Source organism: Methylorubrum sp. POS3 (assembly GCF_043352485.1).
GTDB lineage: Bacteria > Pseudomonadota > Alphaproteobacteria > Rhizobiales > Beijerinckiaceae > Methylobacterium > Methylobacterium suomiense.
The window spans coordinates 4,051,626-4,107,762 of the sequence record NZ_JAPRBT010000001.1 but is presented as its reverse complement, the minus strand read 5'-3'; the positions used below and the strand labels follow the sequence as shown (position 1 = coordinate 4,107,762).

Here is a 56,137-nt window from a genome sequence, read left to right as displayed (position 1 = left end):
CAGATCGGCCGCTGATGCCGCGGAGGATGGCGGCCCCGTGGCAGACCCATGGATGACGACGCGAAGAGAGGGGACGGCGTGACCGAGAGCGGGAGTACGGCACCGGCGCGGCGGCAGCGGCGGGACGGCGCGTTGCGGCGCGCGGCGGTGCTCGATGCCGGCTTGGCGGTGTTCTCGACGGTCGGTCTGCACGGCGCGAGCCTCGATCAGATCGCCGAGCGCGCCGGGCTCTCGAAGACCAATCTGCTCTATTACTTCCCGTCGAAGGAGGATCTCTACGTCGCGGTGCTCCGGCGCGTGCTCGACGTCTGGCTCGATCCGCTCCAGGCGCTCGACGCGGGGAGCGAGCCGGCCGAGGCGCTGAAACGCTACATCCGGACCAAGGTGACCCTGTCGCGCGACGCACCGCAGGCGTCGCGGCTGTTCTGCCTGGAGATCGTCCAGGGCGCCCACCTTCTGCGCCCCGAACTCGAAGGCCCGTTGCGGGCTCTGGTCGAGGCCAAGGCCGCCGTGCTGCGCGGCTGGATCGCCGAGGGCCGGATCGGGTCACACGATCCCCACCATCTCGTCTTCGCGATCTGGGCGATCACCCAGCACTACGCCGACTTCGCCGTGCAGGTATCGGCCGTCACCGGTCGCGACCTGACCGACGAGGCGTTCTTCGAGGAAACGGTGGCGAGCACCCAGAAACTGATCCTGGGCAGTCTCGGGCTGTCGTGATTCGCCGTCATCCGCCCCCGAACCGCGCTCGGCGAGCGTCAAAACGCGCGACCCTTGAGCATGAGAGGCGTAAGCCGCAGGCAAGGCGCGGAGAGTTTGTGCAAACGGTCAAATTTCGCGTCTCGAAGTTTGACCAAACGGTCCGATCAAGTACCGTCATCGTCGATCGCAAGGTTTCGTCATCGGCGATCGGACGCAGCGGGCGAGGTTTGCATGACCGAGCGCATGAATATCGGCGTCTTCATTCCGATCGGCAACAACGGTTGGCTCCTGTCGGAGAACGCACCGCAGTACAAACCGAGTTTCGAACTCAATCGAGAGGTCACGCTCAAGGCGGAACATTACGGGCTCGATTTCGCCCTCTCGATGATCAAGCTGCGCGGCTTCGGCGGCAAGACGGAGTTCTGGGACCACAACCTCGAATCCTTCACCCTGATGGCGGGTCTCGCCGCCGTCACGAGCCGGATCAAGCTCTACGCCACGGCGCCGACCCTGTGCCTTCCGCCCGCGATCGTCGCACGGATGGCCTCGACCATCGACTCGATCTCGAACGGGCGCTTCGGCATCAACCTCGTGACGGGCTGGCAACGGCCGGAATACTCGCAGATGGGCCTGTGGCCCGGCGATGACTACTTCGCGCGGCGCTACGAATACCTGTCCGAATATGCCCAGGTCCTGCGCGACCTGTGGGGAACGGGTCGCAGCGACCTCAAGGGCGAATTCTTTCAGATGGACGATTGCCGTCTCAGCCCGCGCCCGCAGGCCGACATGAAGATCATCTGCGCCGGTCAGAGCGCGGCCGGCATGGCCTTCACCGCGACCTATGCCGACTACAATTTCTGCTTCGGCAAGGGGGTCAACACGCCGACCGCCTTCGCGCCGACGGTGGCGCGACTGGAGGAGGCGCGGGCGAAGACCGGCCGGGACGTATCCTCCTACGTCCTCTTCATGGTGATCGCCGACGAGACCGACGAGGCGGCCCGCGCCAAGTGGGGGCACTACAAGGCCGGGGCCGACGAGGCGGCGATCGCCTGGCTCGGCCTGCAGGGCGCCGCCGACACCAAGTCCGGCGCCGACACCAACATCCGGCAGATGGCCGATCCGACCTCGGCGGTGAACATCAATATGGGCACGCTGGTCGGCTCCTACGCCACGGTCGCGAGCCTGCTCGACGAGGTCGTGACGGTGCCGGGCACCGGCGGCGTGCTGCTGACCTTCGACGATTTCCTGAAGGGGATGGACGATTTCGGCACCCGCATCCAACCGCTGATGCGCACGCGCCGGCACATCACCGGAAGCGCGGCGTCGCTCGCGGAGGTGGCATGATGGAGGAGGCGCCTGCGGGCTACCGCGACCCGTCCGGCCGCCACGGCGGACTGACGCTGCCGGCCCGGCCGGAACCGATCGCGTTCGATGCGGCTGCCACCGCGCTCATCGTCGTCGACATGCAGAACGCCTACGCGACGAAGGGCGGCTACCTGGATCTTGCCGGATTCGACGTCTCGGAGACGGGGCCGGTCATCGCGCAGATCGCGCGGGCCGTCGCCGCGGCCCGCGCGGCGGGCATCCGCGTGGTCTGGTTCCAGAATGGATGGGACCCGGATTACGTCGAGGCCGGAGGCCCCGGCTCGCCGAACTGGCACAAGTCGAACGCGCTCAAGACGATGCGCCGCCGGCCGGAGATGAATCAGCAGCTTCTGGCGAAGGGCACCTGGGACTATGCGCTCGTCGACGCGCTGACGCCTGAGCCCGGCGAGATCGTGCTGGGCAAGCCGCGCTACAGCGGCTTCTTCAACACGCCGCTCGACAGCATGCTGCGGGCGCGCGGCATCCGAACGCTGGTCTTCACCGGCATCGCCACGAATGTCTGCGTGGAATCGACCCTGCGCGACGGCTTCTTCCTCGAATATTTCGGGATCGTGCTCGCCGACGCGACCCATCAGGCCGGTCCACCGAGCCTGCAGGCGGGCGCGCTCCTGAACATCGAGACCTTCTTCGGCTGGGTCTCGGACGTGGCGAGCTTCGAGGCGGCGCTCGCCCATGCCGAGCCGCACGCGACCGCCGCCGAATAGGCGACTTTCCTCCGCCCGAACCGCAGGCCGAACCGCAACGCCGGAGTCCCGAAGCATGCCCAAATCCGTCGTGATCCCGCCCGGCACGGGCAAGCCGCTCGCCCCCTACGTGCCCGGCACGCTCGCCGACGGGGTGCTCTACGTCTCGGGTACCCTCGCATTCGACCGGGACAACAATGTCGTCCACGTCGGCGATGCCGCCGCGCAGACCCGCCACGTGCTGGAGACGATCAAGGGCGTGGTCGAGGCCGCCGGCGGCACCATGGAGGATGTCGTCTTCAACCACATCTTTCTGAAGGACTGGGCCGATTATGGCGCGATCAACGGCGTCTACGCCGAATACTTCCCCGGGGAGAAACCGGCGCGCTACTGCATTCAATGCGGGCTGGTGAAACCCGACGCGCTCGTCGAAATCGCCTCGATCGCCCATCTCGGCAGGCCCGCCTGAATCATGGGCGCTCCGGTCCACCACGCGGTGCACGGCCGGGCCGAGGGGCGCACCGTGCTGCTCTCGCCCGGGCTCGGCGGCTCGGCCGAGTATTTCGCTCCGCAAGTGCCGGTCCTCGCCGAGCACCTGCGCGTCGTCACCTACGATCATCGCGGCACCGGGCGCTCGGCCGGCCCCGTGGCGCCGGACCATGACGTCCCGGCGATGGCCCGCGACGCGCTCGACCTGCTCGACCACCTCGACATCCCGCGCGCCGACATCGTCGGACACGCCCTCGGCGGGCTGATCGCCCTGCAACTCGCGCTGACGCATCCGGAGCGGGTGGGGCGCCTCGTCATCGTCAACGGCTGGGCCGCCATGGACCCGGCGACGCGCCGCTGCTTCGCCGCGCGCAAGGCGCTGCTGACGCGGGTGGGCCCCGAAGCCTACGTGAAGGCGCAGGCCATCTTCCTCTACCCGGCCCCTTGGCTCTCCCAGCACGCGGAGCGCGTCGCGGCCGACGAGGCGCGGGCGCTGGCGCATTGTCCCGACCCGGCGACGGTGTTGACGCGCATCGCCGCCTTGGAAGCGTTCGACGCCACCGGCGCGCTCGTGCACATCCCGCACGAGACCCTGCTGATGGCCGCGCGCGACGACGTGCTCGTGCCCTTCACCGCCTCGCAGGTCCTGGCGGCCGGGCTGCCGAACGCCCGTCTCGTCCTCGCGGAGGATGGCGGCCACGCCCACAGCGTCACCCGCGCCCCGGCGTTCAACGCCGCGCTCCTCGACTTCCTCGGGCAACCCTGAGGATGCCTCCCCCTCGCGAAAGGTCGCCGTCATGACCGTCACCGAGAGCACCACCGTGCGAGACCGGGAGCCGTACCCGCCCATCCCGGGCCGGGGCACTCTCCCAAGCCGCTGCTCCGATGCGCTGTCCGGCCAAGACTATCGCGAGGCGATGTCCCGGCTCGCGGGCGCGGTCCACCTGATCACCACCGACGGGCCCGGCGGTCGGGCCGGCTTCACCGCCTCGGCGGTGTGCAGCGTCAGCGACGCGCCGCCGATGCTGCTCGTCTGCATCAATCGCGGATCGTCCGCGCACGGAGCCTTCAGCCGCAACGAGAGCCTCTGCGTCAGCACGCTCGGCGCGGATCACGAGGGGCTGGCGGCGCTGTTCGGCGGGCGAACGGATATGGAGCGGCGGTTCGCTACCGGCACGTGGCGGACCCTGCGCACCGGCGCGCCCGCACTCGCCGACGCGCTCGTCGCCTTCGACGGCCGCATCGTCGCGCGCCACGCGGTCGGCACGCACGACGTGCTGTACTGCGCGGTCGAGGCGGTCGCGTCGGTCGGGGAGGCCGACGCCCTTCTCTACGGCGAGCGGCGCTATCGCAGGCTGCCCCGCGTCCCGCAACCCGCCGAAACACCGGCCGTCGGCAGCGCCTGAGCCGCGGCGGGCGGCACGGAAAATGCTCGAACGCCGATGGCCTGAACCGTCATCGGCACGCCACGCGGCCTCGCGCGCATCCTCCGGCTCCGCGGCGCCGGCATCCTCGGAACGAACATCTGCTATGTCGCGCGCCGGCGCCCTCGCCCTGAAACAGCCTCCCGAGCCGGATCGGCCGGCCCTGCGCGCGGCGGCGCCCCGGCCGGTCGTCTCCGCGCGCGGCCTGTGCCTCACTTACGAAGCCGCCGACGCGCCGGTTCGGGCGCTTGCCGACGTCGATCTCGACGTCGCACCGGGGGAGTTCGTCTCCTTCATCGGGCCGTCCGGGTGCGGAAAGACGACGCTGCTGCGCTGTGTGGCCGATCTCGAGCAGCCGACCGGCGGGGAACTGACCGTCAACGGTGTGAGCGCCGAGGCGGCGCGGCTGCGGCGCGATTACGGCTTCGTGTTCCAGGCGCCCGCCCTCTATCCCTGGCGGACGATCGAGCGCAACGTGGCACTACCGCTGGAAATCTTCGGCGTCCCGCGGGCAGAGCGCCGCGAGCGGGTCGCCCGCTACCTCGATCTGGTCCAGCTCTCCGGGTTCGCGAAGAAATTTCCCTGGCAGCTCTCCGGGGGCATGCAGAGCCGCGCCTCGATCGCCCGCGCGCTGTGCTTCGACCCGAAGCTTCTCCTCATGGACGAACCCTTCGGGGCGCTGGACGAGATTGTGCGTGACCATCTCAACGCGCAATTGCTCGCCCTGTGGCGGGCGACCGCGAAGACAGTCCTGTTCGTCACCCACTCGATCCCCGAAGCCGTCTACCTGTCGACGCGCGTCGTCGTGATGTCGCCGCGGCCCGGCCGGATCGTGGACATCGTCGATTGCGCCGGGCTCGGGCCGGAGCGGCCGCTGGAGATCCGCGAGTCGCCCGAGTTCCTGCGCCTCGGCCAGCGGGTGCGCGAGGGCCTGCGCGCGGGTCATGCCTATGACGCGTGAGGCGGCGCCCCATCCGTCGGCGACGCGGAGCCGGCGCGTGGCCGAACCGGGCCAGGCCGGTCCGGTGGCGAGCGTCGTGCTCGCGATCTTGGCGGCCTGGACCCTCGTCGCGCTCGTCGCGAACTGGTCCGGCGCCTCCGACGCCCTGATCCGGGCGGGTGAGGCACCGGAGACCGGCCGGATCGCCGCGACGACGATGGCGATGGAGCGGCCCGTCGTTCCGGCCCCCCACCAAGTGGTCGCCGAACTGTGGCGCGGCGTGTTCGGCTTCCCCGTCACCTCGAAGCGCAGCCTCGTCTACCACGCCTGGGTCACACTCTCGGCGACGCTGCTGGGCTTCGCCATCGGCACCGCCCTCGGCATCGCGCTGGCGGTCGCGATCGTCCATCTGCGCAGCGTCGAGGCGAGCCTGATGCCCTGGATCGTCGCCTCGCAGACCGTTCCGATCCTGGCGGTGGCGCCGATCGTCATCGTGGCGTTGGGGGCGGCCGGCTTGACCGGGCTGCTGCCCAAGGCGGTGATCGCCGCCTATCTCTGCTTCTTCCCGGTCACGGTGGGCATGGTGAAGGGCCTGAACGCGCCCGACGCCATCCATCGCGACCTGATGCGGACCTACTCGGCCTCGAAGGCCCAGATCCTGAGCAGCCTGCGCTGGCCTGCGGCTTTGCCCTACCTGTTCGCGAGCCTGAAGATCGCCGTGGCGGCGAGCCTCGTCGGCACCATCGTGGCCGAACTGCCCACGGGCGCGCAGGCGGGGCTCGGAGCGCGGCTGCTGGCCGGCTCCTATTACGGGCAGACGATCCAGATCTGGGCGGCGCTGATCGCGGCGGCCGTGCTCTCGGCGCTGCTGGTTCGGGTGGTCGGCCTCGCCGAGGCGGCGACTCTGCGGGCGACCGGGAGCGCCCCTCGGGGGCGGCCGGCGGCGGGAAGCGGCCGATGACGCACCGTGCCGGCCGCATCGCCCTGCTTGGCCCCGCTGCGCTGGCCGGCGGACTGGCTCTCGCGCTGAGCGTCCATCGTCCGGGCCTCGCCGGGCAGGCGGGGGCCGGCATCTGGTTCGCCGCAGCCCTCGTCTGGCTCGCCGCCACGCTCGCCGCGCGCGACCTCGCCGCGCTGACGCCGCGCAGCCTTACGGGTCGACGTGCCGTCGGTCTCGCCGTGCCGCTGCTCTTCGGTTTCCTCGTCCTGGTGTTGTGGGAGACGGTCGTCGTCGGAGCCGGCGTTCCGGCCGTGCTGATGCCGCCGCCCTCCGCCGTCGCGGCGCGCTTCGCCGCCGCCGGGCCCGTGCTCGCGTCGGATTTCGTCCAGACCTGCCTGAAAGCGGCCCTGCCGGGCTACGCGATCGGCTGCCTGTCGGGCCTCGCCGTGGCGATCCTGGCGGACCGCGTGCCGGGCCTCGGGCGCGGCCTCCTGCCGGTGGCCGATGTCGCCTCGGCCCTGCCCATCGTCGGCATCGCGCCGATCATGGTGATGTGGTTCGGCTTCGACTGGCCGTCGAAGGCCGCCGTCGTCGCCGTGATGACCTTCTTCCCGATGCTCGTGCAGGCGGGCGCGGGTATGGCCGCGACGGGCCGGATCGAGCGGGACCTGATGCGCACCTACGCGGCGGGCTACGGGCGCACGCTGCTCGCGCTCCGCCTGCCCACGGCGCTGCCCTTCATCTTCACCGCCCTCAAGGTCAACGCGACGCTGGCGCTGATCGGGGCGATCGTGGCCGAGTTCTTCGGCACGCCGATCGTCGGCATGGGCTTCCGCATCTCGATCGAGGCGGCGCGGCTCTCCCTCGACATGGTCTGGGCCGAGATCGCGCTCGCCGCGCTGGCGGGCTCCGCCTTCTACGGTCTCGTCGCTCTGATCGAGCGCGCCACGACCAGCTGGCATCCGGCGATGCGGGGTCGCTGACGGGGTATCGCGGCAGCGCCGAAGGCCGCCTGGGACTGACACGAGAGGAGACGGGGATGGCAGGAATCGAGGGGCACATGCGTGCGCTGGTCTGCGCGGGCGCGACGCTGCTCGGACTCGCTTTGGGCGGGGCGGAGGCGGCCGAGAAGGTGACGCTCCAGCTCAAATGGGTCCCGCAGGCGCAGTTCGCAGGCTATTACGTCGCGCAGGCCAAGGGCTTCTACAAGCAGGCCGGACTCGACGTGACGATCAAGCCGGGCGGGCCGGACGTCGCCCCGCCGCAGGTCATCGCGGGCGGGGGCGCCGACGTCGTCGTCGACTGGATGCCCTCGGCACTCGCCTCCCGCGAGAAGGGCGTGCCACTCGTCAACATCGCGCAGCCGTTCAAGAAATCGGGCCTGATGCTGACCTGCCGGGCCGAGACCGGCATCAAGGTCCCGGCCGACCTGAAGGGCCGGACCCTCGGGGTCTGGTACTCGGGCAACGAGTATCCCTTCCTGGCCTGGATGGCCAAGCTCGGGCTCAAGACCGACGGCTCGCCCGGCGGCGTGACGGTGCTGAAGCAGGGCTTCAACGTCGACCCGCTGATCCAGCGCCAGGCCGACTGCGTCTCGACGATGAGCTACAACGAGTACTGGCAGGTGATCGACGCCGGTTTCAAGCCGGATCAGCTCGTCGTCTTCCGCTACGAGGATCAGGGCGTCGCCACTCTGGAGGACGGCCTCTACGCGCTGGAATCGAAGCTCAAGGACAAGGCGTTCGTGGCCCGGCTCGCCAAGTTCGTGGCCGCCTCGGAGAAGGGTTGGGCCTATGCGGCGGAGCACCCGGACGAGGCGGCCGGGATCGTGTTGGAGAACGATGCCAGCGGCGCCCAGACCGAGAAGCACCAGAAGCGCATGATGACCGAGATCGCCAAGCTGCTCGACCGGTCGGGGGGCAAGCTCGCGCCGGCCGATTACGACCGCACGGTCGCCATCCTGCTCTCCGGGGGAACCGACCAGCCCGTCATCACCCGGAAGCCCGAGGGCGCCTGGACGCACGCGGTGACGGCGGCCGAGAGCCCATAGCCCGGGCCGCGATGGGACCGGGCGGATCTCGACCGCACGAGCACCGGCCCGAGCGGTGGCGGAGGTCGTCGGAAGCGGGCCGATGCGGCGCAGGGCCCGGGGCGATCGAACCGGATACGATGTCCGAATAGTTCGTCCACGGTTTGGACGGAGTCTTGCGAGCCGATCCCCGCTATGGACCTCGACACCATCACCAGCGTCCTGCGGCCGCGCCGAACGAACGACCTGCCGGCGTGGCGGGAAGGCGATGCTTGGCTCGCGGGGGGAACGTGGCTGTTCTCCGAACCACAACCGGCGCTTGCCCGGCTGATCGATCTGTCGGGCCTCGACTGGCCGGCCGCCGAGATCTCCGACACGGGGTTGAGCCTCTCGGCGACGGGCACCATCGCCGCCCTCGACCGGCTTGCCCTGCCGCGGGACTGGGTAGCCGCGCCGCTCGTCGGTCAGTGCTGCCGGGCGCTGCTGGGCTCGTTCAAGATCTGGAACCGCGCGACGGTCGGGGGCAATCTCTGCACGGCTCTGCCCGCCGGGCCGATGATCGCGCTCGCCGTCGCCCTCGACGGCACCTGCGTGATCCTGCGGCCGGGCGGGGGCGAGCGGCACGTCCCCGTGCTCGACTTCGTCCTCGGTCCGCAGCGCACGGCGCTCGTCCCCGGCGAGATCCTGCGCCGCATCGACATGCCGGCCGCGGCGCTGCAACGGCGCACGGCGTTCCGCCGCATCTCGCTCTCCCCCGGTGGACGTTCCGGGGCGCTGCTCATCGGCACGCGCGGGCGGGCGGGAGGCTTCGCGCTCACGGTGACCGCCGCGACGCCGCGTCCCGTCCGGTGTTCGTTCGCCGATCTGCCCGACGCGGCCGCGCTGCGGGCAGCGATCGAGGCGGCGATCCCGGAAGGCGGCTGGTACGACGACGTGCACGGTGCGCCCGATTGGCGACGCCACGTCACGGGGCTGCTCGCCGAGGAGATCCGGGAGGAGCTCGCCCGATGAGAATTACGGTCAACGGTCAGGTCCAGCAGGCCGCGCCGCAGCCCGGCCAGTGTCTGCGCACGCTGCTGCGCGACCTCGGCTGGTTTGGAGTGAAGAAGGGTTGCGACGCGGGCGATTGCGGGGCCTGCACGGTTCATCTCAACGGCGAGCCGATCCATTCCTGCCTGCTCCCGGCATTCCAGGCCGAGGGGCGGGCCGTCACGACGATCGAGGGGCTGGCCGGATCCTGCACCCTCGACGGGGCCGCACCCACACCCCTTCATCCGATGCAGGCGGCGTTCCGCGACGCGCAGGGTTTCCAGTGCGGTTTCTGCACGCCGGGCATGATCATGACCGCCGCCGCGCTGAATCAGGCGCAGCGGCAGGATCTGCCGACGGCGCTCAAGGGCAATCTCTGCCGCTGCACCGGCTACCGGGCGATCCGCGATGCGGTGGCCGGGCTCGCGCATGCGGAGGCCTCCGATGCCGGGCATGATGGCCCGGTCGGGCGCAGCCTCCCGGCTCCCGCGAGCCTCGCCGTCGTTTCGGGCCGGGCGGCCTACACCTTCGATTGCACAATCCCAGGCCTGCTGCACCTGAAGGTGCTGCGCGCGCCCCACGCCCATGCCCGTATCCTGCACATCGACCGCGCGGCGGCCCTGGCCGTGCCCGGCGTCGTCGCGGTGCTCACCCACGAGGACGCGCCGCGGCGCCGCTTCTCGACGGGCCGTCACGAGAACCCCCTCGACGACGCGGCGGACACGGCGCTGCTCGATCCGGTGATCCGCTTCCAGGGCCAGCGCGTCGCGGCGGTCGTGGCCGAGACCGAGGCCGCGGCGATGGCGGGCGTGCGGGCGCTGCAGGTCACCTACGCGGTGCGTCCGGCGCTGTTCGACCCGAGGATGGCGCTGAAACCCGACGCGCCGCTGGTTCACGATCCCGCCGACCGCGACCCGACCGGCCGGGATGGAGACAGGGCCGGCGAGGACGCGCCGCCGCTCCTGGCCCATCCGAACCTCGCGGCCGAGGCACACGGCGCCATCGGCGACGTCGAGGCGGGCTTCGCGCAGGCCCACCGCGTCCACGAGGCCGAGTACGTGTCCCAGCGCGTGCAGCACGTGCATCTCGAGACCCACGGCGCCTTGGGCTGGCTCGATGCCGACGGTCGGCTGACCCTGCGCTCCTCGACGCAGGTGCCCTTCCTCGCCCGCGACGCGCTCTGCGCGCTGTTCGATCTCGACCGGGACCGGGTGCGGGTGCTCTGCGGCCGGGTCGGCGGCGGCTTCGGCGGCAAGCAGGAAATGCTGACCGAGGATCTCGTCGCCTTGGCCGTGCTGACGACCGGTCGGCCGGTGAAGTACGAGATGACCCGCGAGGAGAACTTCTGCTCGGCGACCACGCGGCATCCGATGCGCGTGCGGGTGAAGGTCGGGGCGAGGGCCGACGGCCGCCTCACCGCGATCGCGCTCAACGTGCTCTCGAATACCGGCGCCTACGGCAATCATGCCGGGGGCGTGCTGCACCATGGCTGCAACGAGAGCTTGGCCGCCTACAATTGCCCGAACAAGCGGGTCGAGGGCTACGCGGTCTACACGCACACCCTGCCGGCCGGGGCGTTCCGCGGCTACGGGCTGAGCCAGACGATCTTCGCCGTCGAGTCGGCGATCGACGAGCTGGCTCGCGGCCTCGGCATCGACCCATTCGCCATGCGACGCCTCAATGCCGTGCGGCCGGGCGACCCGATGGTCGCGACGAGCCTCGAACCGCACGACGTCGTCTACGGCTCCTACGGGCTCGATCAGTGCCTCGACCTCGCCGAGCGCGCCCTGGCCGACGATCCCGGTGAGCCGCCGCCCGGTCCCGAATGGCTGGTCGGGCAGGGGATGGCCATGGGCATGATCGACACGATCCCGCCGCGCGGCCACTTCGCCCATGCCCGCATCCGCCTCGAACCGGACGGGGGCTATGCGCTGGCGATCGGCACCGCCGAGTTCGGCAACGGCACCAGCACGGTGCACGGACAGATCGCGGCGCAGGCGCTCGGCACGACGCCGGACCGCATCCGCCTGATCCAGGCCGACACCGATGCGGTGACCCACGATACCGGCGCCTATGGCAGCACCGGAACCGTGGTCGCCGGCCAGGCCAATCACCGGGCGGCCTCGGCTTTGGCCGGCAGGATCCTCGCCGCGGCAGCCGCTCAGGCCGGCACGGAACCCGAAGCCTGCCGCCTCACCCGGGACGGCGTCGAGACGCCGTCAGGCCTGATTCCCCTGACCGAGCTCGCGCGGGGCGACGGGTTCGAGGCAACGGGCGACGCCGACGGCACGCCGCGCTCGGTGTCCTTCAACGTCCAGGCATTCCGTGTGGCCGTGCATCCGCGAACCGGCGAGACCCGCATCCTTCGCAGTATCCAGGCCGCCGATGCCGGGGTCGTGATCAACCCGATGCAGTGCCGCGGGCAGGTCGAGGGCGGCGTGGCGCAGGCGCTCGGTGCCGCCCTCTACGAGGATTACCGGTTCGATGCGGAGGGCGGCGTCCTCACGCGCACGCTGCGCAACTACCACATCCCCGCCCTGGCCGACGTTCCGGCCACGCAGGTGCTGTTCGCCGACACCCACGACACCGTCGGCCCGCTCGGCGCCAAGTCGATGAGCGAGGCGCCCTACAATCCCGTCGCCGCGGCGCTCGGCAACGCGATCCGCGATGCCACCGGCGCGCGCCTCACTGCGACCCCGTTCGCGCCCGACCGGATCTATCGCAGCGTCATGGCCGTGCGGGAGACGGCGGGCGCCTGATCGGCGCCCGCCTCCTGTCTCACACCGTCCGCTCGGAGAAGATCGACTTCTTGACGATGGCGTGGACGCCCCAATTGCCGTCGACGACCTGGGTGATCCCGAAATCGACCGCGATCGACATCAGCGAGATCGCCTCGTCCTCGGTCAGCCCCTTCGCGTGCATGAGGAACTGGCGCATCTTGCGGAAGGCGTCGCGCATCGCGAGGTCGATCGACGATTTGGAGAAGATCGCGTCCTGCGCGTCCGCGCCGAGGTCGCGCAGGTAGTTCGGATAGCTGAAGCCCGAGAGCACCCACTCGTCCTTGGTCTCGATCATCGGGAAGTCCAGCGCCTCCAGCGAGGTGCCGGCCAAGTCCGCCTTCTTGTGGAGGATGAACTGGAAGGTGCCGGTGAGCGAGCACTCGATCGCCGTGCCGCAGAGTTCCGAATCGCCCTGGCTCGCATGCGGATCGCCGACCGAGAACAGCGCGCCCGGCACCGCGACCGGATAGTACAGGGTCGCCCCCTTGCCGATGCGCCAGTTGTCGATGTTGCCGCCGGTATAGCTCGGCGGGATCGAGTTCACCCGGTCGGCCTCGGACGGCGCCAGACCCATCGTTCCGAAATGCGGGCGGATCGGCACCCGAATGCCCTTCAGCACGTCGAAGCGGCGCTCGGTCTTGGTGTGATCCACCGGCAGGCCGGGATAGTCGATCGTCGGGTGCGCGACCCCGTTCGGGTCGGTCACGCCCGGCCAGCGGAAGCTGTAGACCGCCTTGGCCCAGTCGCGCCCCCCCGTGGCGTCGACTTCGTAGATCGTGATCACCTCGCGCTTCTGCCCCTCCAGCATGTCGTTGTAGTGGTAGCCCCACCACGCCGCCGCGTTGCTGCCGAAGGTCAGGCCCTTGAACTTCGGGTCGGCGGCGGGACGCGGGGCGACGTCGAGGATGCGCACCTCCAGCACGTCGCCGGGCTCGGCCCCGCGCACCGCCACCGGCCCCGTGCAGATATGGACGCCGAGGCCGCCGCCCGGGCCGAGTTTCGCGTCGTCCGGCCCCGCGCCGCGGCGGGAGACCGCCTTCCGGTCCTTCGTCCAGAGGAAGACGCTCTCGGCGCCGGGGTCGCCCGCGACCATCCGTTCGGCATCGTCGTTGGCGTGGTGCGTCAGCGTCTCGATGGTCACGAAATCGCCCGACGCGATCTCGATCTGAGGTTTCAGCAATTTGCTGAAATACCCCCAATGCACGGTCTCGGCCGAGGCTGGCAGGTGGTAATGCGCGGCCTTCCCGACGGCTGTCTGGGCGCTGACCTCGGCGAGCGCCGGGCTCACGAGCGACAGGCCGCCCGCCGCCCACGCCGCCGCGCCGCCCGTGGCGACGAAGCCGCTCTTCAGGAAGGCGCGCCGCTCCGGCTCCATGTCGCGCCGATAGCGCAGACGGTGTTCGGCGAAAGCCGCGCAGGTGGGATCGTCGCCCAGGCACATATTCGCGTTTCCTCAACCAGAAAGAGCCGGCAGGGCCCTATGCAAGGCAACGGCCAAGCTTTCACGCAGCCGTGACCGGCCCCTTCCGGACGACCGGTCCTGCAGCGCGGTCTTCTCTCGTCGCGAGCAGGCGTGGCACGATGCGTGCCCGCGCGTTCCCGTCCCCACGGATAGGCCTCGATGACCGAACCAGCGCCGCTCAACCGCTTCACCGTCGAACCGCTCGCCCGGATGACCCGCCGGCTCGCCGACGTCGCCGCCGGCCGGGCCGAGCCCGACCTCGTCGTCACCGGCGCGCGGCTGCTCTCGACCTATTCCGAGCGCATTCTCGAAAAACGCGAGATCCGGATCGCAGGCGGACGCATCGCCGCGGTGCTCCCGGCCGGGTCCTACCGGGGCTCCGCGCCGGTTTACGACGCCGGCGGCGGCCTGATCGCGCCGGGTCTCGTCGATCCGCACCTGCATATCGAGAGCAGCATGGTGACGGCCTGCGCCTACGCGGAGGCCGCGCTCATCAACGGCACCACCACGATCGTCTGCGACAGCCACGAGATCGGGAACGTGCTGGACGCGAAGGGCGTGGAATGGATGCTGGAGGATGCCCGCGCAGCCCCGCTCAACATCTACCTCACCGTCCCGAGCACGGTGCCCGCGACGACGCCCGCGATCGAGACCGCGGGGGGCGACCTGACGCCGGACAAGATCGCCGCCCTGTTCGACGGGTGGCCGGAGGCGATCGCGCTCGGCGAGAAGATGGATTTCGTCGCGGTGGCGGCGGGGGAGGAGCGGGCGCACGCGATCATCGCCGCCGCCCTGGAGCGGGGCCGGCCCGTCTCGGGGCACATCTATGGCCGCGATTTCGTAGCGGCTTACGCGGCGAGCGGCGTCACCGACACGCACGAGGCGATCGACCGCGACATCGCCGACGATCTCCTGGAGGCGGGCCTCTGGATCTTCCTGCGCGGCGGACCGCCGACGACGCCCTGGCACTCCCTGCCGGCGGCCATCGGCACGATCACCGAGTACGGCGCGGCCTGGAAGCGGATCTGCGCCTGCACCGATGACCGCGACGCCGACGATCTCCTCGCCTACGGCTTAGATTGGGTGGTGCGGGAGGCGGCGGCACGGGGCATCCCGCAAGCCGCAGCATGGGCGATGGGCTCGCTGCATCCGGCGACCCGATACGGGCTCGACGGCGAGATCGGCGGCTTGGGCGGCGGGCGGCGCGCCGACCTCGTGCTGCTCGACGACGATCTCGTGCCGCAGGCGACGTGGTACGGCGGCGAACTGGTGGTGGAGGCCCGTAAGGCCACGCCGCGGCTGGAGGCGGCGCTCGCCACGCCCTACCGCTATCCGGCGGCCGCCTATGCCACGGTGCGCCTGCCCGACCCGCTGCCCGCCCTGGCACCGCCGCTGCCGCCCGGCCCCTGCACCGTCAACGCGATCCGGACAACCCTGCCCGGCATCGAACTGATCCACGAGCGCGTCGCGCTGACACCCGCGACCGACTGGCCCGAGACGCTGGCGGCGCATGATCTCTGCCACGTCGCCGTGGTCGAGCGGCACGGTCTCGGCGGCGGGGTCGCGCACGGGCTGCTCTCCGCCTTCGGCTTGAAGCGTGGGGCGGTGGCGAGCAGTGTCGGGCACGATTCGCACAACGTGATCGTCGCGGGCCTCACCGAGGCCGATATGCGCGTGGCGCTCGACGCGATCGCTGCGGCGCAGGGCGGGGTCTGCGTCGTCGAGGCGGGTCAGGTCGTCGCGATGGTGCCGCTTCCCGTCGCCGGGCTCCTCTCGGACCAGCGCGTGGGCGTCGTCGCCGAGGCGATGCGGGGGCTCAAGGCGGCTTGGGCGGAGGCGGGCTGCGCCATCCCGTATATGGGCTTCAACTTGATCCCGCTCTCGGTGATCCCGCAGATCCGCATCACCGATAAGGGTCTCGTGCTGGTGCCGGAGATGTGCCCGGTGCCGTTGTTCGAGGCGGCGTAACTCGAGCCTCCATGGCACGAGCCTCGGACCGACCCGAGCACAAGGAACTGCCCTGCCCGTGACGCGGTGGTTCACGCCGTCGCGGCGGTCGGCGTTTCGGGAAACAGAGACTGAGCCTCGGCTTGCTCGACGAAGCGTCGGATCAGCCAGCGCCCGGCCGGGCCGGGAGGATGATCGGTGCGGTAGATCGCGGTGAGCGGCAGGCGGCGGCGCGTGGCCTCGGGCAGGCGCAGTTCGACGAGGCGACCGGCCGCGATATCCGCTTCGACCATATGGGCGGGCATGCTGCCCCAACCGATCCCGGCCAGCAGCAGCGTGTGCTTGGTGCTGAGGTCGGAGAGCCTCCACGTCCGGCTGGCGACGACGCCGAATTCCTGGCCGTGCGAGAGCGGCGAACGGTCGGTGATGACGAGCTGGATCTGCTCCCGGGCGGCGCCGGGAGGCTGCTCCCCCCGCGCGAGCGGGTGGCCGGGCGCAGCGACGGTCAGCATCTCGACCTCACCCACGGCGATCCGCTCGAGCGGATCCGTCTCGCGGTTCCAGAACTCGACGCTGATGCCGATCTGGGCCTTGCCGCTCGCCACGAAATCCTGCGCGGTGCCGAGCGCCTCGACATTCAGACGCAGAGCCACGGTCGGGAAGCGGACCTGGAAGGCGGTGAGGGCATCGACGAGCCGGTCGCCCGGCAACAGGACGCTCGATACGAAGGCGACCTCCGCCTCCAATCCCCCGAGCAGACCGCTCACCCTGGCACGCAATCCGTCGATGCCGTGGGCGATCGTGCGTGCCTCGGCGAGCACGGCACGCCCGGCCTCCGTCAGTTGCGGCCTGCGCGTGGATTCGCGGTCGAACAGGGACACGCCGAGTTGGAGTTCCAGGTTGGCGACCGTGTAGCTCACCACCGAGGTGGCGCGGTTCAGCCGTCGCCCGGCCGCCGCGAAGCTGCCGCTCTCGACCACCGTGAGAAAGACCCGCAACTGGTCGAGCGTCGGTGTTCCCGGACCCTGCATGCCGCCCTCCCTGAGCGAGGCGTCCCTCCGGGCCGCCTCTCCCCGAGCAAGCAAGCGGGAAGCCGGCTCCGTAGGGCGGAGCCGGCTTCCCGGTATTCGGTCGGATCGGTTGCGCCGGGGGCCGGCTCAGCGAGCGGAGCGCGCGCGCCGGACGGAGCCGGTCGTGAAGACGGTGTCGATCGCCGCGGCGCCGGACTGCTGGAGACGCTGCCCGTGATGGGTTCCGTCGAGGCCGCCGGGGGCGGTCGCGGTGGGGATGCCGGCGGGGGCGTTGTAGCTCTGCGCGGAAGCGGCACCGGTCAGGCCGGCGGTCAGTGAGAGGGCGAGGGCGGCGGCGGTGAGAAGACGGGACATGGTGAACTCCATCGGTCCGGTGCGGAGACGGTCGCTTCGGCCGTCAGCTGATGGAGTGAAGATGGTCCCGGATCATCTTTCTGAAAACTGGAATAAGATCGAACGAAACGTTCGATGAAATTGAACAGTCGAGCGCAGGGGCAATGCCGCATGCGATGATGCCGGCGACCCGTTCCGCAGCGCTGGCGCAACGAGAAAGGGCCCACCGCTCCGGGAGCGGCAGGCCCTCTCAGCCGTCGACAGGCGTCACGTTCGGCAGAGTTCAGCGCGAACGATCGGCGCGCGGCGCGTGGACGATCGAACCGGTCGCGTAGACGCCGTCGACCGAGGCCGGGCCGGGTCGACCGTAGCGATCGACGTAGCGCTGCACGTTGCCGGGACCGGCAATCCCTTCGAGGCCGCCCGGGGCGGTGGCGGCAGGGATGCCGCTCGGAGCGTTGTAGCTCTGCGCGAAGGCGGTGGTGGACAGAACGAGGCCGAGAGCGGCGCCCGCAACAATCTTGAGGCTCATGGCACAATCTCCGAAAATCGAGTTCGAAGCCGCGCGCATCTACGGCTGCCGATTAGTCGGAAATTGAGCAACGGTGCTGCGGAAAACAACATCCTCTGCCTTGGTGGTGTGCACATAGACACAGCACACGCGCCGGAGCGCGACTGATCAGGCCCAGGCCATCGATCATATTTCGTTTTGCAATCAGTTTCTTGGGTAGACTTTGCGTCTTTTTTCGGCTTCACGACGGAGCTGGCATGTTTCTTTCGCCAGACGTGCTTTTTCACACACGCATTACGGTCGGACGTGCGTTCCGTGAGCTACCAGGGCGCCGACCCTCCGGTCAGAGCCTCGTAGGAGGGAATCCGCGCCGCGAAGGGGCGCCCTTCGACCATCACGAGTCGATTCGCGTGCGGCCGTGACACGACCTCGTTGAGGCTGCGCGCGGGGAGCAGGATCAGGTCGGCAGGACCGCCCTCACGGATCGTGCCGGCATGGGCAAGACCCATGGTCGCGCCGGGCACGGGACCGGCGAGGGCGGGCGCCCCAGCGAGCGGATGATCGAGATGAAGGATGCGAACCGCCGCCCGGATCGTGTCGAGCATGTCGTGGTCGCCGTAGGCGTAGAAGGCGTCCCGGCAATTGTCGCCCGCGACCGCGACGCGCACGCCCGCCGCCATGAGTTCCTGAACCGGCGCCACGCCGCGCCAGCGCGGGGTTCGGCCATGAGCGCGATCCTGGAGATACATGTTGACGGTCGGAAGGGTCACGACCCGGATTCCCGCCTGGGCGACCCGCGCGATCGTGGCTGCGGCCTGCTCCGCCGGCTGGAGCGCGAGGCTGCAGCAATGGCCGCAGGTGACCCGCCCCTCGTAGCGGTGGCGGAGGGTGGCTCGCGCCACGGCGTCGAGCGAGGTCGCGGCGGGATCGCCGGTCTCGTCCACGTGCAGATCGATATCGAGATCCCGCTCGCGGGCGAGGCCGAACATCCGGTCGAGCAGGCTGTCGATCTCGGCGAGGGCGGCCCCGTGCAGGCCACCGGTCGGCCGGGTGACACCGCCGATCAACCCGCCCGAAGTCGCGATCAGGTCGGCGAGCCGGCGCCCGTGATCGGTGGCGTAGGTGTCGATCGGGGTCAGACCGACGCCCTGGAGCGCCACCCGTCCGGCCCAGGCGTCCCGGACCTCCCGGAACACGCCCCAGGTGGTGGCCGCCTGATCGCGGAAGCGGCCGCCATCCTGGCTGTCGAGATGCGTGCGGATCGCCCCCGTCCCATGGGCGAAGGCGCAGGCGAGCCCGAATTCCATGCGGCGGCGCAGATCCGCCGCGTCCCAATGCGCCGTGCGATCCGCGCTCGTCGCGTCGCGGGCCCCGGGGAAGTCGCCGGTCGGGTTGGGCGTTCGGGCGACCGTGTGTCCCTTGTCGAGATGCGTATGCATGTCGACGAGGCGCGGCCAGGCCTGCCGGCCGGCGAGGTCGGCGGCGGGCAGCGTGGCCAATGCGGCGTCCGTTGACTGTCCCGCGGGCCGGATCGGGCCGAAGCGTCCATGCGCGATCAGGATGTCGACGATCGCGCAGTCGTCGGTGTCGAGGGTGGCACCGGCCGGCACACCGTCCGTCAGGAAAGCGGCGGGCACGCGCGCGTTGAGCAGGCGGAAAGCCGGCGCCGACGGCAGGAACGAGTTCTCCGGCCTGTCGTGCTCGCGCTCGTTACATCCGAACATGTCGCGCTCCTGCGGGGGACGATCACTCGAACACGCAATCCACGGTGCTCTGGCGCTCGAACTCGGCCTCGATCCGGGTCGCGAGCAGGTGGGCGGGGCCGTCGAGCGGGGCACGGGCACGCTGGACCAACGAGGCGCGCTGCGTGATCGCGCGATTGTCGGAAAGCGGCGTGAAGGCCAGGACGCCGCGGCGGATCTCGTCGCCGACATCCGAGAGATTGACGAAGGTGACGTGCGGCGGGGTCTGGGCGAGGCGCTTCATCAGCTCGATGGAGTTCGTCTCGACGGCGGGCGTGAAGCTCGCGCCTTCCGGGACGAGGACTTCGAGCACGCCGCGCAGGGTCATCGAGTGGTCAGCGACGACGAGGGGATATTCGAGGCAATCGGCCATCCGCACCTGATAGCGTCCGCTGAGCGGGTGGTCCGGCGCCATCACCGCGCCGAGCCGGTGCTCGAACTCGGCGATGCAGCGCAGGCGCGGATCCGCCGGCAGTTTATAGGCCAATGCGAGATCGGCCTCGCCCGAGAGCAGTGCCGCGACGATCCGGTCGATCGACAGGATGGAGACCTTGACGACGATGCGTGGATTGGACTCGCGGAACGCGCCGATCACGCCGGGCAGCACGCTGCCCACGATGCTCGCCATCGTCGCGATCGTCACCTCACCGCGGGTCAAGCCCTTGAGGGACGCCACTTGAGCCAACATGCGCTGGTGATCGTTCAGGGTGTCGCGCACATGTCGCACCAGCACCTCGCCGGCCGCCGTGAGGCGCAGGCCGCGCGGCAACCGCTCGAACAGCGGCATGCCCATCTCTTCCTCCAAGGAGAGAATCTGGCGGTTGACGGCGCTCGACGCGACGTTGAGGCGGGTGGCCGCCCGGCGGATCGAGCCGCTGCGAGCCACCTCGTCGAGGTAGGCGAGCAGGCGATGATGCAGCATGGGCTGAACTCCCTCCGTCCCGCATCCTGCGCGCGCCCCGGCGCGGATCGGCCGAACCGTTTGCAGGGAGCTTGCCAATCCGGTTCCGGGCCCAGCCCGCTGCCGTCCCCGCCTCAGCCCGTTCGAAGCATCCGTTCCGCGCGCCCTGATCTCCTGAGCCGGAGGCCGACCGCCCGGATGGGCTGGTGCTGCCCACCCTCGATCGAGCGGACCCGGCGTCGTCCGAAGCCCCCATCGGCCGGCATCGGCGGCATAGTCCTTGCTCGCCGAAATGCGGCCGCTGCGGCGCCACGGGAGTCTCACGATGCGCGTGTCACGGGCCGGACTCGGCCTCGGTCTACCCCTTCTGGCCTGGATCGTCGCGGCTTGCCTGTTCGGAGGCAGCCTCGCGACCGCGCCCGGCGCGCGCGCGCAGGGGACGCTGACGCCTCCGGCGGGCCAGCCACGGGTGACGGCGCCAGGCGGGCGTCGCGGCAAGGCGGCCCGCGCCGCCAGGAAGCGACGCTAAGGGACTGAATGCGGCGGGCATCCGCCGTGCCGCATCGTGCCTCATTCGTGGTCCGGCACCTCCCGGCGCGAGCGACACCTCGATCCCGCCTGGTTCTCCACCCCGTCCCGACAACGATCTCGATGCAGGAAAGTCAGCGATCATGCGTTCTACGATGACAGCCGCGCTCGCGCTGCTCGGTCTCGTCAGTGTCGTCGGCACCGCGCTCGCCCAGGGCTCGACCGGCGCCCCGGCCGGTACGCCGGCGGCGACGGCACCCGGCGGCACCGAGGGGGCGGCCGCGATCCCGAACGAACGGGAGGCGATCCGCTCCGGTGACGCGATCCCGGCTCCGCCCGGCGTCGGGGTGCCGGTCGAGACGCCGCCGCGACCCGGCATGGAGCCGCCGCCTCCGCCGCCGCCACGCCCCTGATCGGTTTGACGGGCGGCACCGTCTGAGCCCCGGCGAGGCCTCCCGTTCGAGCGACCGGTGTGGGAGGTCTGACGCGCTCAGTGATGCCCGGCCATGTGCCGGCCGATCACGCTCGACTCGGCCGCCGCAGCCGGCGTCTCGTAGACGAGCTTGCCCTCCGACATCACGACGATGCGGTCGGCCAATTCGAGGATCTCGTCGAGATCCTCGCTGATCAGCAGGACCGCCGCACCCGCGTTGCGCGCCGCGACGATGCGCGAGCGGATCTCGGACACCGCCGCGAAGTCGAGTCCGAAACAGGGATTGACCACGATCAGGAGATCGACCGGGTCGGTCAGTTCGCGGGCGAGCACGGCGCGCTGCACGTTGCCGCCGGACAGCGTGGCGATCGGCGCCTCGGAGGAGGCGGTCTTCACCTTGAAGCGGGCGATCAGGTCTTTCGCCCGCCGCCCCATGGCCCGTCGATCGAGCCAGAAGGTCGGCGAACCGGCGGGATCCTCGCCGCGACGGTCGAAGGCGCGGAAGGCGAGATTCTCGGCCACCGACATCCGCGGCGCGCAGGCATTGCGCAACGGCTCTTCCGGGATGAACCGCACCCGGTGCCGACGGCTTTCGCCCCGGGTGCCGCGATAGGGCTCGCCCTGTACCGTGATCCGCCCACCCAGCGGGCGGATCTGGCCGCCGAGCACGTCGACGAGTTCCTTCTGGCCGTTGCCGGACACACCCGCGATGCCGACGATCTCGCGTCCGCGCACGCGCAGATCGGCGATGTCGATGCGGCGCATTCCGGACGCGTCGGTCGCCTCCAGCTTCTCGACGTTCAGCACCGTGCGCGCCGCGTCGGGTTCGCCGATCCGCGCGGCGATGGTCCGAACCGTCCGTTCGCCCACCATCATCGCCGCCATGTCATCGCGCGAGAGCGCGCCGACCGCACCGCCGCCGACGAGCCGCCCGCGGCGCAGCACGCTCAAGGAGCGGGCGAACGCCTCGACCTCGCGGAACTTGTGGCTGATCATCAGCACGGTGAGCGCGCCGCGGTCGGTCATGCCGCGCAGCAGGCCCAGCACCTCCTCGGCTTCCGCCGGCGTCAGCACGGAGGTGGGCTCGTCGAGGATGAGAAAGCGCGCCTTGAGGTAGAGCTGCTTGACGATCTCGAGCTTCTGCTTCTCGCCCGCGGCCAGTTCCGCCACCGGTCGATCGAGGTTCAGTCGGAACGGCATCCGGGCCATGAAGTCGGAGAGCGCCGCACGCTCGGTCCGCCAGTCGAGCAGGGCGGGCGCGTCGGCCCGGGCGATGACGAGATTTTCGGCGCCGGTCAGCGAGGGCACCAGCGTGAAGTGCTGGTAGACCATGCCGAGACCGCGCTCCTGCGCCCCCTTGGGGCCGGTGATCTCGGCCTCGCGCCCGTCCACGAGCACGGATCCGGCGCTCGGCGCGTAGAAACCCATCACGCATTTGACGAGGGTCGACTTGCCGGCGCCGTTCTCCCCGAGCAGCGCGTGGAAGCCGCCCGCCTCGATCCGCATCGAGACGTCGTCCAGCGCCGTGAAGCCGCCGAAGCGCTTCGTCATGCCGATCGTCTCGACGGCGAGGGCGCCGGTTCCGGACGTGACGGGTGGGGCGACCGTCGTAGCGGGGTCCATGCTAGCCTCCATGGGGGCTGGCGCCCATCGCCGCGAGAATCGCATCGGAGGCGGCGACCGCACCGAACACGCCGCCCTGCATGGTCACCATCTTCAGCGCCGCGGCGTGGTTGCCCGGATCGGTCGCGGCGGTCCCGTCGGAGACGATCACGCATTCGAAGCCGCGATCATTGGCCTCGCGCATGGTGGTGTGAACGCAGACATCCGTGGTGATCCCGGTCAGGATCAGGTTGCGGATGTGGCGCGTGGTCAGGATGAGTTCGAGATCGGTCGCGCAGAACGAGCCCTTGCCGGGCTTGTCGATCACCGGTTCGTCGGGCAGCGGCGCGAGTTCCGGAATGATCTCCCAGCCCGGCTCGCCGCGCACCAGCACGCGCCCGCAGGGACCGGGATCGCCGATCCCCGCACCGATCCGGCGTGAGCGCCAGCGCTTGTTGGCGGGCAGGTCGGCGAGGTCCGGGCGGTGACCCTCGCGGGTGTGGATCACGTGGTAGCCGTTCCTCCGCGCCGCCGCGAGGAGCCGCCCGATCGGACCGATCGGCGCGCGGGTGAGGGCGAGGTCGTAGCCCATCGCGTCGACGTAGCCGCCGGTCCCGCAGAAGTCGGTCTGCATGTCGATGATGACGAGCGCCGTGTTGGCGGGGCGCAGGTCACCGTCGAAGGGCCATGGATAGGGTTCGGCGGCGACATAGGTACCGTTCGGGCGCCCGTCCGTCCCGGGTAGGGGAGATGGTGACGCGCTCACTCGGCGGCCTCCCGCGCCGGGGGCGTCTGCGCCTCGCCGTAGGAGCGCGTCGGCGCGGCGAAGCCGCAGGAGGTGCCGTCGACGACCTGGACCGCGTCCTCCCACGGCACACGGTATTGGCCTGCGGCGAGGTCGTGCATGTAGGTGTAGGGGCAGTCCTGCGCCCCGCCCTTCACCGCCGTGTAGCCGCGGTGGCCGAGCTGGTAGATGTTGTTCTCGACGCCCCAGTGCAGGCGCGCCTCGCGCACGAGGTCGGGCCGCACTTCCGCCGTGACGATCTCGTCGACGCGCCCGGTCGTGGCGTGGGCGATGACCGTGCCGTCGAAATTCACGATCATGCCTTCGCCCATCGAATCGAAGGTGCCATCCGAGCCGCACATGCAGACATTGGCGGTCACCATCAGGTTGCAGAACGCGTTCGACTGATTGGTGAAGCGCCAGGATTCGCGGATCGGCGCCGTGTAGCCGGCCGTGCGGATCATGATCTCGGCGCCCTTGTAGGCGCATTCCCGCGCCATTTCCGGGAACATGCCGTCGTGGCAGATGATGAGGCCGATCTTGGCCCCCTTGGGCCCTTCGATCACGGGGATGCCGAGATCGCCCGGCTCCCAGGGCTCGACCGGAACCCAGGGATGCATCTTCCGATAATAGAGCTTCAGCTCGCCCGCATCGTCGATGATCAGCCCGGAATTGTAGGGGTTGCCGCCGGGGTTGGCCTCCATGATCGAGAAGCAGCCCCAGATGCGGTTCGCGCGGCAGGCCTCCTTGAAGGCGGCGACTTCGGGACCGTCGAGGGAGACCATGATCTCCGGGTCGGTGTCCATCGAGAGGCCGTGCAGCGCGTATTCGGGGAAGACGACGAGGTCCATGGTCGCCATGTTGGCCCGCGCCTTCCCGACCATGGCGACGATGCGCTCGGTCTGCGCCCTCAGATCCTCGGGGGTGACCACGTTCGGCAGCTGGAGCTGGACGAGGCCGATGACGACGCCGTTCGGGGATTTGTTCAGTCCGCCGAGACCGTTCATGGGAACTCCGTGACTATTTGAGAGACAGTTCGCCCGGCGCGCCGGCCAAGGCCCGATCGGGCGAGGAGGTGGCGATCAGCAGCGCCAGGGTGAGGACGTAGGGGGCGGCGTAGAACAGGTAGTAGCCCTGGGAGATGCCGACCGATTGCAATGCCGGCCCGAGCGCCCCCGCGCCGCCGAACAGCAAGGCCGCACCGAAGCAGGCGAGCGGATTCCAGCGCGCGAAGATGACGAGCGCCACCGCCATCAGACCCTGCCCGGACGAGATGCCCTCGTTCCAGGAGCCGGGGTAGTAGAGCGAGAGATAGGCGCCGCCGATCCCGGCCAGGACGCCGCCGACGGCGGTCGCGAGGAGGCGTACCCGGTCGACGTCGTACCCCATGGCGCGGGCCGCATCGGCACTGTCGCCGACGACGCGCACGATCAGCCCAGCCTTGGTGTTGCGGAAGGCCCACCACAGGAACACGGCGAGGGCGGCACCGACGAGGAAGAGCACGTTGACGCGAAGGGCCGCCTGAACCTGAGGCGTATCCGACCAGAAGCCGAGGGGGATCGCGGGCAAGGGCGGGGCGGAAGGCTGGATGAAGGGCTTGCCGAGGAAGAAGGCCAGCCCGGAGCCGAACAGCATCAGGGCGATGCCGATCGCCACGTCGTTGACCCGTGGGAACCGGCAGATGAATCCGTGCAGCAGGCCGAAGCCGCCCCCCGCGAGACCGGCCACTGCGACCCCCGCCCAGGGACTGTCGGTGACCACGGCCGTGGCGTAGGCCGACATCGCGCCGAAGACGAGCGTGCCCTCCAATCCGAGATTGATCCGACCCGATCGCTCGGTGATGGTCTCGCCCAAACTCACGAACAGGAACGGCGTGGAGACGCGGATTGCGCCGCCGATGACGGCGAGCAGCACCGTCCAGAGGCCGAGATCGTCATTCATCGTGTCCGCCTCACGCGCTCGGATTCCTGGGACACGCTCATGCGGCGGCCGCCGCCCCGTTCGACGTTTCGCGCTTCTCGGCCCAGAGATGCGGGCTGAACATCTTGAAGCGCCCGTAGAGCGTCTCGCTCAACAGGACGACGAGGAAGAGAAGCCCTTCGAGGACGAGGACCGTGGCGTCGGGCAGTTGCATCCGCCGCTGGATCAGCCCGCTCGATGCCTCGATGCCGCCGAGCAGGAAGGCGACGGGCATGATGCCGAGCGGGTTGTGGCGCGCCAGGAAGGCGACGAGGATGCCGGTATAGCCGAATCCGGCATTCAGCGAGGCGTTGGCGTTCCCGTGTACGGCCGCCACTTCGAAGAACCCGGCCAGCGCCGCGCAAGCGCCGCCGAGCGCGGTGAAACCGACGACGAGCCGCCCGACCGGCAATCCCTGGATCTGAGCGGCGCGCACGTTGCCGCCGGCGATACGCGCGGCGAAGCCCGTCGTCGTGCGCTCCGTCAGGAGGTAGGCGGCGAGGCAGACGATGGCGCCGACGCCGAGCCCCCAATGGACGTCGAGGCCGGGCAGCGGACCGACCGCGAACGCCTCGCCGATCGGCCAGGTCGAGGGCTTGTTGAGGCTTCCGGGATCGCGCAACACCCCCTCGATCAGGTGATTCGAGAGAGCGATCGCGATGTAGGACATCAGCAGGCTCGCGATGGTCTCGTTGACGCCGCGATAGGCGCGCAGGGCACCGACGGCGCCGATCCAGAGCGCCCCGGCACCGGCCGCCGCCAGCGCCATGAGCGGCACCGCGAGGGTCGCCGGCCATCCCTGGAGCGGCTGCGCCGCGGCGGCGGCGGCGACGCCGCCCAGAACGATCGCGCCCTCGCCGCCGATCACCACCAGGCCGAGGCGGGCCGGCAGCGCCACGCAGAGGGCGGCGAAGAGCAGGGGTGCCGCGCGCTGCAGGCTGTTCTGCAAGGCGAAGGGCGACCCGAACCCGCCCCGCCAGACGAGATTGACGAAATCGACCGGGCTCTTGCCCAGAACGAGCAGGAAGAGACTGAACAGTCCGAAACCGGCGACCACCGCCCCGACCGGGATCGCCACCACCTCGGCCCGACGGGCGAGCCATGCCCGCGCCTGAAGCGCCGCGGGCGGGCGGTTCGGAGCCCCCGGGACGGGCTCGGCGAGCGGTAGGGCGGGGGCGGTGGTGTCAGCGGCCATATGCGTCACGTCCTCGTCCGCAGCGCGGCAGGAAGCATGCCAGCCGAATTCAGGCGGAGCCCTTCACCCCCTCGACGAGGTAGTTGGTCTTCTCGAGTTCGATCGCGTTCTCGGCGAAAGCCTTGCCCGAGCCGGCGATCTCGTTGCCCTTGTTGTCCTTCAGCGGTCCCTTGATGATGGCGAAGCCCCCCTTCATCATCTCGGCCTTCACCGCATCGGCATTCGCGCGCGCCGCGTCGGACACGGCCGGGCCGTAGGCGCTCATCTTCACGAAGCCGTCCGGCAAGCCGCCGCGCACGAAATTCGGCGGCGCCTTGCCGGCCTGCATGTCGGCGACGAAATTCTTGTAGATCGAGGCCCAGTTCCACTCGGCGCCGGTGAGGTACTTGCCCTTGGCGAGCGCCGACTGGTCGGCGTGGTAGCCGCAGACGAAGGCGCCGCGGCGCGCGGCGGTCTCGACGACGACCTTGGGACTGTCGACGTGGCAGGTGATCACGTCGGCCCCGCCGTCGATCAGGGCGTTCGTCGCCTCCGCTTCCTTGACCGCGAGCGACCACTCGCCGGTGAAGATGACCTGCACGGTGATCGACGGATCGACGCTGCGGGCGCCGAGCAGGAAGCCGTTGACGTTGTTGAGCACCTGCGGGATCGGCTTGGCCGCGACGAAGCCGAGCTTCTTCGACTTCGAGGCGTGGGCGGCGACGATGCCGTTCAGGTACTGCCCCTGCGCGATGTAGCCGAAATACGAACCGGCATTCTTCGGATTGGCCTCGGTCCAGAGGCCGCCGCAGTGACGGAACTGCACCTTGGGGTTCTTCTTACACTCGATCAGCATGTGCGGATCGAAATAGCCGAACGAGGTCGGAAAGATCAGGCTCGCGCCGTCCAGGTTGATCATGCTCTCCATGGTCTTCTGGACGTCGGTGGTCTCGCGGACGTTCTCCTCCTCGACGACCTGAACGCCGGGGATCGCCTTCAGGGCCGCGGCGCCCTGCGCGTGGGCTTGGTTGTACCCGTAATCGTCCTTGGGGCCGACATAGATGAACCCGACCGTAAGCGGGCTGGCAGCCCGGGCGCGGGCGAAGGGCAGCGAGCCGAGCGCGACAGCGGACGTGCCGACGAGAAGATGTCTGCGGGAGAGAGAATGGGCTGCCACGAGGTTCGGTCCGTCTTGACGATGTGAGACCGGAACTTTGCAAGAAGTGGACCTGTCCCGTGCCAAGCAGGGGACAAAAGTTCCGGCCTTATGGCAGCGTGTTCCGCTCAGACGCCTAAAACGACATCCATCTCTGCACGCTCTCGCATCAGCCTGTTCCGGCCTCGCGCCGTCCTCATCGAGGCAACATCTTCTCGCCCGTCGCCTCGATGATGGTTTTCGATACGAGTCCGTCAGAGCGTCCCGAACAGCTCCCGGGCCAGCCGTGTATGCGCCTCGCGCAGATCGCCCGTATCGACACCGATCGGTGCGCCGTCGATCACGCGCCAGCTCCCCGCCACCATCACCCGGTCGGCCCGATGCGCCCCGCACAGCACCAGCGCGGCGAGGGGATCGTGCGCACCCGAGAAGCGCAGCTCGTCCAGGGTGAACAGAGCGAGATCCGCCTCGCGGCCCGGCTCGATCCGGCCGATGTCATCGCGCCCCAGGCAGCGGGCCGAGCCCTCCGTGGCCCAGCGCAGCGCGTCGAGGTGGCTGACGTCTTCCGCACGGTAGCTCAGCCGCGCCAGCATCAGGGCGTGGCGCACGCTCTCGATCAGGTTGGAGTTGTCGTTGGAGGCGGAGCCGTCGACGCCGAGACCCACGGGGCTGCCCGCCGCCTCCAGCTCGCAGGTCCGGCAACGGCCGGACGCCAGCACCATGTTCGAGGTCGGGCAGTGGCAGACGCCGACCCCCGCGGCACCGAGGCGCCGCACCTCGTCATCGTTGAAATGGATGCCGTGCGCGAGCCAAGTCCGCGCGCTCATCCAGCCGACCTCCTCAAGATAATCGACCGGGCGCTGCCCGTACATCTCGAGGCAGTAGGCGTTCTCGTCGAGCGTCTCGCCGAGATGGGTGTGCAGCCGGCAATCGTGACGTTCCGCGAGCCGCGCGCTCTCGTGCATCAGCCGCTTGGTGACGTTGAAGGGTGAACAGGGAGCGAGCCCGATCTGCACCATCGCGCCGGGCTTGGGATCGTGGAACAGCGACAGCACGCGCTCGCTGTCGGCCAGGATCGTGTCGTCGTCCTGAACCAGCGTCTCGGGCGGCAGGCCGCCATCCTTCTCCGACAGGCTCATCGAGCCGCGGGTGACAAAGGCGCGGATGCCGATCGCGCGGGCCTCCTCGACCTGGATATCGACGGAGGCTTCGAGGCCCTTCGGGAACAGATAGTGGTGATCACCCGCCGTCGTGCAGCCTGAGAGCAGCAATTCCGTGTAGGCGAGCCGGCTGGCGAGCCGGAAGGCCTCCGGGGTCAATCGCGGCCAGATCGTCGAGAGCGCCTTCAGCCAGGGGAAGAGCGGCTTGTTGATCGCGATCGGGTGGGCGCGGGTCAGCGTCTGGAAGAAGTGGTGGTGGGTGTTGACGAGGCCCGGGATGACGACGTGACGCCCCGCGTCGAAGGTCTCATCGACCGGTGCGACGGGCCGAGCGCCCGCCGCGACACGCTCGACGATGCGGGTGCCTTCGACCACGATTCCGCCGCCCGCTCCCTCAGCCAGGATCGCCAGGGGATCGCGGATCCACAGGCGGCGGGGTGTGGCGCTCGCTTCCATCATCCGGGGCCGGTTCTCCGCTTCGGGTTCCAGGGACCTTCCCCGGAACCGGTCGATGATCAGAAGATATGGACAGCGACGCCCGCGAGGAACGATTTTTCCTCCGCACCGGGGCCGGCGCCGCCCTGAGCGAAGCCGATATCCTTGTCGACGCCGAACTTGTTGCGCCAGTACTGGAAGCCCACGAACGCATCGAGCCTGCCGGGCTGGTCCCAGACCAGCTTGCCGACGTCCAGCACGAGGTTGGTGCGCGAGAGGAATTCGACGTTGGTCGGGGCCGTGCCCGGGATGCCGCCGTTGCCCTTGGGCAGCACGATGTTGTTGAAGCCCGCGAGCTTCAGCGGGAAGCCGCCGAAGAGGCCGTCGAGCGGGAAGCTGTAGACGATTTCGAATTCGGGCACCCAATCGAACTCGACGCTGCGGAACGGCCCCACCGCGAAGCCGTTGCGGTTCCATTCCTTGTAGCCGTGCACGGCGACGTTGAGGAAGCCGACCGGCACGTCGACCGAGAAGACGAGACCGCCGACCACGTCACGCTTCTCCGGACCGAAGACCGTGTTCTTCGTGTTGGCGTCGAAACCGAAGGAGAGCGACACGTCCTTCACGAGGCCGGGATAGGTGAAGGCCGTCGTCCCGATCAGCTTGTTGAGGCTCAGCGAGCCCCGATACAGGCCGTAAGCCTCGGTCGCCCCGAAATCGTAGACGACGGCTTGGCCGCCCGGTCCGTTCGCGGTGCCGGCCGGGTCCTGGCTGCCCGACTTCAGAATATCGAGCGAGAAGAAGTTCGTTCCGTACTCCCAGGCATCCGCGTGGGAGATGTTGAGGATGTGCTTGGGAATGTCGCGCCCGTCGAGCGGATTGGCCGTATTGTTGTTCGGTACGCCCGGCTCTGCGGCCGGGAACGAATAACGGTAGCTGACCTGAGTGTCGGAGAAGAGGAAAAACGAGACAGGCTTGGCCGGCGCGGCCTCGACCGGCGCGAGCGGCCTCTTGTACCCGTCCGCCGCCAAATCGGCCGCCGACCCTTGCCCGAATGCGGCCAGCGACAACGCCAGTCCAACCATGAGCCCCCTTGCGAACATTGTTATTCCCCTCATTCGCATGCCATTGAGCGGGGGCAGCAACCGATATGCCATGCAGCGTCTTGAGCTGCCGGTCGAAGAAGTGAGTCACAAAAGCGCAACAGAATGGCCGTGCCACAGGCATTGACGCTGGGTGAACACATCACGTCATCTTTTCAGGAACGACGCTCGCAGGGCCGCAGGCAGTGGGAGGTCTTCGTTAGGGCGCTGCGACTCCCTTTGATTTGCCGAAACTTTGGAAGTTTGCGCAGACTCTGCCCGTGATGCCGGCGCGATCCAGGTCCGATGACAATTTGCGCTCACTCCGCTGAGATCCGGGGTGCGACGCGTTCCGGCGGATCGGCGATCGCAGGATGAGGATCGACCGGCGGCGGCGATGCGGCACGCGATCACCTTGCCGCGATACTGCGGTGCGATTTCTGCGCCGGATCGATGCCGTTCCCGACATCGTGAAGCATCAAGTGCCGCGCTCTTGATCTGTACCGTGAGCCTTTTCGACATCCTCATCGAGGTCGGGCCGCCCAATGCATGGGATGTCCGTCGCCATCGGCACGATCTGCGACGGACGCGCACTGGCGATTCCGACGCGCCTCAAGATCGGGGCGCGTGCCCATGCGAGCGTCATCTTGACAAGACTTCGCGCAACGGAGCCCATGATTGAGCGTGGTGTTCCGTCAACTTGCATGCATGATCGCGGTGATCCGTACGACCCGGACCATGATCCGCGAGGCCGCACCATGCCCGCTCGCCCCACGACCATGCTGGACGCCGAGCCGTCGCCCCTGCCGATCGATACAGCGACGCTGGCGCTCGTCGTCATCGACATGCAGCGCGACTTCCTCGATCCCGGCGGGTTCGGCGCGAGCCTCGGCAACGACGTCTCGCTGCTCGCCGCCGCCGTGCCGCCCGCCCGCGCCCTTCTCGCCGCCGCACGGGCGGCCGGCCTGCTCGTCATCCACACGCGCGAGGGCCACAGGGCCGACCTCTCCGACGCGCCGACGGCCAAACTGACACGCGGCGCGCCGAACGCGCGGATCGGCGATCTCGGGCCGATGGGGCGCATCCTGATCCGCGGCGAGCCCGGTCACGACATCATCCCGGACCTTCAGCCCCGCGACGGGGAGCCCGTCATCGACAAGCCGGGCAAGGGCGCCTTCTACGCCACCGAACTCGGCGCCGTGCTGGAAGCGCGCGGCATCGACACCCTCATCGTCTGCGGCGTGACGACGGAGGTCTGCGTCCACACGACCGTGCGGGAGGCCAATGACCGCGGCTACCGCTGCGTCGTGGTCGGAGATGCCTGCGGTTCCTACATCCCGGCCTTCCACGAGGCCGGTCTCGCCATGATCACGGCACAGGGGGGCATCTTCGGCTGGGTGTCGGACTCGTCCTCGGTCGTCGCCGCCCTGGGCCGCAGCTGAGGCGCGTTCCCGAAAGCTTCGTTCGCCGCAAGGAAGCTGCCCTCTGGCACCGCGTCACCTCGGATCCTTCACCGGCCGGGCATGCGGCCATTGGAAATCGTCGGTGGCGCGGCCGTTGCACGGATGGGTGTGGCCGGATTTCGGCCTTTGCAGAAGCGAGGACCGATGCCCGCGCCCCTCACCGAGCCGCCGACACCCGACCTCGACGCCTTCGCCGCGCACGCGGCCGATATGTTGGGCCTGACCCTCGACCCCGCTTGGACGGCGGCCGTCGTTGCCAACCTGCGCGTCCTGAACGAGGCCGCGGATCTGGTCGGCGCCTTTCCTCTGCCCGACGAGGCCGAGGCCGCCCCGGTTTTCACGGCGTGAGCGACCGGCCGGACTGGAGCCTCGCCCCGGCATCCACGATCGCCCGGTCCGTGGCAGAGGGGTCCGTCGCGGCAAGCGACGTGGCGGCCGCCGCGCTCGCGCGCATCGCGCGCATCGATCCGCAGGTGAACAGCTTCACCAATATTCTCTCCGAGCGGGTGATGGCGCGGGCCGAGGCGCTCGATGCCGCCCGCGGGCGCGGCGAAACGCTCGGACCGCTGGCGGGTGTGCCCTTCGCGGTCAAGAACCTGTTCGATGTCGCCGGTCTGCCGACCCGGGCGGGCGCGCGGATCAACCGCGAGCGGCCTCCCGCCGCCCGCGACGCCGCCCTGATCCGGCGCATGGAGGCGGCGGGCGCCTGCCTCGTCGGCGCGCTCAATATGGGCGAATACGCCTACGACTTCACCGGCGAGAACGTCCACGACGGCGACACCAAGAACCCGCACGATCTCGGGCACATGTCCGGCGGCTCGTCGGGCGGATCGGGCGGGGCGGTCGCCGCGGGCCTCGTGCCGCTCGTGCTCGCTTCCGACACCAACGGCTCGATCCGGGTTCCTTCCGCCTTTTGCGGCTGCTTCGGGCTCAAGCCCACCTACGGACGGCTGAGCCGGGCCGGCAGCTTCCCCTTCGTCGGCAGCCTCGATCATCTCGGGCCGATGGCGCGCTCGAGTCTCGACCTCGCCCTGGCCTACGACGCGATGCAAGGACCCGACCCGGAGGATCCCGCTTGCGCCGTCCGCCCACCCGAGCCGACGGTCGCGGGCCTCGACGCGGGAATCGGGGATCTGCGCATCGCGATGGCGGGGGGCTACTTCGCGTGCCGAGGGCACCCGGAAGCCTTCGCCGCCGTGGATCACGTCGCTCGGGCACTCGGCTGCAGCCGCCGCGTCGAGATCCCGGAAGCGGCGCGTGCCCGCGCGTCGGCCTACCTGATCACCGCAGCCGAGGGCGCCGCGCTCCATCTCGACCGGCTGCGCACGCGGGCGTCCGATTTCGACCCCGCCGTCCGCGACCGACTCATCGCCGGGGCGATGCTGCCCGCCCCCTTCGTCGAGCGGGCGCAGCGGTTCCGGCGATGGTACCGCGCCGCCGTGCTCGAGCTGTTCGGCGAGGTCGACGTGATCCTCGCGCCGGCCACACCGTGCCGGGCGCCGCGCTCGGGGCAGAAGACCTTCCTGTTGGACGGCGTCGAATGGCCGGTGCGGGCCAATATCGGCCTGTTCACCCAGCCAATCTCCTTCATCGGGTTGCCCGTCGTGGCGGTGCCGGCTTGGCTCGACGGCGGTCTGCCGCTCGGCGTGCAGGTGGTCGCCGCGCCCTGGCGCGAGGCGGTCGCCCTGCGGGTCGCGCATGAACTGGAGCGCGCGGGCGCAGTACGGGCGCCGGTCGCGACGCTGGAGCCGGAGACATGATCATCGACGATCCGGAGGTGAGAGCCGAGGTCGAGGCCGCCTTCGCGGCCTACGAGACGGCCCTGGTCGGCAACGACGTCGAAACCCTCGAACGGCTGTTCCACGACGATCCGCGCACCATCCGCTACGGGGCAAGCGAGAACCTCTACGGCATGGACGCGATCCGCGCCTTCCGTCGGGCCCGCTCGCCGCAGGGGCTCGCGCGCGACTTGAGGGACACCGTGATCACCACTTACGGGCGCGATTGCGCGGTGGCGATGACCCTGTTCACGCGGGCGGGCGCCCCCGGTCGAATCGGCCGTCAGAGCCAGACATGGCTGCGCTTTCCCGACGGCTGGAAGGTCGTGGCCGCCCATGTGAGCATCATCGAGGACGACCACGGGGCCTCGGGCGCACCCCACCCCTAACAAACCTGTCCGCGAAGTTCCAAGGAGACCGGATCGCGCCGGATGCGCCGCGGCGCCGAAGACCGCCCGGGAGCGCGCCCCAGTCTCCCGCGATCAGCTCCCGCGATAGGTCTGATAGCTCCAGGGCGTCGCGACCAGCGGCACATGGTAATGCCCCTCCGGTTCGCCGACGCCGAAGCGCAGGGGGACGATGTCGAGGAAGGGCGGCTCGGGCAGGTCGAGCCCGAGACGGCGGAAATGGTCGCCGAGGGCGAATCGCAGCTCGTAGGTTGCCATCGGGACCGGTCGCCCCCCGATCAGCGGTGCATCGGTGCGCCCGTCGGCGTTCGTGACAGCCCGGGCGACAGGGACCGCCTCCGTGGCGGAGACGATCTCGACCAGTTCCACGGCGACACCCGCAGCGGGCCGGCCGGCCACGGTGTCGAGCACATGGGTCGAGATCCGGCCCGTCGTCCGCAGCGGCCCTTCTCCGGTCACGAGGGCATCGAGGCGGATCGCGGCGATGCGCATCACCTCCGCCTCCGCGACGCGCCGCTCGGCTTCGGGCGTCGATCCGAGCCGCCGCTCGAAGGTCGCGAGCAGCGAGGCGCGTCCGTGCCGCTTCACGCAGAGGATGAACGGGATGCCGAAACGGGCGCGGTAATCCGTATTGAGGCGCTCGAACTGCGCGTATTCCGCCTCGGACAGCCGGTCGAGACCGGCGGCGGCCTGCTCCGCGATCGAGTCCGGGGCGATGCGGCCGGACCGGGCCGCCCGGCCGGCGAGTTCGGGATGCCCGACGAGCAGGGCGAGCCGCCGCTCCTCGCCCGCGCCCTCGACCGTCGCGCGCATCGCGGCGAACAGCGCCTCGACCGTCGGATAGGGCCGCCCCTCGGCGACACCCTGCGCGACCCAGGGGGCGTGCTCGAACACGGCGCCGAGCGCCGCGACAAAGTCCGCCGGCGGCAGCGTGTTGAGTGTTGAGAGGGGGAGGGGCATCGCGCTCTCTGGACGAAAATTGGCGGTCAGGCTCGCTCGGCGGTGTGTCCCGGCCGGCGCGCCGGTCGCGCGCCCTCATAGCAGGCAATGGGCCAATCGAGGGGACCCGCAGGCGGGCCGAGGACGGGATGCGTCGCCCGCCCGTTGTGCGGCTCGAGCAGCATCGAGCCGCGCACCCGTCGGGACCGCACCCATCCCATGGGCATCCGACCACCGGGGCTGGCACGCGCTTTGCCCCGCTATTGCCGGGCTCCGGGTTCGATCGGGGGGCATGGGTGATGGACGATCCTGCAGCGAACGCGGCGCCGGCCGCAGGGAACGGACCGGTGCCGCTCGGGCCGCCGACGGCCCCGGTCACGGCGGTTCACCCGGCGGCTTTGGGTTTGCTGGGTCTCCAGCATGTGCTCGTGATGTATGCGGGCGCGGTCGCGGTGCCGCTGATCGTCGGGCGCGCGCTCAAGCTCTCGCCCGAGGACATCGCGATCCTGGTCAGCGCCGATCTCTTCGCCTGCGGCATCGCCACCCTGATCCAGAGCTGGGGGCTGCCGGGAATCGGCATCCGCATGCCGGTGATGATGGGCGTCACCTTCGCCTCGGTCACGCCGATGATTGCGATGGGGACCAACCCGGATCTGGGTCTGACGACCATCTACGGTTCGGTCATCGCGGCAGGCCTGTTCGGCCTCGCGGTCGCGCCGCTGATCGGCCGGCTGCTGCCGCTGTTTCCGCCGGTCGTGACCGGCACGATCATCCTGGTCATCGGCATCTCGCTGATGCGGGTCGGCGTGAATTGGGCGGCGGGTGGATTGGGCAACCCGAATTACGGCGCGCCGCTCTATCTCGCCATCAGCGCCTTCGTGCTCGGCGTCATCCTCGCCATCACCCGCTTCGCCACCGGCTTCCTGGCCTCCGCTTCGGTGCTGGCGGGCATCGTCGCCGGCATGGTCGTCGCGGCAATGTTCGGGCTCGTCGATATGTCCAAGGTGGCCGCCGCGCCGTGGCTCGACATTGTCCGGCCGTTTCACTTCGGCTGGCCGACCTTCGATCTCGTCTCGGCGATCACGCTGTGCATCGTCATGATCGTGGTGATGATCGAATCCACCGGCATGTTCCTGGCGCTCTCGGAGATCACCGCCGATCCGGTCGGCGAGGAGCGGCTGACGCGGGGCCTGCGCGCCGACGGCCTCGGCACGCTCGTCGGCGGCATCTTCAACACCTTCCCCTATACGTCGTTCTCGCAAAATATCGGCCTCGTCGGCGTCACCGGTGTGCGCTCCCGCCTCGTCACCGTGGTCGGCGGCACCATCATGCTCGTGCTCGGCCTGATCCCGAAGCTCGCCGCGCTCGTCGAGGCGGTGCCGCAATGCGTGCTCGGGGGCGCCGGCCTCGTGATGTTCGGCATGGTCGGGGCCACCGGCGCGCGCATCCTTGGAGGGGTCGATTTCGCGGGCAATCGCTACAACCTGTTCATCGTCGCCGTCTCGGTCGGCTTCGGCATGATCCCGCTCGTCGCGCCGGCCTTCTTCAAGCAGATGCCGCATACGCTGCACCCTCTGCTCGAATCCGGCATCCTGCTCGCCGCGATCGCGGCGGTCGGGCTCAACCTGTTCTTCAACGGGCTCGGCAGCGCGGCGGAGGCCCGCGACGCCGCCCTGCGTCAGGCCAAGACGGCGGAAGCCCATTGATGCGCCGCGCGGGCGCCTCGATACCCGGCTCACCCCCTCGGAGAGATCGATGCCGCTGATCGCCTCGAAATACGGCAAGGGCCGCGTGCGGGTGATGCGTCTCACCCGCGACGGCGACCATCACACCCCGCGCGAGTTGACGCTGACCGTCCTCATGAAGGGCGGTTTCGATGCGGCCTGGACCGAGGGCGACAATCGCGCCTGCGTCGCCACCGACAGCGTCAAGAACATCTGCAACGTGGTGGCGGCTCGCAACCTTTCGCTCGACAAGGAAGTCTTCGTCCGCGCGATCGCCGCGACGTTCCTCGACACCTATCCGCAGATCGCATCGGTCGAGATCGAGGGCCGGGAGACGCGCTGGCTGCGTCACGCCTTCGGGGGTGAGCCGCACGGGCACACCTTCACCCTCGACGGCAACGGCACCGGCTATGTCCGTCTGGTGGCGGACCGCGACGGCGCGACCCTGCAATCGGGCCTGCGCGGCTTCACCTTCATGAAGACGACGCAGTCGGGCTGGGTCGATTTCGTCGACGATCAGTACCGCACGCTGCCCGACACGACCGACCGCATCGCCGCCACCGCCATGGACGCGACCTGGACCTGGTCGCGGGCGCCGGCCGACTACACCGACGCCAATGCCCGGGTGCTCGACCGCCTGATCGCGGTGTTCGGCACGACCTATTCGCACGGCGTGCAGGACAGCATGTACCGGATGGGCGAGGCGGCGCTGGCCGAGATCCCGGAGATCGCCGAGATCAGCTTCGCGATGCCCAACAAGCATTACATCCCGATCAAGCTCGCTCCCTTCGGCGAGGACAATCCCGGCACGGTGTTCCTGCCGACCGACGAGCCGCACGGACAGATCGAGGCGACGATCGGACGGGGCTGACCCAATTGCGACGCGATGCGACCCCACGATGATCGGGTGGATCGGTGGATGCACCGATCGCCGTTCCGAGCCGCTCCCGGTCAAGGGCGCGCAGCCAGGTCGGCCCAGTCTCGTCGCCGCGATCGATGACGGTGTCAGACGCAGGCATGGTCAATGACTCAGAGACCGGCCCGGCCACACGAAACCGCCGTGGGACCGTCACTGATCGACATCAATGGAGATTGGGGACGACTTGGCGGAGAGGGGGGGATTCGAACCCCCGATGCCCTTGCAGGCATGCCGCATTTCGAGTGCGGTGCATTCAACCGCTCTGCCACCTCTCCGCAGAGGTGTCGCGACGACGGAATGGGCCCTAGCATGCAGGTCGGCGCGCCACAAGCCGCCTTCGCGATTGCCGTGGAGCAATCGCGCGGAGTGCGGGGTCGGGGCCTTGCCGTGGGGGCGGGCGGCGGTGTTGATGCAGGCCATGTCCGATCTGTTCGCCTCCGCCGGTCTCGAGGCGGGCGCGCCGCGTCCGCTCGCCGACCGTTTGCGCCCCCGTCGCCTCACGGAGGTCGTCGGTCAGGAGCACCTGACGGGACCGGACGGGGCGTTGACCCGGTTGCTCGCGGGAAAATCGCTCGGCTCGCTGGTGTTCTGGGGGCCGCCCGGAACCGGCAAGACCACCGTGGCACGGTTGCTGGCTCACGAGACCGACCTCGATTTCGAGCAGATCTCGGCGATCTTCTCCGGCATCGCGGATTTGCGAAAGGTGTTCGAGGCGGCGCGGCGGCGGCGGTCGACGGGCCGGGGCACCCTGCTCTTCGTCGATGAGATCCACCGCTTCAACCGGGCCCAGCTCGATGCCTTCCTGCCGGTGATGGAGGATGGCACCGTCACTCTGGTCGGCGCCACGACGGAGAATCCCTCGTTCGAGCTGAATGCGGCGTTGCTCTCCCGCGCCCGCGTCCTCCTGTTTCGGGCTCTCGATGGGGCGGCCCTGGCGCGGCTCCTCGCGCGGGCCGAGCAGATGGAGAATCGGCCCCTTCCGCTCGACGAGGAGGCCCGGGCGGCGCTGATCCGCATGGCGGACGGCGACGGGCGCGCGGCGCTGACTTTGGCCGAGGAGGTCTGGCGCTCGGCGCGCCCCGGGGAAACCCTCGATGCCGAGACGCTCCAGACATTGGTGCAGCGCCGGGCACCGATCTACGACAAGGCCCAGGAGGGGCACTACAACCTCATCTCCGCCCTGCATAAGACCGTGCGCGGCTCCGATCCGGATGCCGCTTTGTACTACCTGTGCCGGATGCTGGATGCGGGCGAGGACCGCATGTTCATCGCCCGCCGCCTTGTCCGCATGGCGGTGGAGGATATCGGGCTCGCCGACCCGCAGGCGCTCGTGGTGGCCAACGCGGCCAAGGACGCCTTCGACTTCCTCGGCACGCCGGAAGGTGAGTTGGCGCTGGCGCAGGCCACGATCTACCTCGCCTGCGCGCCCAAATCGAACGCGGTCTACAACGCCTACAAGGCCGCCACGCGGGTCGCCAAGGCGAATGGCTCCCTGCCGCCGCCGCGCACCATTCTCAACGCGCCGACCGGTTTGATGCGCAAGATCGGATACGGCGAGGGATACCGTTACGATCACGACGAACCGGATGCCTTCTCCGGCCAGGATTACTGGCCCGAGGCGCTGGGTCGGCAGCATTTCTACGTGCCGACCGACCGCGGCATGGAGACACGCTTCGGCGAGCGTCTCGCTTGGTGGGAGCGGCTTCGCCGGGAGCGGCGCGACGAGGAGTAAACACCGGCCGGACATCGGTCGGCGGGCCATCCCAAAAAAGCCCCATGGGCGTGGCCAGTGCGAAACAGACCGGCGAAGGCCGTCCCGGATCCGCGATCCGGGGCCGACGCATCCCGCGCGACACGCCGAGCGACACGCTCAGAGACCGAATGCTCAAGACCGCCTTCGTCGCCGCGCGCGACCGTCAGCGCCTCTCCGAGATCGCCTCGGTCCTGATCGGCTTCGGCCTGACCAAGGTCGTGGATCGGCTGGGGTTGCACAACATCCCGCTGATTCCGCGCCGCACCCCGCGGGTCGACGTGACTCGCCTGTCCCAGCCCGAGCGCCTGCGCCGGGCGATCGAGACCCTCGGGCCGACCTTCATCAAGTTCGGCCAGATCCTGGCCAGCCGACCCGATCTGCTGTCGCCGATCTGGACCGACGAGCTGGAGAAGCTCCACAGCCAGGTGAAGCCCGTGCCGTGGGCCCAGATCGGGCCGCAGCTCGAGGCCGATCTCGGTGCGCCGCCATCGGAGGTCTTCGCCGAATTCGACGTCGAGCCGATCGCCTCGGCCTCCATCGCCCAGGTCTATCGCGCCCGTCTCCATTCGGGCGAAGAAGTCGTCGTCAAGGTGCTGCGGCCGGGCCTGCGCAAGGTGATCGAGGCGGATCTCCGCCTGATGGCGCACGGTGCGCGCATCGTCGAGTCGGAATGGCCCGAGATGGCGCGCTACCAGCCGCAGGAGCAGATGCGCCACCTCGCCAACGGCCTCAACGGCGAGCTCGACCTTCTCAACGAGGCCCGCAATTGCGAGATGATCGCCGAGATCTTCGCGGGCCGCGACGACATCGTCATCCCGAAGATCCACTGGGAATGGTGCTCCGAGCGGGTGCTGGTGCAGGAGTTCATCCACGGCGTCTCGCCCAACGACGCGGCGGCACTCCGCGAGGTCGGGGCCGACAAGAAGGCGCTGGCCCAGAAGGGTTGCGACGCCTTCCTGCGCATGGCCCTGATCGAGGGCGTGTTCCACGCCGATCCGCATCCGGGCAACCTGCTGGTGATGCCCGACAACCGCATCGGGTTCATCGATTTCGGCATCGTCGGACGCCTGTCGCAGAAGCGGCGCCAGCAGCTCCTCGTGCTGATCGGCGCCATGCTCAAGCAGGATGTCGACGGGCTGATGGCCACGCTTCTCGACTGGACCGGCACCTCGAATCCGGATCTGACAAAGCTGGAGCAATCCGCCCAGAACTTCGTCCAGACCCATTCGTCGATCCCGCTCAATCTCGGGCTGGTGCTGACCGACTTCATGACGATGGCCCGCGAGAACGACCTCGCGATGCCGACGGATCTCGCGATCTTGTTCAAGGGCCTCGTCACCGCCGACGGGGTGATGCGACAGCTCGACCCGAATTTCGACCTGTTCTCCGCCGCCGGGCCGACCGTGCGGGCGAGCATGCGCTCGCAGTTCAATCTGCGCGGCCTAATGCGCAAGGCCGAGTCCCTCGGTACCGGGTTGTTCGGCGCCGCCTCCGAACTGCCGACGCTGATCCACCTCATGCTGGTGCGGCTCAAGCAGGGCCGCGTCACCGTCGAGATCGAGCTGAAGGGCATGGACAAGCTGGTGCGCGGCATCGAGCGCGGCGCCGCGCGGGTCGCGGTCGGCCTCGTCGTGGCGGCCTTCGCCACCCAGCTCGCGCCCCGGCTGATCGATCTCGGCACGCCCGTCTTCGTCATCATCGGCCTGACGGTCGCGATGCTCGGCGTCGGTTGGCTTCTCCTCCTGAGCCGCGACCGCTGAGAACGGCCGCCGCCTACAGATTCGCCAAGTTTCCACCCGGCGCGAAAACTACGCTGGACTGGTTCAGCGCCTTGTCGCTGCGACAAGATCTGTTATCGTCGCACGACGCACCGAGTCGCGACCCGCATGGGTGGCGCGCCGGGTTCTAGAAGCGGACTTTTCCCAGTCCGACGCCCCGTCGAAGCCCTGACATCAGATCGCACGGATAGTTCGACTCGCGCGACGCGCTGACTCGACCCGAGGACGGGTCGAGGGCAAGCGCTAGGGGGAATGCCATGCGAACCGGCCTGAACGGCGGCTTCGCGCTCGCCGACATCGAGCCATCCCGCAGCGATGCGGTCCTCCCGGACGACCGGGAGGGACCGTCCGCGACGATCGAGCTGTCCGGACCGGGCGTCGTTGTCACGGCCAGCGACGAATGGCCCGGCTGTGTGGTCTGCAAGCCGGGACTTTCCTCCGCGGCGCCTCAGAGCTTCGGCCTCGCATCCCGGGCCTGCGACGACGACATCCTCCTTCCCTTCGCGGCGAGCCCGGACGGCGTCGCGCTGCTCGATCCCTCCGGCTTGATCCTGGCCACCAACCCGCGGGCGGGGCGTATGGGAGGGGCGCCGCACGCGGCCGGCCCCGCATCCTGGCTGGAGATTTGGGACGCGCCGGACGATCGTGGGGAGGCCGAGGCGGCTCTCACCCGGGCTCGGGCGGGCCATCCGGCACGCTTCCGGGCCGCCGCCGGGCCGGTTCTGTGGGATGTGACGGTCACGCCGGTGGCGGGCTCGCCCCCACGTCTGCTGACGGTGGCCCGCGACATCTCCGAGCAAAGGCAGGCCGAGGCGCGGCAGGGCGTCCTGCTGATGGAGATGGAGCATCGGCTCAAGAACACGCTCTCCATCGTTCAGGCCATCGCCACGCAGACTCTTCGCAACGCCTCCTCGCTCAGCGTCGCGGCGGAATCGTTCGGGGCGCGCATGCTGGCCCTGGCGCAAGCGCACGACGTGCTCATGCAGGGAGCTTGGGCGAGCGCGTCCCTGCATGGCCTCGTGGACGGTGCGGTGCGCCTGCACGGGGATGGGATGCCCGAGCGGTTCCGGGTCACGGGCCCGGAGATCATGGTCGGTCCGCGCGCGGCGCTGACCCTGGCGCTGATGCTGCACGAGCTCGGCACCAACGCGGCCAAATACGGCGCCCTGTCCAACGCGGAGGGTCGGGTCGAGATCGGCTGGCGGATCGTGGGCGAGGCGGCGCAGGAACGGCTGTGGTTCCGCTGGGCCGAGCGCGGCGGTCCCCCGGTCGCGCCGCCGACCCGCAGCGGTTTCGGCTCCCGCCTGATCGAGCGCAGCCTGGTGCACAGTTTCGGCGGCAGCGCCCGGTTGCGCTATCCGCGCGGCGGCGTGGTCCTGGCGCTCACGGCGCCGCTCGCAGCGGTCGCCGCCGAGGGTGGAATGGGCTGAAAGCCGGACTCGCGCACATCGTCCCGGATCTCAGGAGCCGGACGATGCTCCCGGTTCATCTGCCGCACCGCCTCGGTCCGAAAGCCGGAAGCCGCCTTTCGGACCGATGACGCCAAATCGAAATCCCGGCCGCGGGACCGGATCGTCAGGCGCGGAGTGCGGGCTTCGCCTTGAGGGCGGCGGCGAGCGCCTTGAGCTGCCGGTCGAGATCGGCCAGCTCGTTCAGGGCGATGGTTTTGTGTCCCGCCTTGACCGCGCGCTCGATGTCGCTGACCTGCGAGGAGGCCATGCGCTTGAGTTCGGTCGCGAGTTGTTCCCTGGTCATCGGCGCTCCTTTCAACACCAGGCTCGGTTGGCACCTCCCGCAACACGGCCGCCGCACCGCCGCTTCCCCGAGGGGCAGCGACAGCAATCAGGCGTTTGGCGAGGAGCCCTGAAGCCGGTGATAGGCGCTTAGCCTTAACCGGGGGTTTTTGCCCGGCATATTCCGTTCACCGTCGCCGGCCGGAGCGGGCGCGGCGCAACGCCCCGCCGAGGGTGAGCACGGCCGCAGCGCCGGCCACGGCGAGCCCGATGCTGCTCAAGATCGAGGCCGAGCCCACACTTCGATGGGCGTGTCAGTCCCTCCTCTTCCTGACTGCGTTGATGTGCTCGAGGGGCCGTGCTGGCCCGGAGAACCGCATGGATCGAAGAGGGAAGGGAATGGAGGCCGAGCGGATATCACGCCGGGAAGCGGGAGTGGAGGCGGCGGAGCGGGCGGCCGAGGATGCCGTGCGGTCGGAGGCCGCAATTGTGGAGACGCGCCGGGCCGACCGCGACACCAGCCGTATCCGCTGGCTGCGGGATCAGGCGACACGGCTGCGCAAGCGTCTGCCGCTGCGTCGCCGCTTCTCCGGCGGGTTGGCGCATGGCGTGATGTCGGCGGTGGCGGCCATTGCCGCCTATCTGCCGACGCAGTTGCTCGGCCTTCGCGAGGGATTCTGGGCGGCGATCACTGCGGTCGCCGTTGCGCAGACCGAGTTCGGCGCGACCCGATCCACCGCCCGCGACCAGTTCAGCGGTGCGGCAATCGGCGGAATCATCGGGCTCGCCGCTTATCTGACCCTGGGACCGACCCTGCCGACTTACGCGGCCACGGTGGTGCTCGCGATCCTCGCCTGCTGGCTGGTCAACGTCGCAAGCGCCTGCCGGCTGGCCGGGATCACCGCCACCATCATCCTGCTGGTTCCACATCTCGGGCCGGTGGAGCGGATGGCGGGTTCGCGGGTGCTGGAGGTTGGTTGGGGCGTCACCGTCGCCATCGTGACGGTCTGGCTCGTGACCCGATTGAACCGGTGGCTCGGGATCGGATCGTGAGTCGCGCGCAGACCGACGTGGCCTGCCTGAAAGTTCAGGCGGACATGCGCACGAAGAGCGTGTTCGCTCGTCATACCCCCTCGAAGATTCGACCGCCCGGTGAACCGGCTCGTGGCAGGACAGCACAGGAGAAGTGGCACACGAACGAACAATGTCGCATCGGCACCGTCCGGGTCACCCTCGGGAGCCATGACGTGGCGCGAACCGCTTTTTCAGGAAAGCCTCCGCGAAGGCACGCGAGCCGGTGCAGCAAGCGGTGCTCACGATCGTCGCACCGGGCCGGTTCGCATGTGCGGCGACGACAGCAACAGGCATCCGCGCCTGAAAGAACGTCCCATCGATGCGCCTACGATCCGATCCTCGTAGGCGATTCCACCGTGCCGTTCGTTCAGCGGATCGCGCACGGAACTTGGCCGTAGGCGCCTCGGGTTTCCTGCGGCGATGTCATGGAAGCATCGCCCATCGAAATCCGGGGACAATCCATGAAAGCACTGTGCTGGCACGGCAAGGGCGACATCCGCTGCGACACGGTGCCGGACCCGTCGATCGAGGATTCCCGCGACGTCATCATCAAGGTCACTTCCTGCGCGATCTGCGGCTCGGACCTCCACCTGATGGATGGACAGATGCCGACCATGAAGTCGGGCGACGTGCTCGGGCACGAATTCATGGGTGAGGTGGTCGAGACCGCGCCGGGCTTCACCAAATTTAAGAAGGGCGACCGGATCGTCGTCCCGTTCAATATCAATTGCGGCGAGTGCCGCCAGTGCAAGCTCGGCAACTGGTCGGTCTGCCAGCGCTCGAACCGCAATGCCGAGATGGCGGCGGCGCAGTTCGGCTACACCACCGCGGGGCTGTTCGGCTACTCGCACATCACCGGCGGATACTGGGGCGGACAGGCCGAGTACGTGCGCGTCCCGATGGCCGACGTGGCGCCGATGAAGGTGCCGGACGGTATGGACGACGAGTCGGTCCTGTTCCTCACCGACATTCTGCCGACCGGCTGGCAAGGCGCCGAGCATTGCGAGATCCAGGGCGGCGAGATCATCGCCGTGTGGGGCGCCGGGCCCGTCGGCCTGTTCGCGATCCAGTCGGCCAAGATCATGGGGGCCGAGCGCATCATCGCCATCGACACGGTGCCGGAGCGCCTTTCCCTCGCCCGCAAATACGGCGCGACCGACATCATCGACTTCGAGAAGGAAGACGTGTTCGCGCGCATTCAGGAGATCAGCCACGGGGAGGGCGCCGACGGCGTGATCGACTGCGTCGGCATGGAAGCGAGTGCGGGCCACGGCGTCGCGGGCGTCATGGCCACGCTGCAGGAGAAGCTGACTTCGACCGAACGGCCCTACGCCCTGGCTGAGGCCATCAAGGCCGTGCGGCCCTGCGGCATCGTCTCGGTGCCGGGCGTCTATGGCGGACCGGTCCCCGTCAACATGGGTTCGATCGTGCAGAAGGGCCTGACGCTCAAGAGCGGCCAGACCCATGTGAAGCGCTACCTCGAGCCCCTCACCAAGCTGATCCAAGAAGGCAAGTTCGACACGGCCTCCCTGATCACCCATCGCTCGACGAATCTCGCCGACGGGCCGGACCTCTACAAGACGTTCCGTGACAAGAAGGACGGCTGCGTGAAGGTCGTCTTCCACCCGGGCTGAACTCGGTCGGGGGTCCTTCTGACTCCCGCACGATCCGAGGAATCAAGCAGCGGCTGGGGTTGAGTCATGGCGGGCGAAGACGGCTTGAAGTTCGGCGCCATCGGTGCGCGGGCGGTGCATATCTGTGTCGACGCACAACGGTTGTTCGCGGAAGAGACGGATTGGCACACGCCCTGGCTCGGGCGCATCCTGCCCAAGCTCGAATCCCTCTGCGCGGCGCATGCGGAACGGACCGTGTTCACGCGGTTCGTTCCGCCGCGCCGCGCCGAGGAAGGAACGGGCACCTGGCGGCGCTACTACGAGCGTTGGCAGAGCATGACGGTGGATGCCCTCGGGCCCGGGATGGTCGATCTCCTGCCGGAACTCGCCCGGTTCACACCCCCGGCCAAGGTGGTCGACAAGTGTGTCTATTCTCCCTGGATGGCCCCCGAACTGCAGAACCTCCTGCAGGATGAGGGCATCGATACGCTGGTGGTCACTGGCGGGGAGACCGATGTCTGCGTGCTCGCAACGGTGATGGGCGCCGTCGATCGCAGCTACCGCGTGATCGTTGCCTGCGACGGCGTCTGCTCCTCGGCCGACCCGACCTACGACGCGATGATGTTCCTCTATCAGAGCCGCTTCGGCACTCAGATCGAGACGGCGCCGGTCGCCGAAATCTTGGACGCTTGGCCGGGCTGACTCCGTCTCGGCCAAGCCGGAGAGCCCGGAAACTGCGCCGTTCGCTCCCGGGTTCACCCTGACATGTTGGCCCGCCCCCGGCGTGCACCGTCAAGAACACCCGACAGGAGAAACCGATGCCGAGCAAGAAGCCGCTCGCCCAGCAAGTCGTTGTCATCACCGGCGCCTCGAGCGGCATCGGCCTCGCCACGGCCCGCATGGCCGCTGCCCGCGGCGCGAAGGTCGTGCTCGCCGCCCGCAACGAGGGGGTGCTGAACGAGATCCGCGGCGAGATCGAGCGCGGCGGCGGCGAAGCGCTCGCCGTCGTCACCGACGTCACCGACCGCGATGCGGTCGAGGCGCTGGCCCGCCGAACCGTCGAACGATTCGGTCGCATCGATACCTGGGTGAACGATGCCGGCCTCTCGATCTTCGGACGGATCGAGGAGGTCTCGGAGGAGGATCACCGCCGCCTGTTCGAGACCAATTTCTGGGGATTGGTGCACGGCTCCCTCGCCGCGCTCCCGCATCTCAAGGAGAGCCGCGGCACCCTGATCAATCTCGGCTCGGTCGCCTCCGACGTCGCCTTGCCGCTCCAGGGGATGTACTGCGCGAGCAAGCACGCCATAAAAGGCTTCACCGACGCGTTGCGGATCGAGTTGGAGGAGGAAGGCACCTCCGTCGCCGTGACGCTGATCAAGCCGGCGGCGATCGATACCCCGTTCGCCGAGAATGCCAAGAATTACACCGACCGGGCCCCCAAGCTCCCGCCGCCGGTCTACCGGACGGAGGAGGTGGCGGAGGCGATCCTCCACGCCGCCGAGAACCCGCGGCGCGACATCTATGTCGGGGGCGCGGGCCGGATGATGAGCGCCGCGCAGGCCATGGCGCCGCGCCTGTTCGACCGCGTCGGCCGTACGATGATCGGCCAGCAATTGCAGGACAAGCCGGCGGAGCATCGCGAGGGCGCGCTCTACGCGCCCCGCGAGGGCGGAAACGTGAAGGGGGGGCATCCCGGATACGTCATGCGCCGCAGCCTCTACACCCGCGGAAGCCTTCACCCCCTTACGACCGCCGCTGTCGTGGCCGGCGTCGGCTTCGCCGCGGCCAGCCTCCTCGGCGGCAGCCGCCGCCATTGATCCCCTTTCTCGGCAAACAGGAGAACGCCGATGTCCACCAAGCCACCGCCGGTTCCGCCGGCCAACCGTTCCGACAAGGGCCCCGGCAGCGCCGAGACCGCGCCGAAGGATACTGCCAAGGCCACCCCGAACGATCCGGACAAGACCGGGCAGGCGGGCAATTCCAAGATCAATACGACCCATCAGGGCCATCAGCAGGACCGTTGAGCGTGGATCGACGGCAGCCCTCGCGATGACGGAGGCTGCCGGCGGCACAAGAGAGCGATGGCGCGATGAGACCGGCGGTTCGCGTCCGATACGCGACGCGAAATGCCCATCAGGAGACCCAAGCGCATGAGCACATCCAGCAAGACGCCGGCTGCGAACCGGCACCATGGTGGTCCCGGCAGCAGCCATCAGCGATCCGATCTCCCGGACCCGACGGAGACAAGCGGACCGCAGCCGGGAGCGGCAACCAACGGATCGCATGCGAAAGTGTCCGGTGGTGGTGGCGAGCAGGATCGCCATCACCGCAGGGACGAAGGCGGCAAGGGCAACACGCCCCGGACCCACTGACGAGATCGCAATCGCGCTCGGCCGTTCCCGGCCGGGCGTTTCCATTTGCCCCTGAAGAAACGGACGAAACGTGGCGAACCTCGACAATACTTTGGCCGTGTTTTCCGCCCTGCTCGCCTCGGAGCCGCCGGCTCAGGTCGGGGAGGCGGACGAAGCGATCTGGGCTTATCTCTCGGCCGTACAGGGGCTCGATGCGCAGATCGCGGCCCTCGATCGCCTCGACCAAGGCGTGGCTGGCCTCGATGCCCATTCGCCCTTCATGCCGCTGCTGCGCGATGCCCTCGACCGGCACCGGACGCGCCTCTCCGAACCTTCGGCGTGATGATGGTTCCTTCATATCAATCGGCGTTTTCGCCGCGCACATATATTCGTCCCTTGATGTGCCTCGCTTCAACAATACATGCTTGAAACACGTCACTCGATGTCTTGATGGTGGCGGCAATATTTTCCCGGACCAAGATCGTCTTGCGCCTTGGCGCGGAAGAGCTGCTGCTTCTTCGATTGACGTGTCGGCTGGTTCTACGAGCAAGCAATTCTTATTGCCACCCGCCCACTGCGCTGGCAATTGATCAGTCCCCATCCGCACGATCTCGACATTGCTTGCGGCCGGAGCGACCGACGACGAGTTGTGCTCGGCCAAGCTTCCCCACATAATACGGCCGTATAGATCGAGTTCCCGCGCGGAACTTCATTACGACTGGTGTGTAGAAAGTCCTACGACCAGAGGCGCTGCATGGCCAATCCAATCATGGATTGCCGTCATATTATCGCCTCTTGTTGGGGTATGGTGCGGACATCTCACGGATTGACGGTTCGGAGCGCAGGCGACGGCGCCTCCGGTCACCTCACCCTCGTCGCTGCACCGGATGACGCATGCCCAAGCTCGCCCTGTCCGCCGCCCTGATCACCCTGCTCGCCGCTCCGGCGGTCGCGGGTGACTTCGACGGAAACTGGTCGGTCCAACTCGTGACCGAAAGCGGGCTGTGCGAAGCCCAATATACTTACACGCTGAGCGTTCAGGACGGTCAGGTCCGCCCGATCACGAACGCGGCCACCAACGGAACGACCGTGTCGGGCCGGGTCGGGGCCGATGGAAGCGTCGGACTCACCGTGGCGACGGCGGCGGCCAATGGCACCGCCTCGGGCCGGCTTCAGGTCCGGAGCGGCACGGGCACTTGGCGCGTCTCGGGCGGTCTCTGCAGCGGACGCTGGACCGCCCGCCGCCACACCATGCGCACCGCGCAGGCGGAGTAAGCCCCGCCTACGCTGTCAAGCCGGTGGGGCTCAGACCCCCGCTTCGAGCCAAGCCCGCGCCTCGGCGATCCGGGCGCGCTCGAACACCTTGATCTGCACCGGCGACACGAAACCGAAGGTCTCGGCGACGGCCTTGAGCCAGGTCGCGTCGGTGACGAGGGCCACGTGGCTCACGCCCTTCATCATCGAGAGGCCGAAGCGCGGATCCTTGAAGAAGGCCGCCGGCTCCATGCCCTCGAAAGCGCGAACGTCCTCAAGCAGCTTGAGTTTGCCGCCCTTGTCGAGGTCGGCCTTCATCGCGGTCATGACCGCGTTCATCTCCTCATCGGTGATCTTGCCGTCGACGACGATCTCGGCGATCGCGGAATCGGGCTTCTTCTCGTAGGTCAGCAAGGCGCGGCGCTCCTCAGGATGGCGCCGGCGCGAGACATCCCGCGCCGGCCGCGCGAGACCTGACTTATAGGAAACTTTGCGGGTCCACGTCGATTGCGACCTTGAGGTTGCCCCGTGGCTTCGGTCCGCGCGCCAGCCAATCGCGCAGATAGCTCTGCACGTCGATGCCGCGCTCGGTCTTCACAAGCAGGCGAAAACGCCAGCGGCCGCGCACCAGCGCCAGCGGCGCCTCCGCCGGTCCCAGCACCATCACACCCGGCGGCGGATCGGCGGCCCGCGCCAAAGCCTGCCCATGGGCTTCCGCCTTCTCCCGCTCCTCGGCCGAGACGATCAGGGCCGCCAGCCGCCCGAAGGGCGGCAGGCCCGCCGCCTCGCGGGCGGCGATCTCCTCTTCGTAGAACCGTTCGGCATCGCCCGAGAGCAGGGCGGCGATGACGGGGTGGTCGGGCTGGTAGGTCTGAACCAAGGCGCGCCCCGGTCGCTCGCCGCGACCCGCGCGGCCCGTCACCTGCTGAAGCAGCTGAAAGGTGCGCTCCGCCGCGCGCGGATCGCCGGTGGTCAATCCGATATCGGCATCGAGCACGCCGACCAGCGTCAGGTGCGGAAAGTTGTGGCCCTTGGCCACGAGCTGCGTGCCGATGACGATGTCGCACTCGCCGGCCGCGACCGTCTCCAATTCTTGCCGGAGTCGCTCGGCCCCGCCGGGGAAGTCGCTCGACAGCACGACGATGCGCTTGTCGGGAAACAGCTCGGCGGCTTCCTCGGCGATGCGCTCCACCCCGGGGCCGCAGGGCGTGAGGTGATCGAAGGCGCCGCATTCGGTGCAGGCCTCCGGCTTACGCTCGGCATAGCCGCATTGGTGGCAGACGAGGGCCCGGCGGAAGCGATGTTCGACGAGCCAGGTCGAGCAGTTGCGGCACTGGTAGCGGTGACCGCAGGCCTGGCACAGGGTCAGCGGCGCGTAGCCCCGCCGATTGAGGAAGAGCAGGGCTTGCTCGCCCGCCTCCAGCGTCGCCTTCACGGCGTTGACCATCGGCGGCGACAGGAAGCGACCGCGCTCCGGCTTGTCGAGGCGCATATCGATCGCCTTGATGTCCGGCAGAGGTCTCCCACCGAAGCGCCCGGGCAGCGACACGTGGCGGTAGCGGCCGCTCTGGGCGTTGACCCGCGACTCGATGGAGGGCGTGGCCGAGGCGAGCACCACCGGGCAGCCCTCGAGACGCCCCCGCACCACCGCCATGTCGCGGGCATGGTAGTGGACGCCGTCCTCCTGCTTGTAGGCGCTCTCGTGCTCCTCATCGACCACGATCAGGCCGAGGCGGTTGAAGGGCAGAAACAGCGCCGAGCGGGCACCGACCACCACCGAGACATCCCCGGAGGCCACCCCGGCGCGGATGCGCTCGCGGCGCTTTCCGCCGATGCCCGAATGCCACGTCGCCGGACGCACGCCGAAGCGGCCGGCGAACCGGTCGAGGAACTGCGCGGTGAGCGCGATTTCCGGCATCAGCACCAAAGCCTGCCGGCCCTCCCGGACGCATTCGGCCACCGCCTCGAAATAGACCTCGGTCTTGCCCGAGCCGGTGACGCCTTCGAGGAGGATGGTTCCACCGGCTTCCGCGGGTGCGGAGGCGGGGGAGGGGGCCGCGATCAGGTCGTGGGCCGCGTCCCGCTGGGCATCCGAGAGCGGCACCCGCGGATGGTCCGGATCGGGCGGGAGTGCCACCGGCTCCGGCACCAGGGCCACCGTCTCCAGGGCGCCATCGTCGATCAGGCCATCGACCACGCCGACCGACACGCCCGCCTCCTTGGCGAGCGCGCTCTTGCCGCGCACCGCCCCGTCGGACGCGACCGCGAGCACCTTTCCCCGGGCCGCCGTCTGCCGGGCCGGAGGCCGGCCGGAGGCGCGCACCCCGATGCGCGGGTTCTCCCGTTGCGCTCCCTCGTCCGGCAGGCGCAGCGCCATCGCCAGCGCCGAGCCCTTCGGCGCGAGGGTGTAACGGGCGAGCCAATCGACCAGCTTCCGGAGCGGCTCGGAGAGGGGAGGGACCTCGATCCGCCCCGTCACCGGCCGCAGGTTTCCGCCCGAAGCCCGCTCGTCGAGGCCCCAGACCACGCCGACCGTTTCGCGCGGGCCCAAAGGCACCTGAACGACGTCGCCCTCTGCGAGGGTGAGGCCGGGGGGCACCGCGTAGCTGTAGGCGGTGTCGAGCGCCAGCGGGATCAGGATCTCGGCGACGGCGGGCATAGCGTCACGGTCATGGCATTACGGCTCTCGGCATCACGGCTCTCGGCGCCGTCGTTCTATATATGTCCCAGGCGGCGCTGGCGAACGCCGTGCCTCATGCTGTGCGCCGCAGGGTCCACGCGACCGGCCATGCGGCCAGGCTCACCGCGCTCATCGCCCAGAACGCGGTCAATCCCAAGCTCCCGTAGAGCGGCCCGGCGGCGAGCGTCACCAGGGCCGAGGCAAGGCCGAGCCCGACACTTCCGTAGACCGTCAGAGCCGTGGCGCGCAGCCCCACAGGCACCTCCCGCGCGACGATGTGCAGACAGGCGAGGTGCAGGAGCGCGAAGGTGAGGCCGTGCAGCGCCTGGATCGTTGCCAAAGCGGGGAGCGAGGTCGTCTGTGCCTGCACCGCCCAGCGCAAAGCCCCGGCCAGGGCGGCGAGTTCCAGCGCCCGCGCCGGACCGATCCGGGCGAGGAGGCGCGGCCCGAGCCAGAGGAAGACGACCACCTCCGCCGCGACCGCTTCGGCCCAGAGCAGGCCTGCGACGGCGGTGCCGATCCCATCCCCGGTCCAAGCGATGACCGCGAAGGCGTCGTGCATCGCGTGCGCGCCGATCACCAGCGCGGCGGCGAGAACGAGTCGGCGGAACACGCGCATACCGACAAGCGCGCGATAGCCGCCCTCCACCTCGCGCGCGGGCGCGGCCGGGGCCGGAGGCAGGCGCATCGTCACAACGGCGCCGGCCGCGAACAAGGCGGCGCAGGCGGCAAGGCCCGCCCCGTTGCCGAGACGCCCGACGAGCCATCCGGTCAAAACGGTCATGACGATGAAGGCGGCCGATCCGGCGCCACGGATCCGCCCGTACTCGTCCCCGCCATGCCCGCCGGAGAGCACGAGCGCATCGGCCAGCGGACTCAGCGCCGCGCTCGCCGCGGCCTGCATCAGGACGAGCGCGACGAGCAACGCGACGGGGTGGCCGGCCAAAAGGGCCAGGGTCAGCCCCGCCGAGCCTGCGATTCCCCCCGCCAGCAATCCCCGCGCGGCGGCCCGCCGATCGGCGATCCGCCCGGTGGGAGGACCGGCGGCCAGACGCACCAGCATCGCCATAGAGAGCACCGCGCCGATCTGCGCCGCGTCCCATCCCCGAGACGCGAGATAGGCCGGCAGGAACGGCGAGAGGGCACCGTAGCCGCCATAGAGAGTCGCGTAGAGCGCGATCTGCCGCCCGATGCCTCCCCCGCCCACGGCCGCCTCCGCCCCGATCCCCTCGATCTGGTACCCCGCGTCCTGGCTGGAAGGGGCGGGGGCGACGATCCTCCTAGGCCGGGTCGCGCTGCGCCGCGGTCGGGCCCCATCGGCCGTGTGTCAGGGGACTTCCGACCATGACACCGGAAGAGGGCGGTGGAGCCTCGGTGTGAAGCGCGCATCGCCTGCGCCTTCCGGCGTCGCGTTCGATCCACCCTTGACCCGGCCTGGGAGCGGGCCTCACCAGTGTCGGGCAGCTCGCGAACCTCTCGATCGATTCTCGGCCAGAAGCGAACATTGCGCCCCACCGCGCCATCCCGAAACGGAGATGACGTGTCGTCGCGTCACCGGAATCGAACCGGGCCGTTTCGCGAAGGCGCCTCGGCCACCTTCCCTCCGCCGCTCAGGCATGAGGATCGGGATGCCCGGTCCCTGTTCCGGTGCAACGGGGGCGGTCGCACCCAGACGGGGAATGATGACATGCCGCTCGGCGCTTCTTTGGACGTTGCGAAGAAGAATTCCCCCGCAACGGACCCCCACTCCGCCCGCTGGCGCGCGCCCCTCGCGGAACCGTCGGTATGAGCCCGGACGACCCTGCCCGCGAGGGTGTGCTCCTCCTTCACGGTATCGCCCGAAGCCCCGCCGCGATGCGACCGCTCGAACGGACTCTCGCGAGCGCCGGCTACGCCACCCTCAATCTCGGCTATCCCGCCCGCCGCTGCGACCTGGCCGGCTGCGCCGAGGCGATCGCTCCCGCATTCACCGCCTTCGCCGCCCGAGTGAAGCGAATCCACATCGTGACCCATTCCATGGGCGGCCTCGTCGCCCGGGTGCTGCTGACGCGCTGTCGCCCGGACAATCTCGGACGGGTGGTGATGCTCGGGCCCCCGAGCCAGGGCAGCGAGGTGGCCGATGCGCTGCACCGCCTGTCCCTCTACCGCCGCTTCTTCGGACCGGCGGGAGCCGAGCTGGTCACCCGCCGGGAATCGGCCCTGGAGGCACGTCTCGGTCGCGTCGATTATCCCCTGGGCATCATCGCCGGCCATCGCAGTCTTTATCCGCTCGCCTCGCGGCTCTGGTTGTGCGGTCCCAATGACGGCCGCGTCACCGTTGCCCGCACCCGCCTGGACGGCATGGCCGACCACATCGTGCTGCCGGTCGCCCATCCGACGATGATGCGGGCGCCACGGGTTCGGACGGAGACTTTGCGCTTCCTGATGGAGGGCCGGTTCAGCGCCGACAACACGGACGCGTGAAAGATCGCCGATTTCGTTCCCGCAAACGGCTGCCCTCCGCCCTGAAACTGGTCTAAGGAGCGGTCTGCCGACGGTCCCGTCCGTGGCCCGTCGGCCGCGCGGCCGGCTCGTGATGCCGGTCTTGCGGTGATCCGCGAGAGAGGTTTTCCGTCGGCCATGAGCAGCCTTCACACCGGACCCGGCATCGACAGCGCGCCGCTGCGCCCGCAATCGCAGCTCGTGACCGTGTTCGGTGGCTCCGGTTTCCTCGGGCGCCACGTGGTGCGGACGCTGGCCAAGCGCGGGTACCGCATTCGCGTCGCGGTACGCCGTCCGGACCTCGCCCTGTTCCTGCAACCGCTCGGCAAGGTCGGCCAGATCGTCGCCGTGCAGGCCAATCTCCGCTATCCCGATTCGGTCCGGCGGGCGGTCGAGCACGCGGACATCGTCATCAATCTGGTCGGCATCCTGCAGGAGCAGGGCAGTCAGCGCTTCTCCTCGCTTCAGACGGAAGGGGCCGGGGAGATCGCTCGAGCCGCTGCCGCCGTCGGCGCGAAGATGATCCATGTCTCGGCCATCGGGGCGGACGAGGCCTCACCCTCGCTCTACGCGCGCTCCAAAGCGCTCGGTGAGGCTGAGGTCCGCCGTTCCAGCCCCGACGCCGTGATCTTCCGGCCGTCCCTGGTGTTCGGGCCTGGCGACGGCTTCTTCAATCGCTTCGCCGGTCTCGCCACCTTCCTGCCGGCCCTGCCGCTCGCCGGCGGTCAGTCGCGCTTCCAGCCAGTCTTCGTCGGGGACGTCGCGGAGGCGATCGCACGGGCCGTCGACGGCAATGCGGCGCGGGGAACGGTCTACGAACTCGGCGGCCCGGAGGTGAATACGCTCGAATACTTCGTGCGCTACATGCTCGAGGTGACGATGCGCCGCCGCGCAGTGATCGACCTGCCCGAGCCGGTCGCCCGAGTCCAGGCACGGGTGATGGAGATCGTCGATACGCTCAGCTTCGGATTGCTGCCGGCCAATCTCAAACTCACGCGCGATCAGGTGACGCTGCTCCAGAACGACAATGTCGTGTCCGATGCCGCTCAGGCGGAGGGACGGACGATCGAGGGTCTCGGCATCGTGCCGACCGCCGTCGAGGCGGTGGTGCCCGGCTATCTCTGGCGCTTCCGCAAGGCTGGCCAATTCGCCCAGGGACGCGGAACGGAAGCAATGGCGGCGGTCCCCGATCTGATTGCGTCACGTAGCGAAGCTCCGGAATCGCAACATCGTCCCAGCCGCGCGAGCGGTCCGGCGATCGGTGCCGATGCCGCACGCCCGAGCCGGATGGGAAGCCGCTGGGGAACCCGCGGCTAGATCGAACACCCCACTCCTCGGACGGCCATTCCGTTGCATCAGGATGGCCGCTGGCGGGTTCGGCGTCGATCTTCCGGATTTTTCCGGTTGACGCGGGCTGGGGCGTCCCGTAGAAGCATTTTCACCGACGGGGCGCGGCGGTCCACCACCTGGTGGTTCGGGGCTCCTGAGGGTTTCGGGACTGTTTGAGCGGCACGGCTGATCCGGGCGACTGGATCGGGCGATCGC

General features: G+C 69.4%; 52 protein-coding genes and 1 tRNA gene. 33 read left to right on the top strand and 20 right to left on the bottom strand.

Annotated elements, in window-relative coordinates; translation table 11 throughout:
* The first annotated feature begins 48 nt into the window (after window positions 1-48).
* The 12 genes from rutR to OWC43_RS18850 all read left to right on the top strand — a co-directional run bounded on the left by rutR (window position 49) and on the right by OWC43_RS18850 (window position 12,381).
* Window positions 49-720 (top strand): HTH-type transcriptional regulator RutR, encoded by a 672-nt coding sequence (gene rutR / locus OWC43_RS18905; protein ID WP_137828041.1) that lies wholly within the window; start codon window positions 49-51, stop codon window positions 718-720.
* 225 nt (window positions 721-945) lie between these two features.
* A complete protein-coding gene (gene rutA, locus OWC43_RS18900; protein WP_393958597.1) occupies window positions 946-2,046 on the top strand; it encodes a pyrimidine utilization protein A in 1,101 nt (366 codons plus the stop codon).
* Window positions 2,043-2,792 carry a pyrimidine utilization protein B gene (rutB, locus tag OWC43_RS18895; RefSeq protein WP_393957801.1) on the top strand — a complete coding sequence of 250 codons (750 nt, stop codon included), beginning with the start codon at window positions 2,043-2,045 and terminating at the stop codon, window positions 2,790-2,792. Before rutA ends, rutB begins: the two co-directional genes overlap by 4 nt.
* A gap of 55 nt (window positions 2,793-2,847) precedes the next feature.
* Complete coding sequence (gene rutC / locus OWC43_RS18890) at window positions 2,848-3,240, top strand: pyrimidine utilization protein C (RefSeq protein WP_393957800.1); 393 nt, start codon at window positions 2,848-2,850, stop codon at window positions 3,238-3,240.
* 3 nt (window positions 3,241-3,243) lie between these two features.
* Window positions 3,244-4,026 carry a pyrimidine utilization protein D gene (gene rutD / locus OWC43_RS18885; RefSeq protein ID WP_393957798.1) on the top strand — a complete coding sequence of 261 codons (783 nt, stop codon included), beginning with the start codon at window positions 3,244-3,246 and terminating at the stop codon, window positions 4,024-4,026.
* Window positions 4,027-4,177: 151 nt separating this feature from the next.
* A complete protein-coding gene (locus tag OWC43_RS18880; protein ID WP_393958596.1) occupies window positions 4,178-4,666 on the top strand; it encodes a flavin reductase family protein in 489 nt (162 codons plus the stop codon).
* 124 nt (window positions 4,667-4,790) lie between these two features.
* Window positions 4,791-5,645 carry an ABC transporter ATP-binding protein gene (locus tag OWC43_RS18875; protein ID WP_393957796.1) on the top strand — a complete coding sequence of 285 codons (855 nt, stop codon included), beginning with the start codon at window positions 4,791-4,793 and terminating at the stop codon, window positions 5,643-5,645.
* The gene (locus tag OWC43_RS18870; RefSeq protein WP_393958595.1) at window positions 5,635-6,585 is read left to right on the top strand and encodes an ABC transporter permease; all 951 of its coding nucleotides are present in this window, start codon (window positions 5,635-5,637) and stop codon (window positions 6,583-6,585) included. The genes OWC43_RS18875 and OWC43_RS18870 overlap by 11 nt, the downstream gene beginning before the upstream one ends.
* Entirely contained in the window at window positions 6,582-7,547 is a 966-nt protein-coding gene (locus OWC43_RS18865; RefSeq protein WP_393957795.1) for an ABC transporter permease, read from the top strand. The genes OWC43_RS18870 and OWC43_RS18865 overlap by 4 nt, the downstream gene beginning before the upstream one ends.
* Window positions 7,548-7,624: 77 nt before the next feature.
* Window positions 7,625-8,614 carry an ABC transporter substrate-binding protein gene (locus OWC43_RS18860; RefSeq protein ID WP_393958594.1) on the top strand — a complete coding sequence of 330 codons (990 nt, stop codon included), beginning with the start codon at window positions 7,625-7,627 and terminating at the stop codon, window positions 8,612-8,614.
* A 174-nt stretch (window positions 8,615-8,788) separates the two neighbouring features.
* A complete protein-coding gene (locus tag OWC43_RS18855) occupies window positions 8,789-9,604 on the top strand; it encodes an FAD binding domain-containing protein (RefSeq protein ID WP_393957793.1) in 816 nt (271 codons plus the stop codon).
* The gene (locus OWC43_RS18850; RefSeq protein WP_393957792.1) at window positions 9,601-12,381 is read left to right on the top strand and encodes a molybdopterin-dependent oxidoreductase; all 2,781 of its coding nucleotides are present in this window, start codon (window positions 9,601-9,603) and stop codon (window positions 12,379-12,381) included. The genes OWC43_RS18855 and OWC43_RS18850 overlap by 4 nt, the downstream gene beginning before the upstream one ends.
* 19 nt (window positions 12,382-12,400) lie before the next feature.
* Here OWC43_RS18850 and OWC43_RS18845 read toward each other — a convergent pair whose 3' ends face one another.
* Complete coding sequence (locus OWC43_RS18845; RefSeq protein WP_393957790.1) at window positions 12,401-13,843, bottom strand: acetamidase/formamidase family protein; 1,443 nt, start codon at window positions 13,841-13,843, stop codon at window positions 12,401-12,403.
* 180 nt (window positions 13,844-14,023) lie between these two features.
* Here OWC43_RS18845 and OWC43_RS18840 point away from each other — a divergent pair, with 180 nt between their 5' ends.
* Window positions 14,024-15,832, top strand: coding sequence for an adenine deaminase C-terminal domain-containing protein (locus OWC43_RS18840; protein ID WP_393957789.1), 1,809 nt, complete (start codon window positions 14,024-14,026; stop codon window positions 15,830-15,832).
* A gap of 71 nt (window positions 15,833-15,903) precedes the next feature.
* On the opposite strand, the gene OWC43_RS18835 is transcribed toward OWC43_RS18840, so the two are convergent.
* The 5 genes from OWC43_RS18835 to OWC43_RS18815 all read right to left on the bottom strand — a co-directional run bounded on the left by OWC43_RS18835 (window position 15,904) and on the right by OWC43_RS18815 (window position 20,350).
* Complete coding sequence (locus OWC43_RS18835; protein WP_393957788.1) at window positions 15,904-16,842, bottom strand: LysR family transcriptional regulator; 939 nt, start codon at window positions 16,840-16,842, stop codon at window positions 15,904-15,906.
* Window positions 16,843-16,968: 126 nt separating this feature from the next.
* The gene (locus OWC43_RS18830) at window positions 16,969-17,196 is read right to left on the bottom strand and encodes a hypothetical protein (RefSeq protein ID WP_393957787.1); all 228 of its coding nucleotides are present in this window, start codon (window positions 17,194-17,196) and stop codon (window positions 16,969-16,971) included.
* Between the two features lie 262 nt (window positions 17,197-17,458).
* A complete protein-coding gene (locus OWC43_RS18825) occupies window positions 17,459-17,707 on the bottom strand; it encodes a hypothetical protein (RefSeq protein ID WP_137828028.1) in 249 nt (82 codons plus the stop codon).
* A gap of 299 nt (window positions 17,708-18,006) precedes the next feature.
* Window positions 18,007-19,410, bottom strand: a complete 1,404-nt coding sequence (locus OWC43_RS18820) for a cytosine deaminase (RefSeq protein ID WP_393957786.1) — start codon at window positions 19,408-19,410, stop codon at window positions 18,007-18,009.
* A 22-nt stretch (window positions 19,411-19,432) separates the two neighbouring features.
* Window positions 19,433-20,350 (bottom strand): LysR family transcriptional regulator, encoded by a 918-nt coding sequence (locus OWC43_RS18815; RefSeq protein ID WP_393957785.1) that lies wholly within the window; start codon window positions 20,348-20,350, stop codon window positions 19,433-19,435.
* Between the two features lie 304 nt (window positions 20,351-20,654).
* Here OWC43_RS18815 and OWC43_RS18810 point away from each other — a divergent pair, with 304 nt between their 5' ends.
* Both OWC43_RS18810 and OWC43_RS18805 read left to right on the top strand, forming a co-directional pair.
* Window positions 20,655-20,858, top strand: a complete 204-nt coding sequence (locus OWC43_RS18810) for a hypothetical protein (RefSeq protein WP_137828026.1) — start codon at window positions 20,655-20,657, stop codon at window positions 20,856-20,858.
* A gap of 154 nt (window positions 20,859-21,012) precedes the next feature.
* A complete protein-coding gene (locus tag OWC43_RS18805) occupies window positions 21,013-21,270 on the top strand; it encodes a hypothetical protein (protein WP_393957784.1) in 258 nt (85 codons plus the stop codon).
* A 77-nt stretch (window positions 21,271-21,347) separates the two neighbouring features.
* On the opposite strand, the gene OWC43_RS18800 is transcribed toward OWC43_RS18805, so the two are convergent.
* The 8 genes from OWC43_RS18800 to OWC43_RS18765 form a co-directional block, all read right to left on the bottom strand.
* Window positions 21,348-22,913 carry an ABC transporter ATP-binding protein gene (locus OWC43_RS18800; RefSeq protein ID WP_393957783.1) on the bottom strand — a complete coding sequence of 522 codons (1,566 nt, stop codon included), beginning with the start codon at window positions 22,911-22,913 and terminating at the stop codon, window positions 21,348-21,350.
* 1 nt (window position 22,914) lies between these two features.
* On the bottom strand, window positions 22,915-23,658 hold the full coding sequence (locus OWC43_RS18795) for a cysteine hydrolase family protein (protein WP_393957782.1): 744 nt from the start codon (window positions 23,656-23,658) through the stop codon (window positions 22,915-22,917).
* Window positions 23,655-24,683 (bottom strand): formamidase, encoded by a 1,029-nt coding sequence (locus OWC43_RS18790; RefSeq protein WP_393957781.1) that lies wholly within the window; start codon window positions 24,681-24,683, stop codon window positions 23,655-23,657. Before OWC43_RS18790 ends, OWC43_RS18795 begins: the two co-directional genes overlap by 4 nt.
* 13 nt (window positions 24,684-24,696) lie before the next feature.
* Complete coding sequence (locus OWC43_RS18785) at window positions 24,697-25,617, bottom strand: ABC transporter permease (RefSeq protein ID WP_137828022.1); 921 nt, start codon at window positions 25,615-25,617, stop codon at window positions 24,697-24,699.
* A 37-nt stretch (window positions 25,618-25,654) separates the two neighbouring features.
* Window positions 25,655-26,830 (bottom strand): ABC transporter permease, encoded by a 1,176-nt coding sequence (locus OWC43_RS18780; RefSeq protein WP_393957780.1) that lies wholly within the window; start codon window positions 26,828-26,830, stop codon window positions 25,655-25,657.
* Window positions 26,831-26,879: 49 nt separating this feature from the next.
* Entirely contained in the window at window positions 26,880-27,986 is a 1,107-nt protein-coding gene (locus OWC43_RS18775) for a BMP family ABC transporter substrate-binding protein (protein WP_137828020.1), read from the bottom strand.
* A gap of 233 nt (window positions 27,987-28,219) precedes the next feature.
* The gene (locus tag OWC43_RS18770) at window positions 28,220-29,584 is read right to left on the bottom strand and encodes an 8-oxoguanine deaminase (protein ID WP_393957779.1); all 1,365 of its coding nucleotides are present in this window, start codon (window positions 29,582-29,584) and stop codon (window positions 28,220-28,222) included.
* A 56-nt stretch (window positions 29,585-29,640) separates the two neighbouring features.
* Window positions 29,641-30,663, bottom strand: coding sequence for a hypothetical protein (locus OWC43_RS18765; protein ID WP_393957778.1), 1,023 nt, complete (start codon window positions 30,661-30,663; stop codon window positions 29,641-29,643).
* Window positions 30,664-31,400: 737 nt separating this feature from the next.
* On the opposite strand from OWC43_RS18765, the gene OWC43_RS18760 reads away from it, so the two are divergent.
* The 4 genes from OWC43_RS18760 to hpxZ all read left to right on the top strand — a co-directional run bounded on the left by OWC43_RS18760 (window position 31,401) and on the right by hpxZ (window position 34,272).
* Window positions 31,401-32,084, top strand: a complete 684-nt coding sequence (locus OWC43_RS18760) for a cysteine hydrolase family protein (protein ID WP_393957777.1) — start codon at window positions 31,401-31,403, stop codon at window positions 32,082-32,084.
* Between the two features lie 165 nt (window positions 32,085-32,249).
* Window positions 32,250-32,453, top strand: coding sequence for a DUF4089 domain-containing protein (locus OWC43_RS18755; RefSeq protein WP_393957776.1), 204 nt, complete (start codon window positions 32,250-32,252; stop codon window positions 32,451-32,453).
* The gene (locus OWC43_RS18750; RefSeq protein ID WP_393957775.1) at window positions 32,450-33,865 is read left to right on the top strand and encodes an AtzE family amidohydrolase; all 1,416 of its coding nucleotides are present in this window, start codon (window positions 32,450-32,452) and stop codon (window positions 33,863-33,865) included. The genes OWC43_RS18755 and OWC43_RS18750 overlap by 4 nt, the downstream gene beginning before the upstream one ends.
* Complete coding sequence (gene hpxZ, locus OWC43_RS18745; protein ID WP_393957773.1) at window positions 33,862-34,272, top strand: oxalurate catabolism protein HpxZ; 411 nt, start codon at window positions 33,862-33,864, stop codon at window positions 34,270-34,272. Before OWC43_RS18750 ends, hpxZ begins: the two co-directional genes overlap by 4 nt.
* A gap of 93 nt (window positions 34,273-34,365) precedes the next feature.
* On the opposite strand, the gene uraD is transcribed toward hpxZ, so the two are convergent.
* A complete protein-coding gene (gene uraD, locus OWC43_RS18740; RefSeq protein ID WP_393957771.1) occupies window positions 34,366-35,250 on the bottom strand; it encodes a 2-oxo-4-hydroxy-4-carboxy-5-ureidoimidazoline decarboxylase in 885 nt (294 codons plus the stop codon).
* 278 nt (window positions 35,251-35,528) lie between these two features.
* On the opposite strand from uraD, the gene OWC43_RS18735 reads away from it, so the two are divergent.
* Together OWC43_RS18735 and pucL are read left to right on the top strand one after the other, a co-directional pair.
* On the top strand, window positions 35,529-36,935 hold the full coding sequence (locus tag OWC43_RS18735) for a nucleobase:cation symporter-2 family protein (RefSeq protein WP_393957770.1): 1,407 nt from the start codon (window positions 35,529-35,531) through the stop codon (window positions 36,933-36,935).
* Window positions 36,936-36,984: 49 nt separating this feature from the next.
* On the top strand, window positions 36,985-37,824 hold the full coding sequence (gene pucL / locus OWC43_RS18730) for a factor-independent urate hydroxylase (RefSeq protein ID WP_393957768.1): 840 nt from the start codon (window positions 36,985-36,987) through the stop codon (window positions 37,822-37,824).
* A 233-nt stretch (window positions 37,825-38,057) separates the two neighbouring features.
* On the opposite strand, the gene OWC43_RS18725 is transcribed toward pucL, so the two are convergent.
* Window positions 38,058-38,147: transfer RNA gene (locus tag OWC43_RS18725), tRNA-Ser, on the bottom strand.
* Between the two features lie 143 nt (window positions 38,148-38,290).
* Between OWC43_RS18725 and OWC43_RS18720 the strand changes: the two genes are divergently transcribed.
* From OWC43_RS18720 to OWC43_RS18710, 3 genes are all read left to right on the top strand, one after another.
* Window positions 38,291-39,604, top strand: a complete 1,314-nt coding sequence (locus OWC43_RS18720; RefSeq protein WP_393957766.1) for a replication-associated recombination protein A — start codon at window positions 38,291-38,293, stop codon at window positions 39,602-39,604.
* A 149-nt stretch (window positions 39,605-39,753) separates the two neighbouring features.
* Window positions 39,754-41,385, top strand: coding sequence for an AarF/ABC1/UbiB kinase family protein (locus tag OWC43_RS18715; protein WP_137827972.1), 1,632 nt, complete (start codon window positions 39,754-39,756; stop codon window positions 41,383-41,385).
* A 275-nt stretch (window positions 41,386-41,660) separates the two neighbouring features.
* Window positions 41,661-42,833, top strand: coding sequence for a sensor histidine kinase (locus OWC43_RS18710; RefSeq protein WP_393957765.1), 1,173 nt, complete (start codon window positions 41,661-41,663; stop codon window positions 42,831-42,833).
* Window positions 42,834-42,978: 145 nt separating this feature from the next.
* Here OWC43_RS18710 and OWC43_RS18705 read toward each other — a convergent pair whose 3' ends face one another.
* Window positions 42,979-43,158, bottom strand: coding sequence for a hypothetical protein (locus OWC43_RS18705; RefSeq protein WP_137827970.1), 180 nt, complete (start codon window positions 43,156-43,158; stop codon window positions 42,979-42,981).
* Window positions 43,159-43,535: 377 nt separating this feature from the next.
* Here OWC43_RS18705 and OWC43_RS18700 point away from each other — a divergent pair, with 377 nt between their 5' ends.
* The 7 genes from OWC43_RS18700 (at window position 43,536) to OWC43_RS18670 (ending at window position 49,452) form a co-directional block, all read left to right on the top strand.
* Window positions 43,536-44,189: an aromatic acid exporter family protein gene (locus OWC43_RS18700; RefSeq protein WP_393958593.1), complete on the top strand. Its 654-nt coding sequence runs from the start codon at window positions 43,536-43,538 to the stop codon at window positions 44,187-44,189.
* A gap of 482 nt (window positions 44,190-44,671) precedes the next feature.
* A complete protein-coding gene (locus OWC43_RS18695) occupies window positions 44,672-45,844 on the top strand; it encodes a zinc-dependent alcohol dehydrogenase (RefSeq protein ID WP_137827967.1) in 1,173 nt (390 codons plus the stop codon).
* A gap of 66 nt (window positions 45,845-45,910) precedes the next feature.
* Window positions 45,911-46,525: a cysteine hydrolase family protein gene (locus tag OWC43_RS18690; protein WP_393957764.1), complete on the top strand. Its 615-nt coding sequence runs from the start codon at window positions 45,911-45,913 to the stop codon at window positions 46,523-46,525.
* 116 nt (window positions 46,526-46,641) lie between these two features.
* Window positions 46,642-47,643: an SDR family oxidoreductase gene (locus OWC43_RS18685; protein ID WP_393957763.1), complete on the top strand. Its 1,002-nt coding sequence runs from the start codon at window positions 46,642-46,644 to the stop codon at window positions 47,641-47,643.
* A gap of 30 nt (window positions 47,644-47,673) precedes the next feature.
* On the top strand, window positions 47,674-47,850 hold the full coding sequence (locus OWC43_RS18680; RefSeq protein ID WP_171015401.1) for a hypothetical protein: 177 nt from the start codon (window positions 47,674-47,676) through the stop codon (window positions 47,848-47,850).
* Between the two features lie 418 nt (window positions 47,851-48,268).
* Entirely contained in the window at window positions 48,269-48,520 is a 252-nt protein-coding gene (locus tag OWC43_RS18675) for a hypothetical protein (protein ID WP_137827963.1), read from the top strand.
* 551 nt (window positions 48,521-49,071) lie between these two features.
* Window positions 49,072-49,452, top strand: a complete 381-nt coding sequence (locus OWC43_RS18670) for a hypothetical protein (protein WP_137827962.1) — start codon at window positions 49,072-49,074, stop codon at window positions 49,450-49,452.
* Between the two features lie 30 nt (window positions 49,453-49,482).
* On the opposite strand, the gene OWC43_RS18665 is transcribed toward OWC43_RS18670, so the two are convergent.
* The 3 genes from OWC43_RS18665 to OWC43_RS18655 form a co-directional block, all read right to left on the bottom strand.
* Complete coding sequence (locus tag OWC43_RS18665; RefSeq protein ID WP_137827961.1) at window positions 49,483-49,845, bottom strand: STAS/SEC14 domain-containing protein; 363 nt, start codon at window positions 49,843-49,845, stop codon at window positions 49,483-49,485.
* 64 nt (window positions 49,846-49,909) lie between these two features.
* Window positions 49,910-52,090 (bottom strand): primosomal protein N', encoded by a 2,181-nt coding sequence (locus tag OWC43_RS18660; protein WP_393957762.1) that lies wholly within the window; start codon window positions 52,088-52,090, stop codon window positions 49,910-49,912.
* 94 nt (window positions 52,091-52,184) lie between these two features.
* Window positions 52,185-53,318 (bottom strand): MFS transporter, encoded by a 1,134-nt coding sequence (locus tag OWC43_RS18655; RefSeq protein WP_393957761.1) that lies wholly within the window; start codon window positions 53,316-53,318, stop codon window positions 52,185-52,187.
* Window positions 53,319-53,896: 578 nt separating this feature from the next.
* Here OWC43_RS18655 and OWC43_RS18650 point away from each other — a divergent pair.
* Window positions 53,897-54,574: an esterase/lipase family protein gene (locus tag OWC43_RS18650; protein WP_393957760.1), complete on the top strand. Its 678-nt coding sequence runs from the start codon at window positions 53,897-53,899 to the stop codon at window positions 54,572-54,574.
* 156 nt (window positions 54,575-54,730) lie between these two features.
* Window positions 54,731-55,909 (top strand): complex I NDUFA9 subunit family protein, encoded by a 1,179-nt coding sequence (locus OWC43_RS18645; protein ID WP_393957759.1) that lies wholly within the window; start codon window positions 54,731-54,733, stop codon window positions 55,907-55,909.
* Window positions 55,910-56,137: the final 228 nt, after the last annotated feature.

Bases quoted from the DNA above. Each gene is read 5' to 3' on its own strand.
- pucL (WP_393957768.1), top strand. From the start codon at position 36,985: ATGCCGCTGATCGCCTCGAAATACGGCAAGGGCCGCGTGCGGGTGATG.
- OWC43_RS18820 (WP_393957786.1), bottom strand. From the start codon at position 19,410: ATGTTCGGATGTAACGAGCGCGAGCACGACAGGCCGGAGAACTCGTTC.
- rutR (WP_137828041.1), top strand. From the start codon at position 49: ATGGATGACGACGCGAAGAGAGGGGACGGCGTGACCGAGAGCGGGAGT.
- OWC43_RS18650 (WP_393957760.1), top strand. From the start codon at position 53,897: ATGAGCCCGGACGACCCTGCCCGCGAGGGTGTGCTCCTCCTTCACGGT.
- OWC43_RS18785 (WP_137828022.1), bottom strand. From the start codon at position 25,617: ATGAATGACGATCTCGGCCTCTGGACGGTGCTGCTCGCCGTCATCGGC.
- OWC43_RS18840 (WP_393957789.1), top strand. From the start codon at position 14,024: ATGACCGAACCAGCGCCGCTCAACCGCTTCACCGTCGAACCGCTCGCC.
- OWC43_RS18720 (WP_393957766.1), top strand. From the start codon at position 38,291: ATGTCCGATCTGTTCGCCTCCGCCGGTCTCGAGGCGGGCGCGCCGCGT.
- OWC43_RS18880 (WP_393958596.1), top strand. From the start codon at position 4,178: ATGTCCCGGCTCGCGGGCGCGGTCCACCTGATCACCACCGACGGGCCC.
- OWC43_RS18855 (WP_393957793.1), top strand. From the start codon at position 8,789: ATGGACCTCGACACCATCACCAGCGTCCTGCGGCCGCGCCGAACGAAC.
- OWC43_RS18645 (WP_393957759.1), top strand. From the start codon at position 54,731: ATGAGCAGCCTTCACACCGGACCCGGCATCGACAGCGCGCCGCTGCGC.
- OWC43_RS18690 (WP_393957764.1), top strand. From the start codon at position 45,911: ATGGCGGGCGAAGACGGCTTGAAGTTCGGCGCCATCGGTGCGCGGGCG.
- OWC43_RS18705 (WP_137827970.1), bottom strand. From the start codon at position 43,158: ATGACCAGGGAACAACTCGCGACCGAACTCAAGCGCATGGCCTCCTCG.
- OWC43_RS18670 (WP_137827962.1), top strand. From the start codon at position 49,072: ATGCCCAAGCTCGCCCTGTCCGCCGCCCTGATCACCCTGCTCGCCGCT.
- OWC43_RS18860 (WP_393958594.1), top strand. From the start codon at position 7,625: ATGCGTGCGCTGGTCTGCGCGGGCGCGACGCTGCTCGGACTCGCTTTG.
- hpxZ (WP_393957773.1), top strand. From the start codon at position 33,862: ATGATCATCGACGATCCGGAGGTGAGAGCCGAGGTCGAGGCCGCCTTC.
- OWC43_RS18770 (WP_393957779.1), bottom strand. From the start codon at position 29,584: ATGATGGAAGCGAGCGCCACACCCCGCCGCCTGTGGATCCGCGATCCC.
- OWC43_RS18780 (WP_393957780.1), bottom strand. From the start codon at position 26,830: ATGGCCGCTGACACCACCGCCCCCGCCCTACCGCTCGCCGAGCCCGTC.
- OWC43_RS18870 (WP_393958595.1), top strand. From the start codon at position 5,635: ATGACGCGTGAGGCGGCGCCCCATCCGTCGGCGACGCGGAGCCGGCGC.
- OWC43_RS18710 (WP_393957765.1), top strand. From the start codon at position 41,661: ATGCGAACCGGCCTGAACGGCGGCTTCGCGCTCGCCGACATCGAGCCA.
- rutA (WP_393958597.1), top strand. From the start codon at position 946: ATGAATATCGGCGTCTTCATTCCGATCGGCAACAACGGTTGGCTCCTG.
- OWC43_RS18765 (WP_393957778.1), bottom strand. From the start codon at position 30,663: ATGTTCGCAAGGGGGCTCATGGTTGGACTGGCGTTGTCGCTGGCCGCA.
- OWC43_RS18805 (WP_393957784.1), top strand. From the start codon at position 21,013: ATGACAGCCGCGCTCGCGCTGCTCGGTCTCGTCAGTGTCGTCGGCACC.
- OWC43_RS18835 (WP_393957788.1), bottom strand. From the start codon at position 16,842: ATGCAGGGTCCGGGAACACCGACGCTCGACCAGTTGCGGGTCTTTCTC.
- OWC43_RS18660 (WP_393957762.1), bottom strand. From the start codon at position 52,090: ATGCCCGCCGTCGCCGAGATCCTGATCCCGCTGGCGCTCGACACCGCC.
- uraD (WP_393957771.1), bottom strand. From the start codon at position 35,250: ATGCCCCTCCCCCTCTCAACACTCAACACGCTGCCGCCGGCGGACTTT.
- OWC43_RS18850 (WP_393957792.1), top strand. From the start codon at position 9,601: ATGAGAATTACGGTCAACGGTCAGGTCCAGCAGGCCGCGCCGCAGCCC.
- OWC43_RS18845 (WP_393957790.1), bottom strand. From the start codon at position 13,843: ATGTGCCTGGGCGACGATCCCACCTGCGCGGCTTTCGCCGAACACCGT.
- OWC43_RS18760 (WP_393957777.1), top strand. From the start codon at position 31,401: ATGCCCGCTCGCCCCACGACCATGCTGGACGCCGAGCCGTCGCCCCTG.
- OWC43_RS18810 (WP_137828026.1), top strand. From the start codon at position 20,655: ATGCGCGTGTCACGGGCCGGACTCGGCCTCGGTCTACCCCTTCTGGCC.
- OWC43_RS18680 (WP_171015401.1), top strand. From the start codon at position 47,674: ATGTCCACCAAGCCACCGCCGGTTCCGCCGGCCAACCGTTCCGACAAG.
- rutC (WP_393957800.1), top strand. From the start codon at position 2,848: ATGCCCAAATCCGTCGTGATCCCGCCCGGCACGGGCAAGCCGCTCGCC.
- OWC43_RS18695 (WP_137827967.1), top strand. From the start codon at position 44,672: ATGAAAGCACTGTGCTGGCACGGCAAGGGCGACATCCGCTGCGACACG.
- OWC43_RS18800 (WP_393957783.1), bottom strand. From the start codon at position 22,913: ATGGACCCCGCTACGACGGTCGCCCCACCCGTCACGTCCGGAACCGGC.
- rutD (WP_393957798.1), top strand. From the start codon at position 3,244: ATGGGCGCTCCGGTCCACCACGCGGTGCACGGCCGGGCCGAGGGGCGC.
- OWC43_RS18700 (WP_393958593.1), top strand. From the start codon at position 43,536: ATGGAGGCCGAGCGGATATCACGCCGGGAAGCGGGAGTGGAGGCGGCG.
- OWC43_RS18875 (WP_393957796.1), top strand. From the start codon at position 4,791: ATGTCGCGCGCCGGCGCCCTCGCCCTGAAACAGCCTCCCGAGCCGGAT.
- OWC43_RS18865 (WP_393957795.1), top strand. From the start codon at position 6,582: ATGACGCACCGTGCCGGCCGCATCGCCCTGCTTGGCCCCGCTGCGCTG.
- OWC43_RS18815 (WP_393957785.1), bottom strand. From the start codon at position 20,350: ATGCTGCATCATCGCCTGCTCGCCTACCTCGACGAGGTGGCTCGCAGC.
- OWC43_RS18825 (WP_137828028.1), bottom strand. From the start codon at position 17,707: ATGAGCCTCAAGATTGTTGCGGGCGCCGCTCTCGGCCTCGTTCTGTCC.
- rutB (WP_393957801.1), top strand. From the start codon at position 2,043: ATGATGGAGGAGGCGCCTGCGGGCTACCGCGACCCGTCCGGCCGCCAC.
- OWC43_RS18685 (WP_393957763.1), top strand. From the start codon at position 46,642: ATGCCGAGCAAGAAGCCGCTCGCCCAGCAAGTCGTTGTCATCACCGGC.
- OWC43_RS18830 (WP_393957787.1), bottom strand. From the start codon at position 17,196: ATGTCCCGTCTTCTCACCGCCGCCGCCCTCGCCCTCTCACTGACCGCC.
- OWC43_RS18790 (WP_393957781.1), bottom strand. From the start codon at position 24,683: ATGAACGGTCTCGGCGGACTGAACAAATCCCCGAACGGCGTCGTCATC.
- OWC43_RS18735 (WP_393957770.1), top strand. From the start codon at position 35,529: ATGGACGATCCTGCAGCGAACGCGGCGCCGGCCGCAGGGAACGGACCG.
- OWC43_RS18715 (WP_137827972.1), top strand. From the start codon at position 39,754: ATGCTCAAGACCGCCTTCGTCGCCGCGCGCGACCGTCAGCGCCTCTCC.
- OWC43_RS18755 (WP_393957776.1), top strand. From the start codon at position 32,250: ATGCCCGCGCCCCTCACCGAGCCGCCGACACCCGACCTCGACGCCTTC.